Origin of the sequence: Methylobacillus draconifructus, assembly GCF_045984355.1 — a bacterium.
Lineage (GTDB): Bacteria > Pseudomonadota > Gammaproteobacteria > Burkholderiales > Methylophilaceae > Methylobacillus > Methylobacillus flagellatus_A.
Genome location: NZ_JBJQII010000002.1, coordinates 171364 through 228789, shown reverse-complemented (window position 1 = coordinate 228789; position 57426 = coordinate 171364). Strand labels below are relative to the sequence as shown.

Sequence of the window (57426 nt, the reverse complement as noted above, 5' to 3'; positions counted from 1 at the left end):
CGGTGATGTTGAGGCGCGGGAAATAGGCCGCCTTGGCGACGCCGATGCGCGCATTCGCCGCCGCCATCGCGCGCTCGGCGGCGGCGATGTCCGGCCGGCGTTCCAGCAACGAGGACGGCAAGCCGGCCGGTACGTTGATGCTGATGCGTTGCAACGGAAGCGCTGCCAGGCTGAATTCTGCCGGGGATTTGCCCAGCAGGATGGCGAGGGCATGCTCGGCAATCGCGCGGCGGCGCGTCACGCCCAGTTCCTCCGAGCGTGCGGCCGCGAGTTCGGTCTTGGCGCGCGCCAGCTCCAGCTCGCTGATGTCGCCGGCGTCGTAGCGGTGCTGCGTCAGCTGCACGGTTTGCTCGCGCAGCTTGACGGTGTGCTGGTAGATATCACGCTCGGCATCCAGCTCGCGGATGGTGAAGTATTGCTGCGCCACATCCGCCTGCAGGGATAGCAGGACCGAGCGCAGCAGGGCGGCGCTCTGTTCCGCATCGGCCTGGGCGGCGTTGACCAGCGAGGATACGCGGCCGAACAGGTCTGCCTCATAGGCGAACTGCGCCTGCGCGCGCCACAATGTCTGTTCGCTGCCGTTCTCGGTACGCTGGGCATCCGGCGATACGCGTTGGTGCCCTGGGCTGATGCCGCCGCTCAGTTGCGGGTAGCGGTTGGAACGCTCGTCCTTGAACAAGGCGCGCGATTGCGCCAGCCTGGCGGTGGCGGCCTGCAGGTTCTGGTTGGCAGCCAAGGCCTCGTCCTCCAGGTTGTCCAGGGTGAGGTCGTTGAAGACCTGCCACCACTGGCCGCGGTGGTTGAGTTCCGCCGGCTCGGCAGTCTTCCACTGGCTGGACTGTTCACCAGTCGCATGAAGGGAGGCTTCCTTGAATTGCGCCGGCGTTGCCACCTGGGGCTTCTCATAGACCGGGGCTACTGAGCATGCCGCCAGCAGCAGCGTTGCGGTCAATAGCGATAATGTCTTGGTCGGTTTCATGGTGTGCTTCCTATATCAAATGGCTGGCGGCTGGGCCGGCGACATGGGGTTTGTGCTCGGTGGCCGAATGCAGCTGGCGGCCTCCGCTCAGCTTGCGCAGCAGCACATAGAACACGGGCGTGAGGAACAGGCCGAACAGCGTCACGCCCAGCATGCCGAAGAACACGGCGATGCCCATGGCGTAGCGCATTTCCGAACCCGCGCCGCTGGAAGTCACCAGCGGCACCACGCCCATGATGAAGGCGATGGAGGTCATGAGGATGGGGCGCAAACGCAAGCGGCTGGCCTCGATCGCGGCCTTGACGATGCTGCTGCCTTGCAGCTCCAGCTCGCGCGCAAACTCGACGATGAGGATGGCGTTCTTCGCGGATAGCCCCACCAGCACCATCAGCCCGATCTGGGTGAAGATGTTGTTGTCCCCCTTGGTCAGCCAGACGCCCGTGAGCGCAGCCAGTATGCTCATCGGCACGATGAGGATCACCGCGAGCGGCAAGGCCAGGCTCTCGTACAGCGCCGCCAGCACCAGGAACACCAGCAGCACGCTGATCGGGAAGACCCAGATGCCGGCATTGCCCGCGAGGATCTGCTGGTAGGTCAGGTCGGTCCACTCGAACTTGATGCCGGGCGGCAGGGTCTGCGCGGCTATCCTTTCCACTGCCGCCTGGGCCTGCCCGGTGGAATAGCCGGGCGCCGGCCCGCCGTTGATGTCGGCGGCGGTATAGCCGTTATAGCGCACCACCATTTCCGGGCCGTAGGTGGGCGTCACCTTGACCAGCGAGGACAACGGCACCATGTCGCCCGCCATGTTGCGGGTTTTCAGTTGCAGGATGTCCTCGGCCTTGGCGCGGTAGGGCGCGTCGGCTTGCGCGCGCACCTGGAACACCCTGCCGAAGCGGTTGAAGTCGTTGATGTAGAGCGAGCCGAGGTATATCTGCATGGTGTCGAATACCTCGGTCACCGGCACGCCCAATTGCTTGGCCTTGGCGCGGTCCAGGTCCACGTTCAGCTGTGGCACGTTGATCTGGTAGTTGGTGAACATGGGCCCCAGTTCCGGCGCCTTGGAGGCCTCGGCGACGAAGGCGTTCACCGCCTTGTCCAGCTCGGCATAGCCCAGCGCGCCCCTGTCCTCGATCTGCAGCTTGAAGCCGCCGATGGTGCCCAGGCCCATGACCGGGGGTGGCGGGAACACGGCGATATAGGCGTCCTGGATCTGGCCGAATTTCTCGTTCAGCGATTGCGCGATCGCGGCTGCCGACAATTCCTTGCTTTTGCGTTCGTTGAACGGCTTCAGCGGCGTGAAGACGATGCCAGCGCTGGAGCTGTTGGTGAAGCCGTTGATGGAAAGGCCGGGGAAGGCGACCGCGTTTTCCACGCCCGGCTGCTGCAATGCGATTTCGCTCATGCGGCGGATGACTTCCTCCGTGCGTTCCAGCGAGGCGCCGCTAGGCAGCTGGGCGAAGCCCACCAGGTATTGCTTGTCCTGCGCCGGCACGAAGCCGCCGGGCACAATCAGGGAAACGCCCACGGTCAGGCCGAGCAGCACGGCATAGACGCCCATGGCCGCGCCTTTATGGTTGATGATGCCCTTGACGCCCTTGCCGTAGTTGTCGGAAGCGCGGCTGAACAGGTTGTTGAACCTGGCAAAGAAGCCGCCCAGCCAGCGGTCCATGAAGCGCGTGAGCCAGTCCTTCTTGTCGCCGTGGCCCTTGAGCAGCATGGCGGACAGGGCAGGGGACAAGGTCAGGGAGTTGAACGCCGAGATCACGGTGGAAATGGCGATGGTCATGGCGAACTGCTTGTAGAACTGCCCGGTGAGGCCGGTCATGAACGCCAACGGCACGAACACCGCGATCAGGGTCAGCGCGATGGCGATGATGGGCCCGCTCACCTCGCGCATGGCCTGGTAGGTGGCGTCGCGCGGGCTCAGGCCCGATTCGATGTTGCGTTCGACGTTTTCCACCACGACGATGGCGTCATCCACCACGATGCCGATCGCCAGCACCATGCCGAACAGCGACAGCGCGTTGATGGAGTAACCGAACGCCAGCATCAGCGAGAAAGTGCCGATGATGGAGACCGGGACCGCCAGCAAGGGGATGATGGACGCGCGCCAGGTTTGCAGGAACAGGATCACCACCAACACCACCAGGGCGATCGCTTCCAGCAGTGTGGTGACCACGGCGCGGATGCTGGAGCGCACGAACTGCGTCGGGTCGTAGACGATATGGTATTCCACCGATTCGGGGAAATCGGCAGCCAGCTCCTTCATGGTGGCGCGCACCGCATCGGAAATCGCCAGCGCGTTGGCGCCGGGCGCCTGGAAGATCGGGATCGCGACCGCGGGTTTGTTGTCCAGCAACGAGCGCAGGCCGTACTCAGAGGCGGCGAGCTCGATACGCGCCACGTCGGAAAGGCGCGTGATGGCGCCGTCGGCGGAAGTCTTGAGGATAATCGCGGAAAATTCCTCCTCGGTCTTGAGGCGGCCCTGCGCATTGACGGAAAGTTGCAACGGCACATTGTTGGGCGACGCGCCGATCACGCCGGCCGCCACCTGAACGTTCTGCTCGCGGATCGCCTGCACCACGTCGGATGCGGTCATGCCGCGCTGGGCGACTTTCTGCGGATCGAGCCAGACGCGCATGGCGTAGTTGCCGGAGCCGAACAGGCCGACTTCGCCCACGCCCTGGATGCGCGCCAGCCTATCCTTGACGTTGATCACGGCATAGTTGCGCAGGTAAGTCATATCGTAGCGATTGTCCGGCGAGGCCAGGTGCACCACCATGGTGAGGGTGGGCGAGCTTTTCAGCGTGGTGAGGCCCAGCCGCTGCACGTCGGGCGGTAGCCTGGGCAATGCCTGGTTGACGCGGTTCTGCACCAGTTGCTGCGCCTTGTCCGGGTCCACGCCGAGCTTGAAGTTGACGGTGATGGTGAGGTTGCCGTCGCTGTTGGCCTGCGACTGCATGTAGATCATGTCTTCCACGCCGTTGATGGATTCCTCCAGCGGCGAGGCCACCGTTTCGGCGATCACCTTGGGGTTGGCGCCGGGATATTGTGCGCGCACCACCACGGAAGGCGGCACGACTTCGGGATATTCCGAGATGGGCAGCTGGAACATAGCCAGCGCCCCGCCCAGCAAGATGAGCATCGACAATACGCCCGCAAAGATCGGGCGGTCGATGAAGAATTTTGAGATATTCATTTTAAGTTTTCCCTAAGATTTAGAGCCTGTTCATCCTCTTTTTATAGGGGACGCATGGTTTCAAAGCGTGCCCGATCAAGGCGCAGGCCGCAGGCGATGCTTATTGCCTCGCCAAGGTCTGGAACGCAGAGCGAGTGCGGTTTGAAGCCATGCCCTGTGGGTTGTCCCGCCAGCATAGTCGCTGCGTCGTTGCAAATCCTCGCCGGGCAACGGCCCGACTGTGGTTTTCGCCTTGCATCGCCGACTTTGGCGGGACAACGTACCCTGTGAAAAGAGGATGAATAGGCTCTCATGCGTTGACGGCCTTTTGCTGTTTATTGGGTAGGCTGCGGATCGTGTGGATGGCTTCCTCTGCCCGAACCTGGGCCAATGGCGACTCGCTGCCAGGCATGGCGATCAGATGCGGGCTGACCTGGCTGCCGGGACGCACGCGTTGCAGGCCATTGACCACGATGCGTTCGCCCGGCTGCAGGCCGCTTTCCACCACGCGCAGCTCGCCATGGGCCGCGCCTAGCCGTATCTCGCGGTAATTGGCCTGGTTCTGCGCATCGACCACCAGCACGTAGCGCTTGTCCTGGTCGGTGCCCACGGCTTTCTCGTCTATCAGTAATGCCGGGTGGGTGCTGCCGCTGCCCAGCCTGACGCGCGCATACAACCCTGGCAGCAAGTCGCCCTTGCGGTTGTCGAACACGGCGCGCACGCGGATGGTGCCCGATGCGGTGTCGAGGCGGTTATCGACCGAGCCGATGCGGCCTTCGCGGCTGTAGCCGTCCTCGTTCGCCAGGCCCAGCAAGACCTTGAGCTGGCTGGTGTGCCCGGGCTGGATGAATTTCAGGTAGCTTTGCTCGTCCACCTCGAGCGCCGCGTAGATGTTGTCGGTAGACACCAGCGTGGTGAGCGGCGTGGAGCTGGCGCCCGCGGAGACGATATTGCCCAGCGTCACCTCGGCGCGCGAAATCCTGCCGGATACCGGTGCCGTGATGCGGCTGTATTCCAGGTTGAGGCGGGCAGTCTGCAATGCGGCCTGCGCTGCCAGCAATGCGGCTTTCGCCTCCAGCGCCGCGTTGCGCTTTTCCTCGAAGTCGCGGCGGGCAATGGCGTTGTCACCGATCAGGCGCTCCGCGCGTTCCAGGTCGTGGCTGGTGTAGTCCAGCCGCGCCTCGGCGCCGCTCAGCTGGGCCTGGGCGCGCGCGACCTCCGCCTCGAACGGCCGCGGGTCTATGGTGAACAGCACGTCGCCTTTCTTCACCAGGTCGCCGTCCTTGAAATGGATCTTGGTCAGCGTGCCGGAAACCAGGGGACGGATTTCAACGCGCTCGACCGCCTCCAGGCGGCCGGAATAATCCTGCCAGTCGGTGATGTCCTGCTGCGCGACAACGGCAACGTCCACGGTAGCGGCATTTGTTGCGGCAGCGGTGTCGGCCTGGGCCTCGTGGCTTGCGGGCGACCACAAGATGACGCCGCCCGAGATTGCCAGGGCGGCCGCCAGCAATGCGGCGAATTTCTTTTGTTGGAGTGGTTTAGACATGATGTTCCTCATCTTCAATGTTGAAATCAAAATTTAGCGCGGCTGACAAAACGCTCCTGTCAGGAGCACTTCGCTGAGTTCTGTTAGCCGCTGTTGATAGGTAAACCGGCGTGTCCCGCCTGGCGTCGCAGGAACTCCACCACCTCGTGCAGCATGGGCTGGTGGGCGGGCAATTCGGCATGCTGGACACCGGCAAAACGTGACACCTGGGTAGGGATGCCGGCCTTGATCAAGGCGCTGGCGTATTTTTCCGCCTCGATATGCAGCACGTCGCATTCGGCAGTGGCGATCATGGCGGCGGGCAGGCCGGCAAGGCGCAGCGATTCCAGCGGCGCGGCATAGGGGTGCATGCGTTGCGTGCACTTGGGCAGGTATTGCTGGTATCGCTGCGCGCATTGCGCCGCGGTGAGCTCGGATTTGAGCCTGGCGGCGTCGCCCAGCAGGGTCATGCTCGGGTCCAGCATCGGCGCGATCAGCACTTGCGCGGCAATGCTGAATTCCCCGCGGTCGCGCGCCATCATGCTCAGGCCCGCTGCGATACTGCCGCCCGCATCGTCCCCTGCGACCACGAGCAGCTTGGCGGCCGTGTTCAGGCGGCGCGCGTTGCGCGCGGCCCATTGCGCTGCGGCGTATGCATCTTCCGGCGCTGCGGGGAACGGATGCTGCGGCGCCAGGGCATAGCCGACGGAAAGGACGACGGCAGGGCAATGGTGCGCGATGAAACTGGCGGGAAAGTCCGCATCGTCGAGGCAGCCCGCATTGAATCCGCCGCCGTGGAAGTACAGCACCAACGGCACGTTGTCTTCCACCTGCGCACGACGGTACAGCCGGACGGGGATCGCTCCCTCGGGTCCGGGGATGATGAAGTCTTCACGGGAAACGCGCGGTTCGTTCACAATCGGTCTGCATTGGCTGATATTGGATGCGACACATTGTGATCGTTTTTGCTAATTTAATAATCTACATAAATGTGGAAACACTATTCGTAATTCGCAAACAATGGGATCCAGCGCGCGGGACGTACGGCCAATACCGTAAAAAATTGCATGAAAACAACCACACGGATGAGTTTTCCCGATTTATTGATTACAATGGGAACTGATTCTTATTTCCAATCGTGAACCTGTCCTGATGTCGCATTTTCCCTCGCACCTGCTGGCCGAGCAGCTTTACCAACAGCACCAGCACTGGTTGCGCTTGTGGCTCAATCGCCGCCTGAATAACCATTCCGAAGCGGCCGACCTTGCCCAGGACACCTTCATGCGCATCCTGCTGATGCCGGAGCTCTCGTCGAGCAACCTGGAAAACGAGCCGTTGCGCGAACCGCGCGCTTACCTGGCGACAGTGGCTCGCCGGGTGCTGTTGAACCATTTCCGCAGGGCGTCGCTGGAGCGGGCCTGGCTGGATGCGCTGGCGCTGATGCCGGAGGCGGAAGCCCCGTCGCCGGAACAGCAGGCGCTGATCGCCGATGCGTTGAACGAGGTGGATGCCATGCTCAACGGCTTGTCCCCCATCGTGAGGGAAGTATTCGTGCTATCGCAGGTCGAGGGGCTGACCTATGCCGAGATCGCCGAGCAGCTCGACATCGGCTTGCGCTCGGTCAAGCGCTACATGGCGCAGGCCATGGCGGAATGCATCGTACTGGCCTCAAGCTACCAAGGCAGCATCTGACGCCATGGCTGCACCGGAGCTTGTAATTCGCCAGGTCGCCATGCAGGCTGCGGAATGGTTCGTGCTGATCGATTCCGGAGAAGCCACGCCACAGGAGCTGGTTGCCTTCGAACAGTGGCGGGGCGCTGATCCCGCCCACGAGCAAGCCTGGCAACAGGCCCGGCGCATCAGCGGCCTGGCGTCGAACCTGCCGCAGCAGACGGGCAGTACATTGCGGCGCAAAACGCGCCTGGACCGGCGCAAGGCCATCAAGCAACTGGCGATACTGATTGCAGCCATGCCTGCCGGCTGGCTGGGCTGGCGTTCCGGCGAGCAGCAAGGCTGGCTGGCCGATTACCGCACCGCCGCGGGAGAGCAGCGCCGCATTATCCTGGCAGACGGCACGGTGATCCAGCTCAATACCGCCACCCGCGTTGACATTGACTATAACGCCGCATCACGCACCGTACACCTGCGTGGCGGGGAAATCCTCATCGCAACCGCCCCCGATCCCGATGCCCAGCGGAATGGCAAGCCGCGTCCCTTCACCGTGCAGACCGCTTATGGGCGAGTACAGCCGTTGGGCACCCGTTTTGTCGTGCGCCATATCGATGACCATGTGTTTGTGGCGGTGCAGGAGGGGGCTGTGCAAATCAGCAATGGGGCCAGGACTGACATCCTCCATGCCAATGAAGAAACCCGCTTCGATGCCGATGCCATCGACCAGCCGCAAGCATTGTCTCCCCGCGAGTTGAATTGGACGCGCGGCGTGATTTCTGCCGATGAAACCCGCCTGGGCGATTTCATTGCCGAACTTGCGCGCTATCGTCCGGGCATCCTGCGCTGCGATCCCGCCGTGGCGGATATCCGCGTGACGGGGGCTTACCAATTGCAGGATACCGACGCCATCCTGCTCAACCTTGCCAAGGTGTTCCCGGTCAAGCTCGAATACAGAACGCGCTATTGGGTCACTGTGGTAGCGCGGTAGTTTGATGCTATAAAAAATAATCCTCTCGTTCTGGCCCCTTTTACCTGCCTGTCGTGTCCTGTCTGTTGACGTAACAAAAACGATTAACATTACAGGAAGGAACATATGTCATTGCGTCATCAACCCCAAAGCACGGTTTCCCAATACGTGCAGGCTGCAAATATCTCATCGCGCTTTCGCATCCATCATGCTGTGCATGCGGCAGTGTTGGCTATCGGCATGGCGGCTGGCACTGCCAACTGGCATGAGGTGCATGCCGAACAAGTCACAAGGCAGGCCGAGGTCAGGGAGCTGAACATTGCCGCTGGTTCGCTGGCTGCCGCTATTACGGAATTTGCCGTGCAGACCGGCATCAATATCACTGTGGAGCCCGCGCTGGTCCAGGGGCGTGAAACCCCGGGTTTGCACGGCGATTATTCGGTGCGGCAAGGTTTATCGTCATTGTTGACGCCGCTGGGACTGCAGGCAGAGGAACAGCAACAGGGCAATTTCATTATCAGAGTGATTCCTGAACGGCAGATGGAGCGGGGATCAGTTGCCGTGTTGCCCGAGGTGGCAGTCAGCATTTCCGGCAAGGCGCCGGGTTCGACGACCGAAGGTACGGGGTCTTACACTACCTGGTCGACAAGCAGTTCGACACGACTCAATTTAACGCCGCAGGAAACGCCGCAGGCTGTCACTGTGATGACGCGTCAGCGCATGGATGACCAGAAGCTTGATACGCTGCTCGATGTGCTCGATGCCACACCGGGCATCATCGTTCAGAGAACCTTTATTGGTGAAGGTATTGATGGCACCGACATTTTCGCGCGTGGTTCCCGCCTGCGCAATTATCAGATCGAAGGTGTGCCGACCTCGCTTGCGGTCGGACCTCTGTTGTCAAATACGGCGGCTTATGACCGGGTTGAGGTGGTGCGCGGTGCTACCGGCATTATGAACGGACTGGGCACGCCCGCTGCGACGATTAACCTGATCCGCAAACGTCCGACTGCCGTGCCACAGAAGTTCGTGACTGCCCAGGCAGGCAACTGGGATCGCTATGGAGTTGGCATGGATATTTCCGGCCCGCTGAACGAAAGTGGTACTGCGCGTGCCCGCCTGGCGGCAAACTACAGCGAAGAAGGCGCGTGGGCAAAGCGTTTCGACCAGAAGAATCTTGCGCTATACGGTATCGCTGAATTCGATCTGAGTGAACACACTCTGTTTACCATTGGTTTCAACCATTTAGACCAGAAGACCGATTCCACCATCCTGGGGCGTCCATTGTTCTTTACGAACGGTCAACGGATCAAGCTTTCGCCATCCGACGATGGAACGACTTCATGGAATTACTACGATCATGAGTCGAACAATATTTTCGCCTCGCTCGAGCACCGCTTCGGAACAAACTGGATAGGCAAGGTGGAATACAGCCAGACGCGTTATGATGATGATGCCATCACTGTGGGCGTCACGCAGACAATTGACGCGGCAACCGGAAATGGCATGGAAGTCTGGCCTTACCGCTGGAGCAGCAAAACCCGTCAGAACAACCTTGATGCATACGTGAGCGGCGTGTTTTCGCTGTTCGGACGAGATCATGAACTGATCGGCGGCGTCACATTGTCGCGCAGCCGTTCCAGTACCACTCTTTTCGATTATGATTGGATGAGCTATCCGGCCGACTTTAATATCTATGACTGGACAGATACTGCGCCTGCCCCCGAATTTTTCAAAACGGGCAAAGGAGGTTTTCGTGAACGTCAATATAGCGCTTATCTGAACGCTCGCTTCCAACTCAGCGATGCCACCAGCCTGCTGCTGGGCGGACGTAGTGCGCATTGGCAACTGGACGAGGGATCAGGCAAGCGCAAGGAAGATGTGTTCGTGCCATATGTAGGGCTTGTCCATGCACTCAACGACACTTGGTCGGTATACGGTAGCTACACCAAGATATTCCAGCCGCAGGAAGGCGTCGTATTCTTGTACGGCCGCCCTGGCGCTTCGCCCGACCCCGAGAAGGGGGAAGGTTACGAGGCGGGCGTCAAGGCCAGTTTCAATGGCGGCCGGCTGACCGCTAATCTCGCCGTGTTTCAGATGGATGTGGAAAATCTGGCCTTCTGGGACCCCAATGTCCGCTTTTACGAAGTGCAAGGCGAAACCCGAACACGCGGCGTTGAGCTCGAGGTGAATGGAAAATTGACCGAAGGCTGGCAGACTGGCGCTGGCTACTCCTATGCGCGTACGGAAGATGAGCATGGCGAGCGTGCGTTTACTCGATTGCCGCTACACACCCTGAAGTTGTTCACCACCTATCGCTTGCCGGGTGCGTGGAACAAGCTGACGCTGGGCGGAGGCTTGAACTGGCAGAATTCCATCCGGAGCGGTAGCGCCATCGAGTACACGCAAGGCAGTGTGGCCCTGGTTAACCTGATGGCGCGTTATGAGGTGAGCAGCAATCTGTCTGTTTCGCTGAATTTAAACAATGCGTTGGATAAGGAATACTACTCGACGGTAGCCAACAACTTTGGCACTTTCGGCGCGCCGCGCAACTTCATGGCTTCCATGAAATATACCTTCTGACCATTTTCAAGAGGCGGATGCCGGGTTTGACCCGGCATGCAATTCATCTCCCAAAAGCACAGCATCACGATAAAGATCATGCTGTGCTTTTTTTGTTATAGGCGCATCCCAGCGATATAGCCTGCAAGATACTGAGCAGGCGTATTGGGAATGCTTCGTGTCATTTATCGGACCAGATGAATAAAATGCAGGTGGAGCGCGTCCTCGTTCGAGATATTACGATAAGGGGATGTAACAGCAGGTGGTCACAGCCCGAAATCTTCCCGGAAGCGATCGATCTGGTGCATGCGCTCATGCAGAATGGTCACGATACCGATGTCACCGTTCGATAGTTGGCGCCAGTAGGCGAAGTGTCGCTCGTACTGGAAGAAGTAGCCATCAATGCCGAACTCGGCTGGAATGACGCGGGAGGCCGTCTGGTGAGTTGCGATACTGTCAAATGCCTCGAACAGGCCAGTGATGTAGCGATCGGCCTGCTGCTGGCCCCAGCGGTCGCGAGTGTGGCGATAGATCTCATCAAGCCGCCAGGATGCGGCCTCCTGGATGCGTATCTGTGCCATGGCTGGTTCAAGTCCGGTTGCGTGCGATGACTTCGGATGCCGTCAACGGTTGGTACGAGGACTCCGGAGCGGAGTAAGCATGGGATAGCTCTGCCTTGAGCCGCTTGAATGCGGCAGTTTCCTTGGCTTCCTTGTCGCGGCGGATGAGGTCGCGCACATATTCACTGACATTCTCATAGTTGCCTTGTTCGCCTACGTTGGCAGAGACGAATTCACTCAAGGGGCCGCTCAGGCGCACTGTCATTGTGGTGGTCTTCGTACGGGACATGGCTGGATCCTTATTTTGTGAGTTGTCATCAATATAATCAAAAATGAAGACGTCGCCAAGATTTTAATTCCAATGTGTACGGAGGATCAATGAGCGCCCCCGTATCGACTTGTCTATATTTAAAACAATTTATCAATTTTTAGTGAATTGTTAGTATTATTCATAATAATTGTTGATCTAAGTATGAAGGAATGTCTTAAATATGGACCGATTCCAGGCAATGCAGGTATTCACCCGGGTGGTGGATGCCAACAGTTTCACGCGCGCGGCGGATAGCCTCGGCTTGCCGCGCACGACGGTGACGACCACCATCCAGGCGCTGGAAGGCCTGCTCAAGGTGCGCCTGCTCAACCGCACCACGCGGCGCCTGAGCCTGACGCCGGACGGCGCGGCCTACTACGAGCGCTGCATGCGCATCCTGGCCGAGGTGGACGAGACCGAAGCCTTGTTCCGCGACGTGACGCGCGGGCCGAGCGGGCGGCTGCGCATCGACGTGCCGCCCTCGATCGGCCGCCTGATCATCATTCCGAAACTATGCGATTTCTACACGCGCTACCCGGACGTGGAGCTGGTGATCGGCATGAGCGACCGCCCGGTGGACATGGTGCAGGAGGCGGTGGATTGTGTGGTGCGCATGGGCGGGTTGCAGGATTCCAGCATGGTCGCCCGCCGCATCGGCGCGTTCGGTGTGGTGACCTGCGCTTCGCCGCGCTACCTGGAGCAGCACGGCGTGCCCACGACACTGGAAGACCTGGAGCAGCACCATGCCGTGAATTATTTTTCCAGCCGCACGGGGCGGAACATGGACTGGGATTTTGTCGTGGACGGCAAGGTGATGGAAGTGCGCGGCGTCGGCAAGGTCGCGGTCAACGACGCCGAGGCCTATGTCGCCTGCGCATTGCAGGGCTTCGGCCTGATCCAGGCGCCGCGCTACATGGTGCTGCCGCATCTTCAATCCGGCGAGTTGGTGGAAGTCCTGCCGCAATGGCAGCCGTCCAGCCACCCGATTTCAGTGGTCTACCTGCACAACCGGCACTTGTCGCCCAAGGTCCGGGCTTTCGTGGACTGGATCGCCGAGCTGTTCGCCAGTTGCCCCTTGCTGGGCGGATGCAGCAGCGACATGGTGGATGCGGAGTGCCGCTTTGCCCAGTGCGAGCAAGGCAACACCATGCGCGAGATCATCGACCGCAACAATACGGCCGAGGCGGTATTTTAGAGTTCTTAGGTTTACGCGTATAGCAGCGAGGCGTATGCCTGGCGTACGACCTGGTAGCACTCGCATGCCATGCGTTCGAGGCCTGGCCGGTTCAACACGTGGATATGGCCGCGGCTGTAGCTGATCAGCCCTTGTTTCTGCAGTTTCCCCGCCGCTTCGGTGATGCCTTCGCGCCTGACGCCCAGCATGTTGGCGATGAGCTCCTGCGTCATGATGAGCTCGGTTTTGTGCAGCCGGTCCAGGCTGAGCAACAGCCAGCGACATAGCTGCTGTTCCAGCACGCAATGCCGGTTGCAGACGGCGGTCTGGGTGATTTGGGTGATGAGGGCCTGGGTGTAGCGCAGGAACAGGTGCGCGACGGCAGGACGGCGGTCGAAAATCTGCTTCAAGGTGCCGGCGCGGATGCGGTAGCCATACCCGGCGCTCTGCACCACGGCGCGGCAGGAAGAGGTATTGGTGCCCATGATGACCGGCGTGCCGACCATGCCTTCCTCCCCGACCACCGCAATTTCCGTCGATGCGCCGTTCTCCATGACGTAGAGCAGGGAGACGATGGCATCGACAGGAAAGAACACGTACTTCAATAATTGTTCCGATTCGTACAACACCTCGCCCAGCTGCATGGAAAGCGGTTCCAGGCTTGCTAACAGCTGCCGCTGATCCTCCAGCGGCAGCGCGTTGATCAAGGTATTGCCATGCGGGCTGAACGGAATGTCCATTTGGCCTCCAAGCAGGTGCTGCAATGCAGTATATGCCGATCGATCCGGCTTGGAAGGGCCAATTGCCGTGTATTAGTCCGATTGGGCTAATTTTCCTATAAATCATCAAGTTATGTGCGCTAGCGCACAGTAAGGCACATGGTTGCCATGCATGCTCGGTCCACCTGGCGCTCATAGCCGGGCAAACGTACTTTTCTTAAAGCAAATGACGATGAGAAGGAAGAGAAAATGAATAAACTGACTATGGCGATTTGTGGGGCGCTACTGGCTGCAAGCAGCGGGGTGAATGCAGCGAACATCGTGGTGAACGGGGGCTTCGAGGCTGATGCCATCTCGGGTTCCTGGGAACAGTTGCCTGCGGTGACTGGCTGGAGCTCGGACGGCGTGTTCGAAATACAGCGCGGCAGCGATCATGGCGGTTGGCCCGCATTCAATACTGCATTCGAAGGGGAACAGTACCTGGAGCTGAACTCGACCAACCTGACCTCGATCTGGCAGGACCTGACAACGACTTCCGGCGGTTTGTACAACCTCAGCTTTGCCTATTCCGGCCGCTCGGATACTCCAGGCGACCTGAACAGCGCATTGGAAGTGTATTGGGGCGGGAGCCAGGTGGTGGCAACCTCGGTCACCTCGCATAGCGGATGGGTGGAGTACCACTTCACCAACCTGCTGGCCTCCGATAGCCTGACCACTTTGAAGTTCGTCTCGATAGAGCCGCAGAATGCGCCTTCGTACGGTTCATTCCTGGATGGCGTGGTGGTCACTGCCGTGCCCGAACCCAGCACCTACGGCATGCTGGCGCTGGGCCTGGGCGTGATGGGCCTGATCAGCAGGCGCAGACGCCAGCACCAACATCCTCTCTACTAAAATACATTTCTTCTCAATGGGCCAGGCCGACGCCTGGCCTTTTTCATTCCGCCGCCAGCTTGTCGCGGATGGCGGCCACGGCCCGGTACGACTGCAGCCTGACCGCTTGGTCGAATACATGGCCGGTCACCATCAATTCGTCGGGCGCAAGGTCATTGAGCAATTTCCTCAAGCCGGCTTCCACGGTGGCGGCGGAGCCGACCAGCGAACAGGCCAGCATGCGTTCCACGCCGATTTTCTCGGCAGGCGTCCAGTATTGCTCGATGTCGTCCACCGGCGGCGGCAATTGTCCCGGTGTGCCGCGGTGGAGGTTGGTGAAGCCTTGCTGCTGGGAGCTGAACCAGTAGCGCGCTTCTTCATCGGTGTCGGCGACCAGCATATTGGCCGTGACCATGAAGTAGGGCTTGTCCAGCGAGGCGGAGGGCTGGAAGTTGCGGCGGTAAGTGTCCAGCGCCTGCAACAGGAAGGTGGGGGCAAAGTGCGAGGCAAACGCGAATGGCAAGCCATGGGCTGCGGCAAATTGGGCTCCGTAGAGGCTGGAGCCCAGTATCCAGATGGGGATGGTCAGCCCTGCGCCGGGCACCGCCCTGATGCCTTGGCCCGGCTGTGGCAAGGCGAAGTAGTCCTGCAGTTCGGCCACCAGTTCGGGGAAATCCTCACCATGCGCATGCAGGTTGCGCCGCAAGGCACGCGCGGTAGCCATGTCGCTGCCAGGTGCGCGGCCCAGCCCGAGGTCGATGCGCCCCGGGTAAAGCGATTCCAGCGTGCCGAATTGCTCCGCGATCGCCAGCGGGGCATGGTTGGGCAGCATGATGCCGCCCGCGCCGACGCGTATGGTCTTGGTGTGGCCGGCGACATGGCCAATGACGACGGCAGTCGCCGCGCTGGCGATGCCCGGCATGTTATGGTGCTCCGCCAGCCAGAAACGCCGGTAGCCTGACTCTTCCCCAACTTGCGCCAGTTCAATGGAGTTGTTGAAGGCCTGCGCGGGCGTGCTGCCCTGCACGATGGGGCAGAGGTCGAGGATGGAAAATGGAATCATCGCTTGCAAGTGTCGTTCATCAGGATGTTGTGGAAGACAGGTGTTTGCCCTTGAGGTTCGGTGCAAGCCCGATTATGCACCGGCCTCAACAATTTCTGTGGGTAACTTTGTGGGCATGATGGGCATTGAATAAATAAGCCGCTGTTATGCCATGCATAAATTGATCCTGCTTGTTTTTTAAGCATCTGCCAATTTAATTTATCTCACGGGAGAACATACAATACGGGACGCTGTCATTCCTATATACCTTCCCTGCTTCTTGAACCTTATTGATCGGCCCCCATACTTTGACCATGCTTACTTTTGATAACCGTTTCTTGCGAGAGCTGCCGGGCGACCCGGAAACCAGCAACCAGTTGCGCCAGGTATATGGCGCCTGTTGGTCCAGGGTGATGCCGACTTCGGTGTCTGCGCCCAGGCTGCTCGCCTATTCGCCCGAGATGCTGCAAACGCTGGGGCTGAGCGAGGAGGAGATCAAGTCGCCGGCGTGGGTAAGCGCGCTGGGCGGCAACGGCCTGATTCCAGGCATGGAGCCCTATGCCATGTGTTACGGCGGGCACCAGTTCGGCAACTGGGCGGGGCAGCTGGGGGATGGACGGGCCATCAGCCTGGGCGAGGTGGTCACTCCCCAAGGCCAGCGCTGGGAACTGCAGCTCAAGGGCGCGGGCGTGACGCCGTATTCGCGCATGGCGGACGGGCGCGCAGTGCTGCGCTCCTCGGTGCGCGAATTCCTCTGCAGCGAGGCCATGTACCACCTCGGCATCCCCACGACACGCGCCCTGAGCCTGGTGCAGACCGGCGACGTCGTGATCCGCGACATGTTCTACAACGGCAACCCACAGGCGGAAAAGGGCGCGATCGTCTGCCGGGTGTCGCCTTCGTTCATCCGCTTTGGCAATTTCGAGATTTTCGCCATGCGCGACGACAGGGAAACCTTGCAAACGCTGGTGGATTTCACCATCGACCGCGATTTTCCCGAACTGAAGGATTACCCGGAAGAAGAGCGGTTTGCAGAATGGTTCGCCATCGTCTGCGTGCGCACCGCGCGCCTGATCGCGCAATGGATGCGCGTGGGCTTCGTGCACGGCGTGATGAACACCGACAATATGTCCATCCTCGGCCTGACCATCGATTACGGCCCGTACGGCTGGGTGGACAATTTCGACCCGGGCTGGACCCCCAACACCACCGACGCGGCAGGCCGCCGCTATTGCTTCGGCCGCCAGCCCGACATCGCGCGCTGGAACCTGGAGCGCCTGGCGCAGGCGCTATATGCCTTGAAGCCAGAACGCGAGATCTACGACGAAGGCCTCATGCTTTACGACCAGGCTTACAACAAAGAGTGGGGCGCCGTGCTGGCGGTCAAGTTCGGCTTCAGTGCATGGCGCGACGACTATGAGCCCTTGCTCAATGAAGTGTTCGGCCTCATGACCCAGGCCGAGATCGACATGACCGAGTTTTTCCGCAAGCTGGCTTTGGTGGATGCCGCTCAGCCCGACTTGGCCGTATTGCAGAGCGCAGCCTACAGTCCGGCATTGTGGGAAACCTTCAAGCCCAGGTTCGGCGACTGGCTCAAGCTATACGCCCAGGCGACGATCGCGGACGGGCGCGACCCTGCCGAGCGGCGCGAGGCCATGAACCGGGCCAATCCGCGTTACGTGCTGCGCAACTACCTTGCCCAGCAGGCCATAGACCTGGCCGACGCGGGCGATACCAGCATGATAGAAGAGCTGCTGGACGTGCTGCGCAAGCCTTATGACGAGCAGCCGGGCAAGGAACGTTTTGCCGGCCTGCGGCCGGATTGGGCCAGGCACAAGGCAGGGTGTTCCATGCTGTCTTGCAGTTCTTGATTCAAGATTCCGCCATAGGCCATTTGTCTCCAATAATCAAGGGCGAGCGCAGCGAAGCCAAGTCGCTGTGGTTTTTCCTCCCCGTCTGGCTGCGCCGAGTAGCACAGCTTTTAATGGATTAAGGACTGGCGTCTGTCTGAGCGCAGCGAGTTCAGCCAGTCCCCATTAAAAGCGAGCAACGCAGGTTGCCCGGAACGTAGTGTAGGGACGCAGACAATCGGGTCGCCTTTTCTTTCACCTATTTCTTTTGGCGAAACAAAAGAAATAGGTTCGCCCGACGGGGCGAAACCCATCCTCTCGTCAATCACAATATGGATGAAGACTAAAAACCGTGAAGTTCGGTGGGTCTGGGGCTTGGATAATGAGTTAAGCAAACATGGTCTTGCCCCTTATCGCAAACCATTGAATCGTTGCCTTTCGCTTGTCAGCGAGTTACTTTCATTTGCTTCGCCAAATAAAAGTAACCAAAGCAAAGGCGACCCCGGAGTCTGCGCCGGGAGCAAGCTCCCGGTCCCCTGCGTTGCTCAATCTGTCTGGGAGCTTGCTGAACTCGCTGCGCTCAGACAGACGCAAGCTCTTTTTCCAGACAGATCTGCGCTACTCGGCGCAGCCAGACGGGGAATTCAAAATCAAACCCACACTTGGCATCGCTGCGCTCGCCCTTTTGGTTGGCTAGCTGACTTTAGAGTTGTTCCCGGTCCAGCCTGCGGCTTGCATGTGCCAGCGCGGCAAGTTCGAAGTGTTGTTTGCGTCGCTTGATCAAGCGGGTGAGGGCGATCACCGCGACAGGCGTCAATGCGGCCAGCAGGAAGGCTTCGAGCAGGTGGGTGGCGGGCTGGTCCGGCATGGGGAACATGAACAGTCCGGCCGCCAAGCCCGCTACCGTCCCGGTCACGGCCTCCGTGCCTGTATGCGAGCGGCTGAACAGGCCGAAGAACACGGGAAATGCCGCGGCGGCGCATAGCAGGTCCGCCAGCAGGAACAGGTAGAGCACGCTGTAGCCTTGCGCGGCGACAATCAGCACGGGTATTGCAACCAGCAGCACCAGCCAGCGCGACAGGCGCATCAGGCTGGCGGCGCTGCGCTTCGGCATCACCCGGCCGATGTCCACTGCCACGATGCTCGAAATGGCGCTGATGGCCGTGTCCGCGCTGCACATCACCAGCGAGATGCCGAGCGGAATCAGGGCGACGGCCAGCCAGAGCGGGATATTGGGCATGACCACGCTGAACAAGGCCACCGAGCTGTCGCCATCCGGTGTCGTCGCCATGAAGGCCAGCCCGAAAAGGCCCATGATGAAGATGAAGGGCACGACCAGCAGGCCGCCGAGCAGGAAGCCGTTGCGCATGGTGGGAATGTCCTTGGCGGAGTAGATGCGCTGCCAGTTGCCCTGGTGGAAGATGCCGGTGAGCAGGATGGCGACGAAGAAGGTCAGCCCGGCCTTGATGCCGCCGATATCCTCAAGGTTGATCAGCTGCGGCGCGGTTTGCTGCAGCTTTTCCGCGACCGGGGCAATGCCGCCGGTGGCCTGCCAGCCGATGAAGACCAGCGCCGCCAGCAACGGGATGATGATGACGATCTGCACCTTGTCGGTAAAGATGGAGGCGCGCAGGCCGCCGTAAGTGGTGTAGAGCAGGGTGAAGCCGAGCACGATGGCGGCGGTGGCCCAGAGCGGCACGGGCGCCAGCAGTGTCACCATCTTGGCGATGGCCGTGATCTCGGCGCTCATGGCGATGAACAGGTAGAACAGCATGATGGTCAGCGCGAGCAGGTACATGGGCTTGCCGTAGCGCGCCGCCAGGAACTCGGTGAGGGAGTGGCCGTTGGGCATCAGCTCGCGCATGCGCTTGCCGAGCGGGATCATGGCGATGCGCGGCGACATCGCGCCGATGGCGTAGCCGATCACGGCGGTCAGGCCGCCCCAGGTCGCCGCCTGCGCGGGCGAGAACAATATCCATGCGCCCAGCGACGAAGCCAGCAAGGTCATGATGCTGGCCAGCGTGCCCTGGCTGTTGCGCGCGACGATGTATTCTTCAAGGTTGCCGCGGAACCTGCGCGAATAGGCCATGCCGGCGATGGCGAAAACGGCGGCGAAAAAGACTAGCCAGGCGAGGGCGGCTTGCGTACTGAGCATTGTGTGGTGACTCCTATAATCGACGAACGGCAAGGAGTACGCCCATATGCGTGATTTCCTTCCCTTCGCCAGCATGATCTGGATCAAGTAAAGAGCCTGTTCACGATATTTTCATGGTTCCCGCAATTCAGCAAAAAAACGCAATCAAGACGTCTGCCGTAGGCCATGCTGATTGCCTGGTCAAGGCAGGCAACGCCGAGTGCGATTTTTTGCTGAATTGCCCACAGGGTTGCTTCGCCTCAAAAGTGTATGCTGCGTTGCAAATCCTCGCAGGGCAATCAGCCCTGCTGTGGTTTGCGCCTTGCATCCACATCTGATGCAAAGCAACGGGAACGATGAAAATATCGTGAACAGGCTCTAAGGGTCATGGCAATTGCCATTTCTCAGCCGCAAGCGGCTCCCCTAGGATTGAAACGGCAAAATTAAGGTGTTGCCGTTTCGCTGCCAGATTATAACGATTTTCATGGTGATTTTCACATGGTGCCGGATGTGAATTCTTTATATTCCATGCTATGGTTCTGTCTTTCGGCACGGGGTGCCCTGTTGCAGTATCTGCTTCAGGGCTGAGACCACACCCGTAATACCTGATCCAGATCATACTGGCGGAGGAATGCCTGTCGCAGCTTGTTTGCTGCGCATTCCTTTGCCATGAAAAATTGCAAAGGAATCGCATGGGCAATCCATCTTCACCGCTACTCCCGATTCAAGAACAACTCGTGCTCGTCACCGGCGCAGGCCGTGGGCTGGGCCGGCATATCGCCCGCGCTTTCCTCGATCAGGGAGCGAGCGTGGTCGTGAACTATCTGCATAGCGCGGACGCTGCTGCGGCCTTGGCGGACGAAGCGCCGGGGCGGGCCCTGGCAATCCGGGCGGACGTGAGCGACGCCGACGCCGTGCGGGCGATGGCGGAGCAGGCGCAAGCGCATTTCGGCAAGGCGATCACCACGGTGGTCAACAACGCCCTGCCCGACTTCAGGTTCAACGGCGATGCGCGGGCGCATGCGCATGATCTCGGCTGGGAAGGGTTGCAGCAGCAATTCGAGGGCGTGGTGCGCGGCGCGCTCAATACCGTACAGGCCTGCTTGCCCGGCATGCTTGCGCAGGGATGGGGGCGGGTGGTCAATATCGGCACCAACCTGTTCCAGAACCCGGTGGTGCCCTACCACGACTACACCGCCGCCAAGGCGGCGCTGCTTTCCCTGACGCGCACCTTGGCGCAGGACCTGGGGCCTGGTGGCATCACCGTCAACATGGTGTCGGGCGGCCTGCTGCGCACCACTGACGCTTCTGCCGCCACGCCGGATGCCGTGTTCGACCTGATTGCCGCGAGCACGCCATTGCGCCGCGTCACCACGCCGGAAGAGTTCGCCGACGCGGTGCTGTTCTTCGCCTCGCCCTGGTCGCGCGCGGTGACGGGGCAAAACCTGGTGGTGGATGGCGGCCTGGTCAAGAATTAGAGCCTGTTCACGATCATTTCATAGGGCAGGCTTTTAGCAGCTGAAAAGCTTCCTGGCATTGTTGCCCTGCCTTGCCGTACCAGTTGTACTGTCTGCGGCAGGGCGCCTAGCCAGGATCGCTACGCCAAGCTTTGTTAGCCGCTCTTGATCGCACATGCTATCCGCTGACTCAGCGCCTGCCATTCCTGAATTCACTAAAGAGGCTCTTGTTTTGCCATGATGCACATCAACCTGTTCCTGTTCGGCTGCGGCCACCACAACGCGGCCTGGCGCCACCCGGATTCCCAGGTCGAGCGGCTGGGCGATATCCGCTATTACGAGGAAATGGCGCAACTGGCCGAGCGCGGCAAGCTGGATGCCGTGTTCTTTGCCGACGGCCACGCCACCAACAACATCACCGACGGTCCGCGCTGGTTCCTCGAACCGGTGACCATGCTCACGGCCATCAGCCGCGCCACCCGGCACATCGGCTTGGTGAGCACCATTTCCAGCACTTTCTTCACGCCTTTCCATGCCGCGCGGCTGATGGCTTCGCTCGACCATATTTCCGGCGGGCGCGCGGGCTGGAACGTGGTGACTTCCATGTTCGACGTCGAGGCCAGGAACCACGGATATGAAGCCATGCCCGGCCATGCCGAGCGCTACGCCAGGGCGGAAGAGTTCATCCAGGCGGTGCTGCAGCTGTGGGATAGCTGGGACGACGGCGCGTTGCTCAACGACCGTGCAGGGGATTATGTCGATGAAAGCCTGGTGCGCCAGATCAACCACCGGGGCACGCATTTCCTCGTCGATGGGCCATTGACCGTGCCGCGTCCGCCGCAAGGCAACCCCGTGCTGTTCCAGGCCGGCGCTTCCGAGCATGGACGCGCGCTGGCGGCGAAATACGCCGAGGCGATCTACGCAGTGGCCTATGACCTGCCATCGGCCCAGGCCTATTACAGCGACGTCAAGGCCAGGGTCAAGGCCGCCGGGCGGCAGGTGGACGTGCCTATCCTGCCAGGCCTGGTGACTTTCATCGGCTCGACTGAAGCCGAGGCGCGCGCCAAGCAGCGCGAGCTGGATGAACTGCTGCCAGCGGAAACCTCGTTGCGGCAATTGCAGTTGTTCATCGACCAGGACTGCCTGGACTGGGAGCTGGATGGCCCGGTACCGCCGTTGCCGCCGCTGGAGGCCTTCACCGGCCCCAAGGGGCGCTATGCCACGGTGCTGCGCATCATAGCAACCGAGCGGCCCACGGTGCGCCAACTATTGGGCCGCCTGGCCGCCGGGGGAGGGCATTGCACCATGGTCGGCACGCCGGAACAAGTGGCGAACCAGATGGAACATTGGTTCCGCAACGGCGGCGCCGACGGCTTCAACCTGATGCCGCCGGTGCAGCCCGACAGCGTGCGGGACTTCGTCGACCACGTGATTCCCATCCTGCAGCGGCGCGGCCTGTTTCGCGAGGATTACGAGCACGCGACATTGCGCGGCCACCTGGGGCTGGCGAGGCCTGGGAGAAAGTAGCGCGGCTTCGGCTTTGCCGTTACTGGAGCCTGTTTCGGATATAGCGCCCTCATGTATGATGCAATTCATTGTGTGAGAAAGCTGCCTTATGCCTGAGTCCGTTTCCGTAGAAGTCATGTTGCACCTGCTCATCGCCCTGGGGGCAGGGCTATTGATCGGCGCCGAGCGCGGCTGGCAGGAGCGCGACGAGAAGGAGTCCTACCAGAGCGCGGGGATACGCACTTTCGCCCTCACCGGCCTGCTCGGCGGCTTGAGCGCCTTGCTCAGCCAGCATCTCGGAATCGCGGTCTGGGTGACGGTGCTGGTGGCGCTGATGCTGGTCGTCAGCATCGCCTACGTCGGCGATTTGCGCCGTACCGGCGACCAGGGCATTACCAGCGAGCTGGCGCTGCTGATCACTTTCCTGCTGGGCAGCCTGGCGCTCTCGGATTACGTCATGCTCGCCAGCGCCGGGGCGGTGGTGGTGGCCTTGCTGCTCAGCCTCAAGAATGTGCTGCATTCGCTCCTCAAGCGCTTGAGCGAGACCGAGCTGTCCGGCGCGTTGAAGCTGTTGTTCATCTCGGTGGTCATGTTGCCGGTGCTGCCTAACGAGAGCTACGACCCCTGGCAGGTATTCAATCCCTATACCACCTGGTGGATGGTGGTGCTGATCGCCGCCCTCAGCTTCATCGCCTATATCGCCGTGCGCCTGACCGGCACGCGCTACGGCTTGATGATCACCGCCATCCTCGGCAGCCTGGTTTCCTCCACGGCCATGACATTGACCCTGTCGCGCTTGTCTTCCAAGAACCTGCACAAGCTGCTCGCTGCGGGGTTGCTGGCGACGTCGGGCCTGATGTTCCCGCGCGTGCTGCTGGAAGTCGCGGTCGTCAATGCCTCCCTGTTGCCGCCGCTGGCCTGGTCGCTGGGAACGATGTTCCTGGTTTATATGGCAGGGGCGGCTGTTTTCTGGCGGCGCGCTGTCAAGGACGAGCCCGCAAACGCTGAAACCCCGCTGCGCAACCCGTTCGAGCTGGGGCCCGCGCTGCGGTTCGCCTTGCTGCTGACATTGATCCTGTTCCTGGTGGAGGCGGGCAGGCGTTACTGGGGAGATGCCGGCGTCTACCTGGTTTCCCTCCTGGCCGGGATCGCCGATGTGGATGCGATCACCTTGTCCCTCTCGCGCAGCGCGCGCAATGAGCTCGGCAGCCATGTCGCGGTGCAGGGCATCGTGCTGGCGGTCATCAGCAACAGCATATTCAAGGCGGCCTTGGTGGGCTTCATCGGCGGGCGGGAGCTTGCGTTGCGCACTTATCCGGTGGTGACGCTCGGCCTGGGTGCTGGCATATTGGTGATGCTGATGACAGCCTGATCGGCTGGTGGAAAAACAAGGGCTGCATTTGCAGCCCTTGTGTCGATTCAAACGTTAGTAGGATATCGTAAATAGCGTTTAAGGCGCAGGCACGCCGTATTTGTCCGCCTGCATCTTGCCGTTCACGCTGTGCGAGCGCACATCCGGGGTGATCGGCAGCATGCTGTTGTTCCACTGCTGCCATTTTTCCTTGAGTTCGGCCAGCACCTGCGGATGTTTCTCGGCCAGGTTGGCGCGTTCGCGCTGGTCCTTGCCCAGGTCGAACAGGAATTCGTTGCCGTTGATTTTCAGGTATTTCCAATCCCCAGAACGGACGGCTGCCTGTTCTTGTCCTTTGTAACGCCAGAACAAGGTGCGGGGGCGGATGGCGGCTTGGCCCAGGACCACGGGCAGCACGTTCTCGCCATCGGGCTGATATTGCGCATCGGGCTGCGTACCGGCAGCGGCAAGCAGGGTGGGCAGCCAATCCATGCTGGTGACCACCTGGTCGGAAACCTGTCCCGCCTTGATCTGTGCAGGCCAGCGGATGATGCCCGGCACGCGGATGCCGCCTTCCAGCAGTTCGGTCTTCTGGCCGCTGAACGGCCAGGTGTTGGAGAAGCGTTCGCCGCCGTTGTCGCTGGTGAAGACGACGATGGTATTGTCCGCCAGCCCTTGTTGTTGCAGCGTGTTCAGCACGCGGCCCACCGCTGCGTCCAGGGCCTCGACCATCTTGCCGTAGGTTTCGAGGCTGCCGCCGTCCAGGTGGAACAGGTTCTTGATCTCATGCGACACGGCTTCATCTCCCGGGCCTTCCCAGGGCCAGTGCGGGGCTGTGAAATGCAGGGAAAGGAAGAAAGGCTTGGCGGCAGTTTGCTTGCCTATGTATTGGCTGGCGTGGTTTGCCACTATGTCGGTGTAGTAGCCGACTTCCTTGACCGGCACTTCGCCCTCATACAAGCCGTCAGGCACATCGGAACCAACGCCTGGCTTGTGCGTGAAATAGTCCAGCGCCCCGGCGTAGTTGCCGAAGAACACGTCATAGCCGCTCTTGAGCGGCCCGAATTTCGGCAGCGAGCCCAGGTGCCACTTGCCGAACAGCGCGGTGTTGTAGCCGGCTTTCTTCAGCAACGAGGGCAGGGTCGGGTGCTCGGGCGGCAGACCTAGATGCTCCACGCTGCTGCCTGCAAGCGGTTCTTCCAGCCCGCCGCGCAGGCGGTACTGGTAGCGTCCGGTGATCAATGCGAACCTGGTGGCCGAGCACACGCAGGAATTGGCATAGGTCTGGGTGAGGCGCAATCCTTGCTGGGCGAGCTTATCGAGGTTGGGCGTCTTGAAGGCGGTCTGGCCGTAGACGCCCAGGTCGGCATAGCCGAGGTCGTCGGCCATGATGAAGATGATGTTGGGTTGATGCTTTGTCCCGTTGCTGCCGAGCGCAGCATTTGCCAGGCCGGCGTAAGGCAGTATCGCCAGTGCGGGAACGGCTTGCAGAATCCGGCGGCGTGTTGGTTTGAATTGTGTCACGATGTTTTCCCTTCAATCAGAGCATAAAAGTATGCAAGCCCGGCAATGCCAACATTGCCGGGGCGTGTTTCACTCACTTGGAGCGGCTAACAAAACTCAGCGAAGCGGTCTTGGCTAGGCGCTTTGCCGCAGACAGTACAAGTTGTACGGCAAGGCAGAGCAACGACGCCAGGAGCGCTTCGCTGAGCCGCGCTTAGAACTTGGTGCGGAATACCACGCCCAGATAGCGGCGCTGGCCGATACCGTCCCAAAGCACTGGGGTCGTGGCGTTATAGGAGCCGACGCTGGTGGTGTACACCTTGTCGAAGATGTTCTTGCCGACGATGTTGAGCTCCCAGTTGTCCTTCTTGCCGCCGATGATGCCGAAGCCGCCGTCGGTGACGGAGTAGCCGCCTTGCTCGCCGTATTCGGAAAGCAGGCCGTCAAGATTCTGCTTCGAGCGGACGACGGTGCTCATGAAGGCTTGTGCCTTGAGCCCTCCCCAGATCGGGCGCGTGTAGTGGAAGCCGAAAATACCGGTCAGCTTGGGCGCGGAGGAAATCTGCCTGCCGGTGTTGTCGCATGTGGTGGTGATGGGAAGGTTGAGCTCGGTTGGGCAAGTGGCGCCATCCCAGTCTGCGTATTTGGCGCGGTTGTAGGCGCCGGCAAAGGTGAACGTCCATCTGTCTGTCGCCCGGTATGCGCCTTCCAGTTCCACCCCTGTGGCGGTGATTTCAGGAATGTTGCCCAGCTGCGAGCTGTAACCGCTGGTGGAAGAGGGGTCTATGACCGTGGTGGTGGATTGGTAGCCCCTGACGCGGGTGCGGTAGAAGTTGGTGTTCAGCATCAATTTGCGGTCGAGGAACAGCCCCTTGAAGCCGAACTCGAAGTCCAACACCTTTTCCGGATCGGCATTGAGCGGCTGGCCGGTGCCGGTGACGAATGATACGCCGCCGGATTTCTCCCCGCCGGCCGCAGAGGCATAGAACATCAGGTCGTCGTTGACCTTGTAATTGGGGCTGATGAGCCAGGAGACGGAGTTGTCCTTGATCTTTTCGCCATCACGGCGGCCATATACGTTGCCGATGACATTGCTGCGGATGGCTTCGGCAGTGGCATCGCCAAAACCGCCGTCATTGCCCTCGGTCCATTTCTCGCCTGTGCTGTCCTTGATTTCATAGGTGTTGCGCAGGCCCAGGGTCAGGGTGGATTTCTCGGTCAAATGCCAGTTCAACTGGCCGAATGCGGCGTAACTGTCGGTTTCCGGCGTGAAGCGGCTGTACGATCTCAGGCCGTTCAATGATTGCCGCAGCAGGGAAGGGTTGCCGCTCAATGCATTGTATTGAGCTACGTTGGCATAGAATGCGCCGGCATCGCTGCCGTACTGGGTATGGTTGATCTGGTTGGTTTCGCTGTGCAGGTAGAAAAAACCGACCTGGTAATCGATGACCTCGCCGATATCGGAAGCCAGACGGAACTCCTGCGACCATTGCTTGGTGTCGACGAATGCGCCGAATTTGGCAATGTCGAACCGGGTCTGGTCCAGATCATTGATGCCGGTGAAGGAATATTTGCGATAGGCGGTGATCGAGGTCAGCACATGCGAGCCCAGGTTCCAGTCCAGCTTGGCTGAGGCGCCGTAGTTCCTGGTTTTCACAGGCTCCACCTGGCCGACGTCGAGCTTGTCCTTGGAGCCGATGATGGGCTGGTAGCCGTTGAAGTACCCTCGGGCCAGGCGCGAGCTGTAGCTGATGGGCCGGTTTGCGCCGGTGGCAAATGTCGTCGGGTCTTCCTGGAACGGCCGGGTATTGCTGTATTCCGACAGTTCCGAATAATCCACGCTGAATTTCGCGCTGAAATCCTCAGTCGGCGTCAGCAGCAACTGCACTTTGCCGCCCCGGCGGTTACGTTCGTGGAAACGCTGGTCGGAAAGCGTGTTGGGATTGGTGTTTTCCAGGTCGCCTTCCTGCCGGTCGAAGAAGAATGAAGCGCGGTAAGCTGCTACGCCATCCACCAGGGCGTCAGAGATGGAGCCGCGTGCGCGCATCGCGCCCGGGAAGTCGCTGCCGTTCTGCTGCGCGCCGACTTCACCCTCGAAATAGGCCTGGCGCGTGAAGGTGGGCTCCTTGCTTACGTACTGAACTACGCCCAGGGTGGTATTCTTGCCTTTCAAGGTGCCTTGCGGGCCGCGCATGACCTCGACGCGGTCGATATCGGTGAAGTCGAGGAAGCTCATGCCGGGATGGCTGAGGTAAACGTCGTCGACGATAACGCCTACCCCGGCCTCCATCGCCTCATTGACGGTGGTTTTGCCGATGCCGCGGATGGAGATGCCGGAGCGGCGGGAGTTGGGGATGGTCGCGGTCAGGCCCGGGGTGATGCGCGTCAGGTCGTCGATGGTGACGATACGTTCACGGTCCAGCTTTTCCGCACCGAATACGGACACCGGAATCGGGATGTCCTGGGCGATTTCCTCGCGGTTGCGCGAGGTGACGACTACCACGCCCAGCGCCGGGGTGCTTGCCTCTTCCAACTCTGTTTGCTGCGCGGCGTCCAAGGCCAGCGGCTTGTTGTCAGCGGCCGACTGCGAAGTTCTCTCCAGGGTGTAGCCTGCCGCGCTTCTTCTTGCGACCAGGCCGGTGCCCTGGAGCAGGGTGCTGAGGCCTGATTCCGTGGTGTAGCTGCCTTGCAGGTCGTGGCTGCGCAGGTTGCGTACCTGCTCTGGCGTGAACAGGATATTGACGCCGGCTTGCTTGGCGAACTGGTTCAGCGCATCGGTCAGCGGTTCGGCCGGGATATGGTATTCGCGCTGCGCGGCTTGCTGCTGGGGCTGCGCTTCTGCCGCTTGTAGCGCTGCGGGCAGCGAGATGCCAAGTGATACGGCAATCAGGCTGCTGGACAGCTTCAGCGCCAGTCTGGATCGTTGTGGCTTCTTGTGGGCGTGCATGGGGTTCCTTTGCATACATTCATGGACGGCATGATTGCCTTACATGGGATATGCCGAACCGCAAACTCAAACCCGACAAAAATAATGAAAAAATTTAAATTGATGCCCGGCGGCCCACGTTGATCCACCAGCGTGTTTTGTAATGGATGGCAACCGGCAGCCTGCGCGGCAAAAGGCTGAGCAGCTTGTCGGTGTCGTCGAGCTGGAATACGCCCGAAAGGCGCAGCTCGGCGACGGATGGGTCACACTTGATATAACCCTGCCGGTAGCGGGCGACTTCGGCAATGAAGTCCGCCAGGCGCATGTCCTTGACGATCAGGGCGCCATGGGTCCAGCCGTCCGCCTCGATGGGCATTTGCACAAGGTCGAGATGATCTTTGTGGATGAGAAAATGCTGGCCCGCTTCAGCCACTTCCTGCGGCGACTGAAACGCCGAAGGCGTCATGGCGACTTTGCCTTGCTGCATGTTGAGCAGGGTCGCGTCATCTTCCAGCCGCACCACGAATCGGGTGCCGATCGCCTCAAGCAGCACATCCCGGGTTTGCACACATAGCGGTCTTTTGTGGGGGGAGTGCGCATCCGGGCCGCTTGAAACCATGATTTCGCCCTTGTTCAATACAATCAGGCGCCGGTTCTCGTCAAAGCGGATGTCCACGGCGCTATCGGTATTGAGGAACAGCTCGCTGCCATCGGCCAAGGTGAGACTGCGGCGCTCCCCGATGCCGGTGCTGTAATCCGCGATCCATTGCTGCCACGGTGCGATCTCGCGCCCGATCAGCGTCGAGCTGCCGGCGAGTATTGCCAGGGTGAGCAGTTTGAGGGAGCGGCGTTTTTGCGTGCGCTGCATGGTGGTTTGCAGTACTTGCGCCGCCTGGGCGTTGTCCGGCAGGGCGTGCAGGTTTTCCCGCATCTCGCCGTGCATGAGGCTGACGCGCTGCCAGGCCAGCTCGTGCCGCGGGTCTGCCTGGCGCCATGCCGTGCATGCTGCAAACACGGCGGCATTTCCGCGATTGCTTTGCAGCTTCACCAGCCAGTCGATTGCCTGCTTGACCAGTGTGTCGTCAAGTCGCGGCGATGTCATCGCTGAAGCGCAGTTGGTAGCATTGAAAAAGCGCCTCTGCCACATAGCGTTCCACCGTCCGCACGGACACGCTGAGCGCCTTTGCGATCTCCGCGTAAGGCTTTTCCTCGAGCTGAGCAAGGAGGAAGGCGTGGCGCACCCTGGGCTTGAGCTTTTCAAGCGACTGGGCGATGGCTTCCAGCGTCGACAACACGATGTGCTGCTGCTCCAATGAAGGTACGGCGTCCTGGGGCAGGGCATGCATCGCCTCCTGCCAGGCCCGGTGCAGGTCTTCGCGCCGCCAGTGGTCTATGACCAGGCCGCGGGCGATGGTGAGCAGGAAGGCGCGAGGCTCCTGCAGTTGCGTTGGATGTGGTTTGAGCAGCAACTTGAGGAAAGTGTCATGCGCAATATCGGCCGCCTGGGCATGGCAACCGAGCTTGCCGCGCAACCAGCCGAATAGCCATGAGTGATGCTGTAGATATAAATGTTCAGTATTCATGACGCAGTTATTTTTTGAACAGACCCTAAGCGAGGCTAACAAAACTCAGCGAAGCGCTCCTGGCTAGGCGCTCTGGCGCAGGCAGTACAGCTAATACGGCAAGGCAGAGCAACAATGCCAGGAGAGTTTTTTTAGTCTAAATGCGCAATTGATGCTTCCTGATTTATTTATTAAGTTATCACATCATTGTGCGGTCTAAATATAATTAATAATTATTAATATAGACGTTTGTTGCCATCGCCCGACAGTCAGATTTTTTGCTTTGCTGCGAAAATATCCAGCCTGGTAACAACATGAAGGTTTTTCCATTAGGGCTTTAGACAAGCTGAAAGCATGCTACCCGGGGCACTTGAATTCGCATTGGCTACGTGAAAATTTGCAGTGCATCGGATATGCGCATATATTGGAGGGGCGTTTAATGTGTCTTTTGTTTTTGATACTCGGGCTCCCAAAAAGCCGGCCAATGTCACTATTAATAGCGATCTGCTGGCTAAACCAAGGGGTTGAAGGTCAACTTGTCCGCGACATTGGAAATCGTTCTGGTCGAACTGGTGACTGCTAGACAGCGTGAACTTTGGAAGCAGGAAAACCAAGCCGCTATTGAGCGTTACAACGAAATAGTGGAGAAGCATGGTAATTTCAGTGATGGCTTGAGGCGTTTCTGATGGCGCAGTTTTCTGTCTATAAGAATCCTAACCGGGTCACCAGTGAGGCCTATCCTTCTTGCTGGATATCCAGACCAACCTGCTCAATGACTTAAGAACAACGGTAGTTATTCCCCTTTGTCAGTCAGACCTGACTGGGCATGCGGCGATTACCAGACTCTGCCCGGTGATCAAGGTGGAAGGAAGAGCCTATATTGCACTAACCCAGCAAATCGCAGGAATTGACCGTAAAGCTCTCGGCAATGAAGTAGGGGATTTTTCGCAATACCGGGACGACATCATTGCTGCATTGGATTTCATGGTTTCCGGGATATGAAACCTGGATGGATCAGAATTGCCAGGAAAGTTGTGGATCACTGACGTAAATTCGCACATTTGGTTTTAATTTTCCGGGACAAGGCATAAACGAATCATCAATCACCTCAATGCGATCGAATAGAGAAGGCTGGGTCACGCAAACCTGAATGGATCGTCCAACCCTTTTCTCCAAAGTCTTCGTGGTGATGCAGAAATGCGTGCTCAATGCCTGCTTGTCATGGTCAAATTGATCAAAGCTCACGATATAAGCCTTGGCTTCCGAATAGCTTCTCGTGATCAATTGTTGTTTTTCTCTGCTGCTTTCATTCCATAGCAAATAAAATAATGGGTTGCTGTTTTCCGGGGCGGGGATATCTATTCCCCTGAAAGAATCTTCTTCATCAAATGCATGGATACGCAAAGCGTATTTAAGGCGGTAATCCATTCTTTTGATGAAACGGATAGTCAGCCATGCTGGCACCCAGCCCTTTTCTTCTGAGTAAAGGTCAGGATAGCGGCCATGAGCTGCAAAAAATTCTTCCAGCAGCAGATATGTTTCATTTTCCATATCCATCATGGAATATTCCCCGGCGGATTGATAAACAATACGCCTTAAATCTTTTCTAATGGCCGATAAAAAATCATTAAAAAACATGAGATCCATACAGCATTTAATGCTCAATGTGATGATTGCAGAAATTTCTTATTAATTAGGAGTCGACAGCCTCCCGACTGCAACACAGTATAAAGCGCTCTGGGAAAACTGCCAGGCAGCTTGTGCTGCGTAAATTGGTTGGTATAAGTGATGGAACAGATGGGGTGCGTTAAATTTTGGATTCCTCAATTGGCGATTTTCAAAATTTAATAAGGAATCAAGTATGAAACATCACGAAATGACGGTAACAAGAGCACAAGGGTCGTGGTCGATACGTTGGCCATCTGTGGGAACAGATGCGTTAAATGCGTTATATAGCATTCCGATTGTAATTGATGCCCATGTGATTCTGGAAACTGGTGAATTTGTTGCAATTTCCTATGTCTGCGAGGAAGGAAAGACATTCTGGGCAACAGAAGAGGTGCTTGCTCGCTTCAATTTAAGACGATTGTAGCAGGGCTGCTTTGGTAAAAGCCCGGTTTCCCCGGGCTTTGCTATCTTCCGATGACGTACAGCGAGGATCGTGACTGGCATCTATGTCGATGCGATAGTGCTCGACGTAGCCGCTGTCGCCGAAGTCGATCATCTGTTCCTGACACTCTTCGGGCAGATCTTGGGTAGAACGACTGGGGTACTAGTGGCAGGCTGGAGCGGCGCTAGTACCTGCATCTCTTCGCGAAAAGCGCTTGGCAGCATCGAGGTTCCATGCAGCCTGATGGTCCGATACTCTTCCCAAGCCTTGCGCGTGTCTTACCGGAAAGCCTCTCGCTTTTCTTTGCGCTTGATCGTCTTGGTCATTGGCTGAAAAGCCTCTTTAGTAGGTGTGTTCTAAAATCTTTTCTTGTTCCAATGAACATGTGAATGATGATCAGGTAATTATCGAATTCATAGACAATTCTTGTTTGCTGCACCAACGCATATCTGATATTGGTAATGCCAATCTCTTTCAGTTCATCGATATGGCTTCCAATTTTGGGATTTTCCTTGATGAGCCTGAAGCAGCCTTTATATTCTGCGTTGATCGTGTGCCAGACGGAATCGCCAAATTCTCTTTTGACATACTTCTTGATATCTTTGAATTCTTCCTTGGCGCTATCAAGGATGACGAATCTTCGGGACAAGATTAATCGTCCATTTCATTAAGGAAGGCTTCGGCATTACTGAATTTGCCTTCATTGAATTCTTTCTTTCCCAGTGCAAGCAGCTTGAGAAGCGCCATGGTCTCTTGCTGTTTTTCGTACTCGCCGATATCCATCACGACCATCTTGGCTTCACCATTCTGGGTGATGATGACGGGCTCAGGGTTGGTGGCGAATTCCTTGACGAGCTCCGCCGCATTGGACTTCAAATAGGTGATAGGCCTGATTTGTTCTGCCAGGGACATGGAAATATCCTTTCATTGCATGCAATAGGACAGGATACAGGCCGAATTCAGTCTTGCCAAGCGAGGGTTGGCATCGTGACTAGCCTGGCATCGAGCAGTGCCTGGAGTAGTCAATAAAAGCTTTATAGTAATAATCTTTCAACCTGGGCAACGGGGTTTGATATGATGCCGCCCTTTTAAGGAGGAGTGCGCATGGCAGACAACCAGAAAAAAGCCAATATGGTGATCCTAGACCGGCCGATGATCTCGGTGGAAACGACGGAATACAAGGAAGTCAGAATCACAGTGATCGGCATGGATGGGGCGATGGAAAACATTCGCCAGCAGGAGTTGTTGTTTCCGCTGGATTGCGCGGAGCAGGTGGGGCAGTTCTTGTTGCAGTTGGCGGGGCAGGCAGGGAGTGTCGAGACAGGCAAGAAACCTGGCTAGTGAAAGAAAAACAGGGGCTTGACATTTTGTACATTCGTACAGTAAATTTCCATCCATGGGACAAGACAAAGATTTTGAATACCTGGGCAAGATCCAGGACTATTTCGCTGAGCACAAGACATTGCCTACGTTCAGCCATGTGGCGCAGTTGCTCGGGTTCAAGTCAAAGAATGCCGTGACTTCGTTCGTGGCACGCCTGAAGCTGCAAGGCTTCATCGACTACGCGCCGGACAAGCGGCTCAAGCCGGGCAGGCGCTTCTTCGAGCGCATCATTGCCGAGAGCACGGTGCAGGCCGGGTTCGCCACCCCTACCTATGGCGACAGCCTGGACACGATGGGGATAGACGATTTCCTGATCGAGAAGCCGTCGCAGACCATCCTGATCACGGTGCGGGGTGACTCCATGAAGGACGCGGGCATTTTCGACGGCGACGTCGTCATCGTCGAGAAGCGCGCGTTCGCCAATGTCGGGGATATCGTCGTCGCCATCCTCAACAAGGAATTCACGCTCAAGACCTTGGGCAAGGAAGGCAACCAGTTTGTGCTGATTCCTGCCAACAAGGATTTTCCCGTTATCCGGCCGAACGGGGATTTCGAGATATTCGGCGTGGTGGTCGGCCAGTTCCGCAAGTATTCCTGAGCGTTTATCCTTAATCTCGACGGGCTGCCTATAAAACGGGCAGTCCTGTTTCTTTCCATCGTATCAGCCGCTTGGCTGCTGTTTCCCCAGGCCGCCCACAATGTTATGCACAGACTTTGTGGGCAGGTGTTGATGGTTTGCCCGCCAGCATATCAACGGGTTGGTCCGCCACCTGAGGCAATCTGCCTTACTCTAAATTCGAACAAAAACTGCATGTTGCCGTGGCCAATGGCCGGTATGGCTTCCCGCTGATTCTTGTTTTGTTCTTGAGCAGCTTTTGCTGCTGCTTGTCAGGGCAGGCCTGCTATTGAACGCCTTGGGTTTGCAGGCGCAGCATCGAAGGCGTCAGCCCGGTCCAGCGCTTGAGCGAGCGGCGGAAGTTGTTGACGTCGTGGAATCCGAGGTAGGCGGCGATCTGGTCGTTGCTGTAGCCGTGTTCTTGGATCAGCTGCAAAGTGACGTGGATGCGCACCTGGTCGAGCTCGGCCTGGAAATGGGTGCCGTGCAGCGCGAGGTGGCGCTTGAAGGTCGCGGGGCTGACGCCGAATTCGGCGCTGGCTTTTTCCAGCGTCGGGCCGGTGCGGATATGCTCGAGCAGATAGTCGTAGAGGCTGGCAAGCAGGCTGCGCCAGTATTCCATCTCCATGCCAGCAAGGGCGGCGGATACCGCGATTTCGCTGCCGCGCGGCCATGGCTGCTCCAGCCATCCCAACGGCAGGCTCATGGCGTCCAGGTGGTCGTTGAAATGCAGGTCCTGGCCCAGGTGCACGACATATTGCTCGATATGCGCGGGACGAGTGCGGTTGAAGCGGTAGCGCCACGGCAGTTTGCTCTCGCTTAGCCAGCGGCTCATGCCGGCGACCGCGGCCATCATCATTTCGACGGTGAAGCCGCGCAGGCGCGGCGTGATGCAGCTATCCGTCCAGTAGATCACGGCATGCCCCGAATGCTCCACGAGGTGCGGCGCGAGCAAGGGGCTCAGCCACGACTGGTACGCGACCAGGATGTTCAGGGCCTGGCGCAGGTTGCCTGCCTGCAGCATGGCATGGCTGAGGTTGCCGTAATGGCCCGGTAGCAGTTGCTGCCCGAGCATGAAGCTGGTGTCGGCCGCAGCTAGCCCGCTTTGCAGGTTGGAGAGCAGTTGCAGGTAGTCCGAGGGGCTGACCAGGGTGGAAGGCGCAAGGATATCCTGCTCGGAAAGCCTGGTACCGCGCAGCAGTTCCTGTGCCGCCATATCCCGGCTGAGCGCGTATTCGAGCAGCAAGGCGGCCTGGTGCCTTGCCGGGATGAACGGCGTCGTTGTCAGGTAATAGCGCTGTATGGTCGAGGTCACGATACGGCCGGGGTTGCGTGCATAGCGGTTTGCGATGGCGCTTCGAGCCTGGCGTTCATCTTGGCGAGCAATTGCTCGGGGTCCTGGTCGGCGCGGGCGCAGGCTGTCCTGGCGGAGAGGTTGATGCGGTGTTTGCCGTCGCGCGTGTGGTGGGCCAGGGTGGCGATGGCCTGTTGCAGGTGGGCGGCGCTCCACCTGGCCTGGATTTCCTCCATGTCCGGCAGCAGGATGGCAAAGCGGTCGCCGGCATAGCGGCAGACGAGGTCCTGCGGCCGCAGGTTGAGCAGCAGCAGGTGGCTGACGGCCTGCAGCAGCCGGTCTCCCTCGCGCTGTCCATATTCGCGGTTGACCTGGTGGAAGTTGTCGAGATCGAGCAAGACCAGCATACCTTCGTCGCCGAGGTGGTTTTCCTGCTGCATGCGGATCTGCCGGTAGAGGTAGCTGGCGTCGGCGAGCTGGGTGATGCGGTCGAACGAGCGATGGTCGCGGAACAGGCGCTCGCGCTTCTGCATGTGCTCGTTGAGGACGGCCTGCTCCTGCCGCCAGTAGTAGAGGCCTACCGTCACGATCAGCATGCCTACCGGCATGAGCGCTTCCAGCCAGTTGTCCCAATATTGCGTGGAGGGAATCGCGAAGAATTCATCCAGGCAGTCGGCCCAGGCGCCGAGCATGATGGTGATGAGCCCGCTCGCGAGCAGCATGGTGACACGGCCGCCAGGACGGCTGCTGACGATCAACAGCGCCCAGAGCGCCGCCATGGCGGCGGTGCCGCCTTCGCCGACGATATCCATCCATTTCCAGGCGGACATGGGATGAGGCTGGCCCAGGCTGGCATAAAGCAGCGAGGTGGTGAGCAGCAGCGCGAAAATGCTGAAAAGCGCGGTATGGTTGAGTTGGGGCATGGTGGATTGCCTTGTATGGACTGATGGCAATCCTAGGACATTTGCATGACAGAACGATGATGAAACGGTGAATGGCGGGGAGGGGGTGCGATCGGCTCACGGCTTTGCGGCAACTTCGGATGCGCAAAGGCAAGATTCGGCTAACTCTTTGTCGGTGAGGCGCGTAGTGCAGGGAAGTGCCAGGGTCTTAAAAGCTCAGCTTGAATTGATTTTTAACGTAAGTAGTTGATTTTTATTTTTTAATTTTATCACTGTCATGGAAATGAAATTTTTCACGGTTAGCTTGTGCGGCATTCGCAACGACTCAAGCAGTTTTTTAAAGGGGAATGACCGTGCAGGAAAATCATGTTGAATTGAAGCTGGGCAAGGCAAGGTGTGGCCTGCCGACCAGAGCGATTGCGGCGGCGATCGCGCTGATGGGCGGGCTGGCGCAGGCGGACGATACGCCCGAGCTGGTATTGCCCGTGGTGTCGGTGGTAGGGCAGGCGGCCAGCATGAACAGCGCGCTGGACGTGCAGCAGATGGCTGACAATATCGTCAGCGCGGTACATGCGGACGATATCGGCCAGTTGCCGGATACCAACGCAGCGGAAGCCTTGCAGCGTATTCCCGGCATATCGATCGAGCGTGACCAGGGCGAGGGGCGCTATGTGCGCATCCGCGGCCTCGGGCCCGACCTCAATGCCGTGACCATCAACGGCAGCCTGGTACCGGCGCCGGAAAGCGACCGCCGCGCGGTATCGCTCGACGTATTGCCTGCGGGCCTGATCCGCTCGCTGGAAGTCAGCAAGACCTTGATGCCGAGCCAGGACGCGAATTCGATCGGCGGCACGGTCGAGGTGAAGACGATCTCGGCCTTCGACCATAAGGGCATGTTCTATTCGCTGGAGGCGGGCGCTTCCCACGACAGCAATACCGACCAGGAAGGCCCCAATTTCGCGGCGGCGTGGAGCAACCGCTTCCTCGACGGCAAGCTCGGCATCGCGTTGGGGGTGAATTCCTCCAAGCGCAAGTTCGGCTCCGAGAATGCCGAGACCGGCGGCGCATGGGATTTCTCCGGCCCGCGCCCGGCACTCGAGGAGTTCCAGCGCCGCGACTACGACATCACGCGCGAGCGCCAGGGCGGCATTCTCAACCTGGACTATCGCCCCAACGACAATGAGTCCTACTACCTGCGCACGCTGTACAGCCGTTTCGTCGATAACGAGATACGCCAGCGCCACAACATCGAGTTCGATAATCCCCAGTTTGCAGGAGAGCTGGGCGACGCCGAGTCCTCGCGCGAGTTGAAGGCGCGCGAGGAAACGCAGGATATCGCTTCCATTGTGCTCGGGGGTGAACGCACCTTCAAGGACTGGAAGGTGGCGGTGGCGTTCGGCACCAGCCGCGCGAGCCAGGATACGCCCGATGCGATCGACGCGGCCAGCTTCGAATCCGGCGAGACCTATAACGCCGGGTATTCCAGCTCCAGGCTGCCGCGCCTGATCGGCGGCAGCGGCATCAACAACGCAGCCGACTACGAGCTGGATTCCATCGAGCTGAGCAAGCAGAAGACGGTGGACCGCGAGCGCAACCTCAAATTCGACATCGACCACAACTGGCAGTTATTCGGTATCGATTCCGAGCTGAAGTTCGGCGCCAAGGCCAGCCGCCGCAAGAAGACCAATGAAATGACCGCCTGGGAGATCGACGGCGGCGATTTCGGCAATCCATCGCTCGCGGGCTTCCTCGGCAGCAACGTGGATTATGCCTATGGCAATTACGGCTCGTCGATCAACCGTTCCGCGGTCAAGCGCTTCCTGTCGGGGGTGGATATGTCCGGCTACGTGAACGAGGAAGAATCGAGGATCAACGATTTCTCCATGCGCGAGGATATCAACGCGGCCTACGCGCAGAACATCTTCAACCACGGCATGTGGCGCATCCTCGCGGGCGTGCGTTACGAGCAGACCAAGTTCAGCGCCAACGGCACGTCGGTCGAGGACGGCGCCTATAGCGACGTCAGGGCGTCGCGCAAGTACGATCACTGGTTGCCGGCATTGCATATCCGCCGCGACCTCGACAACGACACCTCGATCCGCGCCGCGCTGACCAACTCCGTCGTGCGCCCGACCTTCGGCCAGCTCGCGCCGGGCGTGGTCATCAACGCCGACGAAGCCAGCTTCGGCAATCCCTCGCTGAGTCCGATGGAATCGCGCAACCTCGACCTGGGCATCGAGCACCGCATCGGCTACGCGGGCGTGCTTTCCGCCTATGTCTTCCACAAGGACATCAAGAACTTCGTTTATCGCACCGACCTTGCCGGCACCGGCATGTGGGCGGACTTTACCCATGCGGACACCTATGCCAACGGCAGCTCGGCCAAGGTCAAGGGCCTTGAGCTCAACTACATGCAAAGCTTCAAGGAACTGCTGCCTGCGCCGTGGAACGGCCTGCTGCTTTCGGCCAATGCCACTTTCGTCAGCTCCGATGCCAAGATCGACGGCTATAGCGACGGCGTGCTGGCGAGCCGCAAGATCTCGCTGCCCAGCCAGTCCGACCGCACCATGAACCTGATGGTCGGTTACGAGCGCGGCCCTCTGAACATGCGCCTGGCGGCCAATTACAAATCTAAGTACCTGCTCGAGGTGAACGACATTGCCGATTCCCGCGGCGACCAGTACGTCGATGCGCAGACGCAGTACGATTTCTCCGCCCGCTACAATATCGCCAAGCAGGCGCAGATCGTGTTCGAGGTGCTCAACCTGACCAACGAGAAATATTACGTCTACACCGGCAGCCGCAGCCTGAACGCGCAATACGAGTCCTACGGCCGCACTTACCGGTTGAGCATGAAGATAGCGACGTTCTAGGCGAGGCTGACGAAAGAGCGGCTCACAAAACGCTCCTGGCGTTGTTGCCCTGCCTTGCCGCACTCCTGTACTGCCTGCGGCAGAGCGCCTAGCCAGGACCGCTTCGCTGAATGTTGTTTGCCGCTCTAAATGTCGAGTGAACAACGCTTGAACACATGGCGCGGAATTGCCGCGCCTTTTATAACACCTGATGATTGAGCCACTATGCCGCGATTGAAGATATTCCTGGTTTTTTCCTTTTTATGCATGCTGCATTCCGTGGCACAAGCGGCTGATGCCCCACGCCCGTTGCCTGTGCTGAAAACGTTCAAGGAGGTGGCCGCCTTGCCCGGCGGCCGCTGGCTGGTCGTCGACAAGCGCGCGGTGCGCCTGCTCGACCGGCAAGGCGCGGAGCAGGGCAGCCTAGCCGTGCGTGCGCAGCACCTCGATACCCGCGTATTGCCGGATGGCATGCTGGCGGTCGTGTTCGATGCCGACAAGCAGCAGCCGCTGCTGCTCAGGGTAGATGCGAAGCGGCTGCGCATTGATAAAGAATTGGCGCCGGTCGATTTCGCGCTGGACAGCATGTGCCTTTACCGCGACGCGCAGCAGCTCAACCACCTGTTCCTGATCGCCAAGGACGGCCAGGCCGAGCAGTGGCTGCTGACCGGCAACGCGCCCAAGCGCCTGCGCCGCCTCGCCCTGCCGCCCGGCGTGGAGTCCTGCCGCGCGGACGATGCGCGCCAGGCGCTGTACGTCAGCGAAGCAGGCTTTGGCGTATGGCGCTATGCCGCCAACGGCGAGGGCATCCCGGAACGTGAACTGCTGCTGGGACGGCGGCCGCATGGCGATATTGCGGGCGAGCCTGGGGCATTGGCCGTGCTGCCGCATGGTATTGCCGTCATCGACAGCAACGGCGGGGAGGTGCATCTGCTGGACCATGACGGCAGCTTCCTGCCGCAGCAACTGTGGCTGAAATCCGCCGAGGCGCTTGCCGTTGCGGGTTCGGACTTGCTGGTGCTGGACGGCAAGGGCTGGCAGGCGCATGCGCTGGCGGGAGAAAGCCAGATACAGGAAAAAGCACAATCGCTGCCGGTCGTGGTGGCGCGCGGACAGACCGAGACCGTGGCGCGTTCGGGCGATGCCGCCGACGACCCCGCCATTTGGGTGCATCCGCAACACCCGGCGCAATCGCGCATCATCGCGACCAACAAGAAGCAGGGGCTATTGAGTTACGACCTGAAAGGCAGGCAGATGCAGCTGCTTGAGGCCGGACGCCTCAACAACGTCGACGTGCGCCAGAACATCGCCTGGCCGGGCGGCAAAGCCGATCTTGCCGTAGCGACGCAGCGAGACGAGGCGGCGCTGGCCGTGTTCGAGATCGACCGCGACGGGCGCATCCGCGACGCGGGCAGGATTGCGACCGGCCTCGACGACATTTACGGCACCTGCCTCTACCAGCCGCCGGGTGGCGGCCTGGAGGTGTTCGCCAACGACAAGGACGGCCGCATTGAGCATTACCGGATCGAGCGCGCAAAAGGCGGCTATCAGGGCAAGCTGTTGCGGGCTTTCAGCGTTGATAGCCAGCCGGAAGGCTGCGTGGTGGACGACCATGCCGGCCGCCTGTTCGTCGGCGAGGAAAAGCACGGCATCTGGGCCATGCCTGCAAGCGCTGGCGAGGCACAAGCGCCGCAATTGATCATGCCGGTAGGCGAGCAACTGGTGGCGGATGTTGAGGGGTTAGCAATTTATCATGGCCAAGGCGCAAGCTACCTGATCGCCTCGAGCCAGGGCAACAGCAGCTATGTGGTGCTCGATGCGCAGCCGCCTTATGCCTATCGCGGCGCTTTCCGTATCGGCATTAATGCCGACGCGGGCATCGACGGCGTCTCGGATACCGACGGCCTGGAAGTGAGCGCGGTGGATTTCGGTGGCGCGTTCCGCAAGGGCCTGCTGGTGGTGCAGGACGGCTACAAGCGCCTGCCGGATGGCGCGCAGAACTTCAAGTACGTTGCTTGGGAGGATATTGCGCGCGCCTTGAATCTGCCATAGCAACCCGTTAATCCATTGCCTGTCAACTATAATAGGTTGGCAGGCACGGACTATACCGTTGTTAGAGCCGCTAAAAACCAGCGTAGCGATTCTGGCTAGGCGCTCTGCCGCAGACAGTACAACGATGACAGAAGGGTTTTGTTGGCGGCTCTTATTGGGCCTGCAGCGCCTTCCAGCCCATTTCCCTCATGCACAGCAGCAGCCCGCGCGTCGCCTTGGCGGTGGTACCCGACATGTCGGGCTGGTGCTCCGGCCCGAGCTTGGCGACGCATTGCTGGATATCGCTTTTCAGGTTTTCCGCTCCCTTGCCGATCTTCCACCAGGAGCTGACGGTAAAGACGTCCAGCGGGCTTTTCGGTGCGGGAGCGGGTGCTTCTTTGGCTACGCCAGCTTCAGTAGTGGCGGTATTTGCAACGACAGGTCCTTGCTCCTGGGCGGGTGAGGTATCACGGTAATCATTCTTCAGTGATGCCTTGATCACCGGGTCGTCATCGTCCAGGCTGTCTTGCGGGTTATGGAATACCCAGCCGTTGTCCTCCATGCATTGTGCAAACGCACTCCCTTGCAGGCCCTTCGCCTGGCATTCGTTTTTCGCCGTATTGAGGTCGTGTACGCCGGCCCCTCTTTTGTAGGCGAATTCGCCGCCGCACCCGGCCAGCGCCAGGCACAGGATGACTGCGGATAACGGCTTTTCTCTTCCTTGATTCTTCATATGATTTTCCGGTGTTGGCATGCCCGTCGGGTGGCGGGCATCAATTGTCGACGAGGCCAAATTACCACGCTGTCTCATTCTGGCATGTACGCAATATGACGTATTTAAGCCGACCCCCTCAATCGCTAATCTGGCAACACGAAAGATTTGGCGGGTAGTTCACCGTTCACTTTGATGGTTTTTGGTGAAACTTGATAAAGGGGTAAGAGAAATGAAATTCAAGATGAAGAAGTGTGCGCTGATGGTGGCGCTGGCAACGTCTGCCGCATTGCCGTCCATGAGCTCGCAGGCTGCTGGCACGATCACCTTCGGTGAAGACAAGTCCATCAGCATCGGCCTAGGCATCCGTACTGCGTTTACCAGCACCGAAGATGCTGCGCCCAACGGCAGCTCCCGTTCCAAGGATTTTGATGTGGATGATGCGCGTATCTACATCAACGCGTCCTTCAACAAGTACATCAAGGCGACATTCAATACTTTCACGACCACTAACGATGGCAGCGGCAAGGATGATATCAGCACCCTGGACGCCTACCTGCAGTTCGAGTTCATGGATGAGTTCAATGTCTGGGTCGGTCAGCTGTTGCCGCCAACAGACCGTGCCAACCTGGATGGTCCGTTCTTCCTGAATGCATGGTCCTATCCAGGCGTGGTTTCCCGCTACCAGAACAAATTCGTTGGTCGTGATATTGGCGTAACGCTCTGGGGTAAGTTGCTGGACAAGCACTTGGTCTATTCCGTAGGGGCTTATGAAGGTAATCATGCTTCATCTTTTACTGGCGCAGCCAGTCCCAACCGTTCTGACGATTTGATGTATAGCGGCCGCATCCAATATGACTTTTGGGATGCGGGCAATGACCCTGCGTATTACACCAGCAGTACTTATTACGGCAAGGATGTGTTGTCTGTCGCGCTGGTTGGCATGTATCAAAAGAATGCGGTTGGTGCAATCGGCGCCAGCGATGATTACTGGGCCTACAACATTGATGGCCTGCTGGAAAAGAAGTTTGCGGCAGGTGTTCTCAACATTGAAGGTGCTGCGTACAAGTACGACTTTAGTACTACTGCATTAGCCGCGGATCCTGCAGGCGCCAAACCAGGTAAAGCATACCTGGGCCTGGTTTCCTGGATGTTCGGCGATACCGTTGGCTGGGGCAAGTTCCAGCCCTACGCCCGTTACCAGCGTTTTAACGCGGACGGCGACGTGGCTTTCAATCCAGATGTGAAAGAGTACGACATTGGCCTGAATTACATCATTGATGGCCATAACGCCCGTATCAGCGCGGTGTACACCAAGAACAAGACTGAAAACGCAAGCGACATCGATCGGTTCACTGTCGGCCTGCAGTTGCAGTTCTAGTTGGGGGATGGCCGCCGTCCCTTGATGCGATGGCGGCTGTCGTGAGTTTAGTTGTTAAAGGAGACGTATAGATGAAGACCTTGATTAAGCTGGATTTCGACAAGCCAGCCTGGGAGCAGGACGGCCAGATCCATAACCGTTGGCACCCAGATTTGCCGATGGTGGCCATGGTCAAGCCAGGCGACGAGTTCCGTGTCGAGTGCATGGACTGGACCGGCGGCCAGATTGGCAACAACGACAGCGCGAACGACATCCGCGATGTCGACCTGTTGCAGGTGCACTACCTGAGCGGGCCGATCGGCGTCGAAGGCGCGGAGCCAGGCGACCTGATGGTGGTGGATATTCTGGATGTGGGCACTTTGCAGGACCAGCAATGGGGCTTCAATGGCTTGTTTGCCAAGGAAAATGGCGGCGGCTTCCTGACCGACCACTATCCCGACGCCTCCAAGAGTATCTGGGATTTTCACGGCATCTATACGACTTCCCGCCATGTGCCCAACGTGAAGTTCGCCGGCATCATGCACCCGGGTCTGATCGGCTGCCTGCCATCCCGCGAGTTGCTGGACACATGGAACAAGCGCGAGGCAGACCTGATCGCCACTGATCCCGACCGAGTGCCCGCGCTGGCATTGCCGCCGAACGAAACCGGCGCCGTCATGGGCCGGTTGAAGGGCGAGGAAGCCAAGGCAGCCGCGCAGGAAGGCGCACGTACCGTGCCGCCGCGCGACCACGGCGGCAACTGCGACATCAAGAACCTGACCAAGGGCTCGAAGATTTTCTTCCCGGTCTACGTCAAGGACGGCGGCCTGTCCATGGGCGACCTGCACTTCTCGCAGGGCGATGGCGAAATCACGTTCTGCGGCGCGATCGAGATGGCCGGCTACCTTGATATCAAGGTCAGCCTGATCAAGGACGGCGTCAAGAAATACGGCATCAAGAACCCATTGTTCCAGCCTAGCCCGTTGACGCCCAACTACCGCGACTTCCTCGTGTTCGAGGGCATCTCGGTCGACGAGCAGGGCAAGCAGCACTACCTCGACGTGCACATCGCTTACCGCCAGGCTTGCCTCAACGCCATCGAGTACCTGAAGAAGTTCGGTTACAGCGGCGAGCAGGCCGTGGCGATCCTCGGCACTGCGCCGGTGGAAGGCCATATCAGCGGCGTGGTGGATATTCCGAATGCCTGCGCCACCTTGTGGCTGCCGACCGAGATCTTTGATTTCGACCTGAAGCCGAATGCGGATGGCCCGAAGAAGATCATCACCGGCACCGCGGATGTCGCCAAGACATCCTGAACAGCGTTTCTTGATTGACGATTTGAAAGCATAAGGGGAAGAGCCATGCCTATGTATGAATACCGATGCGACGAGTGCGGCGTGTTTTCCGCACTGGGAAAAATGAGCACATCCAGCGAGCCCACGATCTGTCCGGATTGCGGCGAGTTGAGCGAGCGCATTCTCTCGGCGCCGCGTCTGGCCGTCATGGGCAAGGCTCAACGAAGTGCGCATGAACGCAACGAAAAATCTGCCCATGAACCCCGGTCTACCCGCCGCTCCAGCTGCGGATGTTCCGGGAGTCATACCTGCGGTTCATCCTCCACTTCGAAGCAGTCCACTCAGGGAAAAGAGAAAGGAAGCCTATTGCAGATGCAAACGAAGAAAACCGCCCGCCCCTGGATGCTGGGGCATTAGGGATGTCCAGCATTGCGCGAGCGGCGTTGCGCCTCCTTGCCGTACTTGTTCGTACTGTCTGCGTCGGCGCGCCTTGCTCTCACACAATGCTGAACATCCTCGGTAGTTAAGTTAATTGAACACCCCACTTTTTTAGTTTTTTCAGGAGAAATCTGATGAGTAAGACAAATCGACGCCAGTTCATCACCAAGACAGGCGCCCTGATGGGGGCAATGCTCGCAGCAGGCATTATTTCCGGCAGCGCTTATGCGGCCGACTTCCCGACAGCCAAGGTCAACACCACCAAGCTGGCGGTGACCGATACGACAGTCAAGGTCGGCATCCTGCATTCGTCCACCGGCACCATGGCGATCAGCGAAACCGGTTCCATCCAGGCCGAGAAGCTGGCGATTGCACAGATCAACGCCATGGGAGGCGTGCTGGGCCGCAAGATCGAGGTGATCCAGGAAGACGGCGCCAGCGATTGGCCGACTTTCGCCGAAAAATCCAAGAAGCTGCTGGAGAAGGACAAGGTAGCCGCAGTGTTCGGCTGCTGGACTTCAGCTTCACGCAAGGCGGTGTTGCCGGTGTTCGAGAAAGACAATGGTTTGCTGTTCTACCCGACTTTCTACGAAGGCCTGGAGCAGTCCAAGAACGTGTTCTACACCGGCCAGGAAGCCACTCAGCAAATCCTCGCTGGCCTGGACTGGATCGCCAAGGAAAAGAAGGCCAAAACTTTCTACCTGATCGGTTCCGACTACATCTGGCCGCGTACTTCCATGAAGATCGCCCGCAAGCACATCGAGAACAAGCTCGGCGGCAAGGTGGTGGGTGAAGAGTACATCGCGCTGGGCGACACTCAGTTCGGTTCGGTCATCAACAAGATCAAGCTGAAGAAGCCTGACGTGATCTATGCAGCGGTTGTGGGCGGCAGTAACGTGGCATGGTTCAAGCAGTTGAACGCCGCTGGCCTCAACTCCAAGAAGCAGAACATGCTGACCATCTCCGTGACCGAGGATGAAGTCCTGGGCATCGGCGGCGAGAACCTCGAAGGATTCTACTCCGCGATGAAGTACTTCCAGACCTTGAAGAACCCGAACAACGAGAAGTTCGTTGCCGAGTTCAAGAAGATGTGGGGTCCCAAGGCTGTGATCGGCGATGTGACGCAGGCTGCCTACCTCGGCCCATGGCTGTGGAAGGCTGCGGTCGAGCGTGCCGGCAGCTTCGATGTGGACAAGGCAGCCGCGGCATTGCCAGGCTACGAGTTCAAGGAAGCGCCTGAAGGCTATGTGAAGGTCGATCCCAACCATCACCTGGAAAGCAAGCTGCGCGTAGGCAAGTGGCGTGCTGACGGCCAGGCGGACGTGGTGTACGAATCCGAGCTGATCAAGCCTGATCCGTTCCCAAAGGGCTATCAATAATCACCTGGTGGTTTAAATGTAAGGCCTGCAACAGCCCCGCTTGGGGTTGTTGCAGTGTGTAAGTGCAACACTCATCTGTAAGTAAAAGGCTGGAGGCCGATTATGTTTGATTATTCAATGGCAGAGATAGGCAATATCGTTGTCATGCAGGCTTTCTCGGGGTTAAGCCTGTTCAGCGTTCTTCTCCTGATGGCACTTGGCCTGGCGATCATCTTCGGGCAAATGGGCGTGATTAACATGGCCCATGGCGAATTCATGGCGATAGGCGCCTATACCACCGTGTTTCTTTCCCGGGTGGCCGAGACTTACGGAATCGTCAATTACTACTTCCTGTTTGCGATCATCGCCGCGTTCATTGTGGCGTTCATCATCGGTTATATCGTCGAGTTCGCCCTGATAAGGCACTTGTACAAACGGCCTCTCGATACCTTGCTTGCCACCTGGGGCTTGAGCCTGGTGATGCAGCAGATTTTCCGTTCCACCTTCGGCGCCAAGGAGGTCAGCGCCGTGCTGCCAGAATGGCTCATGGGCTCCTTCCAGCCGACGCCTGACATCGATATCCCGATCAACGGGGTGTTCGTGCTCGGGCTGGCGTTGGTGGTCACCGTAGGCGTCTTTATCTTCATGTTCCGTTCCCGCTGGGGCCTGCGCGTGCGCGCTACGGTGCAGAACCGCGTGATGGCGGGTGCCGTCGGCATCAATACCAAGAAGGTTGACCGCGTGACCTTTGCGCTTGGCTGCGGTATCGCCGGCGTGGCAGGCGCGGCGTTCACCACGATCGCTTCCACCGGTCCCACCACAGGCTCGCTCTACATCGTCGACAGTTTCATGGTCGTCGTGTTCGGCGGCGCGGCCAGCGTATTAGGCACGATCGCTTCCGCCTTCGGCATCGCCCAGGCGCAATCCATCCTGCAGTTCTTCATGACCAGCTCCATGGGCAAGGTCGCGACCCTGATGGTGATCGTCGGCATCCTCATGATGCGTCCGGAAGGCCTGTTTGCATCCAAAGTACGTAAGTAAGGGGAACAACATGAATGAAACATTGAGCAAAATACTAGGCGGAAAGCAGGGGGCCATCGGCCTCGGCATCCTCGCCGCGTTCATCCTGGTGGTGCTGCCGCTGGGCCTGGACCCCTTCCGCCTTGGATTGGTCGGCAAATACCTCACTTACGCCTTCGTCGCGGTCAGCCTGGTGCTGCTGTGGGGTAACGGCGGCATCCTGAGCCTGGGTCAGGGCATCTTCTTCGGCCTGGGCGGCTACGCGATGGCGATGTTCCTCAAACTGGAAGCGTCCGACCCGGTCAGCACCGCGATCCAGTCCACGCCCGGCATTCCCGACTTCATGGACTGGAATCAGCTCACGGCCCTGCCGTGGTTCTGGGAGCCGTTCAAGAGCTTGCCGCTGACTATCATCGCAATCCTGGTGGTGCCTACGCTGTTCGCCTTCATCATTGGTTATGCGATGTTCAAGCGCCGTGTCGGCGGCGTGTATTTCGCGATCATCACCCAGGCGATTGCGCTGATCCTGTCCATCCTCATCATCGGCCAGCAGGGCTATACCGGCGGCGTGAACGGCATCACCGATCTCAAAACCGTGCTGGGCTGGGATATCCGGACCGAGAACGCCAAGTATGTGCTGTATTACCTCAATGCCGCGCTGCTGATCGGCTGCATCCTGCTCTCCCGCTATGTCCTCAGCAGCAAGTTCGGCATGCTGCTGCTGGCGATGCGCGACAAGGAAGAGCGCGTGCGCTTCTCGGGTTACGACGTGTCCAACTTCAAGATTTTCATCTTCTGCCTGTCTGCCCTGATTTCGGCCATCGGCGGCGCGATGTTCACCTTGCAGGTCGGCTTCATGTCGCCATCCTTCATCGGCATCGTGCCTTCGATCGAGATGGTGATCTTCGCAGCAGTGGGCGGGCGCATGTCGCTGATCGGCGCAGTGTACGGCACCTTGCTGGTCAACTTCGGCAAGACCATGTTCTCGGAAACCTATCCGGAACTGTGGCTGTTCCTCATGGGCGGCCTGTTCATCGCCGTGGTGATGTTCTTCCCGAACGGCCTTGCCGGTATCTACGACAAGTATGCAAAGAAGGTGCCTTTTCTGCGCAAATTGTCGGAAGAAACGCCCAAGGCCAAAAAGGCTGAAGCTGTACCAGCCGCGCCGATTGAAACCAAGGAAGTGGGGGTAAAAGCATGAGTAATACCGATTTCGTACTGGCTGTCGAGGACCTGACCGTGTCGTTCGACGGTTTCAAGGCAGTCGACAAGCTCAATATGTACATCGACAAGAACGAGTTGCGCGTGGTGATCGGGCCCAACGGCGCGGGCAAGACCACGGTGCTGGACCTGATCTGCGGCAAGACCAAATCCACCGAGGGTTCGATCAAGTTCAAGAACCGTGAGTTGACCAAGCTTTCCGAGCACGAGATCGTGCGCGCCGGGGTAGGCCGCAAGTTCCAGACGCCGTCGATCTACGAGAACCTTACGGTGTACCAGAACCTGGAAGTGTCCTACCCCAAGGGCCGGGGCGTGTTCGGTAGCCTGTTCTTCAAGCGCAGCGACGAAGTCGTGGCGCAGGTGCACAAGATTGCCAAGGAAATCATGATGGAAGACATCCTCGGCATGGAGGCGGCGCTGTTGAGCCACGGACAGAAGCAATGGCTGGAAATCGGCATGCTGCTGATGCAGGAGCCGGAGCTGTTGATGCTGGACGAGCCGGTGGCGGGCATGAGCGCCAAGGAGCGCGACCAGACGGCCGAGCTGCTCAACCGCATCTGCCAGAACCGCTCCGTGATCGTGATCGAGCACGACATGGAATTCGTCAAGAAGATCGCGCACAAGGTCACCGTGCTGCACCAGGGCAAGATTCTCGCCGAAGGCGCCATGGACAAGGTGCAGGCCAACGAAAAAGTGATTGAGGTCTATCTGGGCCATTAATGCATGAAAGATGCGGCACTGGCTGACTAGGCCAGTGCCGCCAGCCCGGACAACGAAAGGATAGAAAATGATTGAGATTGAAGACCTGACAGTCAGCTACGGACAAAGCGAAGTCATCCACGGCATCAGCTTCAGCGCCGCCAAGAACGAAACCCTCGCCATCATGGGCCGCAACGGCATGGGCAAGACCACCTTGTTCAAGTCGTTGATGGGCATCCTGCCCAGCAAGAGCAAGAAGGCCAACGTGGACGGCGTGGACATCGGCGGCAGCGAAACCTTCCAGCGCGTGCAGAAAGGCCTGGCCTACGTGCCGCAAGGCCGCATGATCTTCCCGACCATGACCGTGCAGGAAAACATCGAGACCGGCCTGGAGAAGTCAAAATCCCGCCAGATTCCCGAGGACATCTATGCCTTGTTCCCGGTGCTTTACGACATGCGCAACCGCAAAGGGGGCAACCTTTCCGGCGGCCAGCAGCAGCAATTGGCGATTGCCCGCGCTCTGGTGACCAACCCCAAGGTGCTGCTGCTGGACGAGCCGACCGAGGGCATCCAGCCGTCCATCATCAAGGACATCGCCAAGGTGCTGAATGAAATCCGCAAGATGCGCGAGATCACCATCATCGTGTCCGAGCAGGTGCTGAGCTTCACCATGGAGATCGCGGACCGCATCATCGTCATCGACAAGGGCAACTTCATCCATGAGAACAAGCGCAGCGAGGTGGATGCGGCAAAAATCAAGGGCTACCTCTCGGTCTGAGTGGAACAATCAACAAGGTCTGCTGGCGGCGTTGCGCCTCCTTGCCGTACCGGGGGTCTGTTAACCTAATATTTTCGTCTGCGCCGGAGTCATTGTGCGTGTGGGGCAAGGCATGAGGAGAGAAGTTTGGTCATTCCAAATGAACGACGAGTAACGCAGCGGCACGCGCACAATGGCCCGGGCCTTTGGGTTGCAACCTTCAATGGCGCCATGCTGCGTTGCGGGGCTCGGCAATGGAATAACCATTACCAGCGCCCCGCGTCTTGCCTGACACCATTGAAGGTTGTAACGCAGGACGAAAATATTAGGTTAACAGACCCCTTTGTACTGTCTGCGTTGGCGCGCCTTGCCAGCACCGTTTCACTGACCTTCTTGATTGTTCTTACATGCCAGGAGGGCAATTGTAATTATTTATGATGCTGGCGTTTTTATGGCAGGATGCTGCCGATGGATGACTCACAAACAAAAACGGCGGCATGGGCGGATAAGCGCTGGCAGGCATTGCTGGCGCTAGATTTTGCAGCCAGGGCAGGGCGGACGACGCTGGTAGGCAAACGCCACCAAGGGCCGCTGGTGGTGCAGAAAATGCTCTACCCGGAAGGAGACGAGGTCTGCCACGGCATCATCATCCATCCGCCGGGCGGCGTCGCGGGCGGCGACCAATTGCAATTGGTCGCAACCTTGGGAGCATCAGCTAAAGCCTTGTTGACTACGCCGGGTGCCGGCAAATGGTACAAGGCCAACCAATTGAGCGCGAGCCAGGAAATACGGTTCCAGTTGGCGGCCAATAGCTGCCTGGAATGGCTGCCGCAGGAAAACATCCTGTTCGACGGCAGCGATGTGCGCTTCAGTAGCGAGATTGATCTTGCAGAAAACGCAGTGTTCTGTGGCTGGGACATCATGTGCTTTGGCCGCCAGGCGCGGAGCGAGCAATGGGACGAAGGTGAGCTGCGTCAGGTGATGCAAGTGCGGCGTGAAGGGCGCTTGATCTGGAACGAGCGATTGTTTGCCCGGCCCCAAAGCCTGGTGATGCGTTCCGATATCGGCTTGAAAGGCATGCCGGTCAATGGCAGCCTGGTGGTGGCCGCAGGCGCGGTGCCTGTGGATATTGTCGAAGCCTGCCGGGCGATCGAGGCCCGCGGCGATGCGCATTACGGCGTGACTGCCTTGCCGGAGATATTTTCGGCGCGTTATATTGGCCGTTCCTCGGAAGCTGCGCGGGAGTATTTCGAGCGGCTCTGGCAAGTGCTCAGGCCATGGTATGCTGTGCGCCCTGCCGTCAGGCCTCGGATATGGAATACCTGACTGGCATCACATTGAATCGATGAAGAAGAACTGTCTATGGAATTAAGCCCAAGAGAAAAAGACAAGCTGCTGATCTTTACCGCGGCCTTGCTGGCGGAGCGGCGCAAGGCGCGCGGCCTCAAGCTCAACTATCCCGAGTCGATTGCATTCATCAGCGCCGCCATCATGGAAGGCGCGCGCGACGGCAAGACGGTGGCTGAATTGATGGGGTACGGCGCGACGCTGCTGACGCGCGAGGATGTGATGGAGGGCGTGCCGGAGATGATTCCGGAGATACAGGTGGAGGCGACGTTTCCGGATGGGACCAAGCTAGTCACCGTCCACCAACCGATTCCTTGAGGTCGTGTTTCACAATCCATCGCTAGCGGCGTTGCGCCTCCTTGCCGTACTCATCCGTACTGTCTGCGTCGGCGCGCCTTGCTAGCAATGGATTGTGAAGCACTCAGGACAGTGTGAAATTGAAAAAAGTAAATGAGCGCGACTGGAGCAATACACATGATCCCAGGTGAAATGAAAATAGACGCAGGCGAAATCCTGCTCAACGACGGGCGCGAGACGGTGACGTTGGAGGTGGCGAATACGGGCGACCGGCCTATCCAGGTGGGTTCGCATTACCATTTTTACGAGACCAATGAAGCCTTGTCGTTTGAGCGGCAACTGGCCTATGGCTTCCGCCTCGATATTGCCGCAGGCACGGCGGTACGTTTCGAGCCGGGGCAAAGCCGCACGGTACAATTGGTTGCCTTGGCCGGAGATCGCAAAGTGTATGGGTTTGCCGGCAAGGTGATGGGAGCGCTGAAATGAGTGTGAAAATCGACAAACGTGCCTATGCCGAAATGTTCGGCCCGACGGTGGGCGATCGCGTGCGCCTAGCTGACACTGAGCTGTGGCTGGAGGTGGAAAAGGATTACACCATCTACGGCGAGGAGGTGAAGTTCGGCGGCGGCAAGGTGATCCGCGACGGCATGGGGCAAGGCCAGGGCGTGGCGAGCGAGGTGGCGGATACGGTGATTACCAATGCGTTGATCGTCGACCATTGGGGCATCGTCAAGGCCGATATCGGCATCAAGGGCGGCTATATTTCCGCCATCGGCAAGGCGGGCAATCCCGACATCCAGCCCGGCGTGGAGATTGCCATCGGCGCGGGCACAGAGGTGATCGCGGGCGAGGGCATGATCGTCACCGCAGGCGGCATCGACACCCATATCCATTTCATCTGCCCGCAACAGATCGAGGAGGCGCTGATGTCCGGCGTCACCACCATGATAGGCGGCGGCACCGGCCCGGCGACCGGCACGTTTGCCACTACCTGTACCCCCGGCCCCTGGCATATCCACCGCATGCTGCAATCGGCGGATGCCTTCCCGATGAACCTGGGTTTTCTCGGTAAGGGCAACGCCAGCCTGCCGCAGCCGTTGCGCGAGCAGGTCGAGGCGGGCGTGGTCGGGCTCAAGCTGCATGAGGACTGGGGCACAACGCCAGCCGCGATCGACAATTGCCTGAGCATTGCCGAGGAAATGGATGTGCAGGTGGCAATCCATTCAGATACCCTCAACGAATCCGGTTTCGTCGAGACCACGCTGGATGCGTTCAAGGGCCGCACCATCCATACCTTCCATACCGAAGGTGCGGGCGGCGGCCATGCGCCGGACATCATCCGCGCGGCGGGGCACCCCAATGTATTGCCCTCGTCCACCAACCCGACCCGGCCTTTCACCATCAACACCATAGACGAGCATCTCGATATGCTCATGGTCTGCCACCACCTCGACCCGGCAATCGCCGAGGACGTGGCATTCGCCGAAAGCCGTATCCGCCGCGAAACGATCGCGGCCGAGGATATCCTGCATGACCTTGGCGCGTTCGCCATGATGTCTTCCGACTCGCAGGCCATGGGCCGCGTGGGCGAAGTGGTGATCCGCACTTGGCAGACCGCGCACAAGATGAAGGTGCAGCGCGGCCCCTTGCCCGAAGACAGCGCGCGCAACGACAATTTCCGCATCAAGCGCTACATCGCCAAGTACACCATCAACCCTGCATTGACGCACGGCATCGCCCATATCGTCGGCTCGATCGAAGTCGGCAAGCTGGCCGACCTCGTGCTCTGGCGTCCGGCATTTTTCGGCGTCAAGCCTTCGACCATCCTCAAGGGGGGCATGATCGCGGCTGCCGTGATGGGCGACGCCAATGCCTCTATCCCGACGCCGCAGCCCGTGCATTATCGCTCCATGTTCGGTTCCTACGGTGGCGCGTTGCAGACCTCGGTGACGTTTGTGTCGCAGGCAGCGTTGAGCAACCCGGAAGTTGCGGCATTGAACCTGAAGAAACCGTTGATAGCGGTCAAGGGCACGCGCGAGGTGAGGAAGTCGGATATGGTGCACAACGGCTGGATGCCAGAGATTGACGTGGACCCGGAAACGTATGAAGTGCGTGCCGATGGTGTGGTGCTGAGTTGTGAGCCGGCGGAGGTGTTGCCCCTAGCCCAACGCTACTTCCTGTTTTGACGCGTGCAGACTAGCGCCCCTGGCGGCGTTGCTTTAGCTTGCCGTACTTAGCGTACTGTCTGCGCTAAAGCGCCTTGCCAGGAACGCTAGTCTGCACGCTCAAGTAAGAGTTTGAGTATTTGAAGTGTATGTCTACGGCAAAGCGCCTAGTCAGAATCGCTTTCTTGAGCGCTTGTAATGACTATTTCGGAAAGTGTAAAGAACTAAGCATGCTAGGAATCAGCAAGAAAATAGAAACCGCCAGCCAGGTTGACGACCAACTGGTGCTGCCGTTCGACCGTCGGCAGAAGAGCCGTTTGCGCGTCGTGCTGGCTTCGGGCACCGAGGCGGCGTTGCTGCTGGAGCGTGGCACGGTCTTGCGCGGCGGCGATTTGCTGCAGGCCGAGGACGGCAGGGTAGTGCAGGTGGTGGCTGCCGATGAACCGGTGTTATTAGTGACAGCAGAGACTGCCCAACAACTCATGCGTGCCGCTTATCACTTGGGCAACCGCCATGTGCCGCTTGAAGTCGGCAATGGCTGGCTGCGCCTGGAGCAGGATCATGTATTGCAGGAGATGCTGCTTGGGCTGGGCGTGCAGGTGGAAGGGCAGATGGCGCCGTTCGAGCCGGAGGCCGGCGCGTATGGCGGCGGGCACCGCCACCATCATGACGATGATGCGCCTTCGATTCGCCAGCCGGCGCGCTTGAGGACGCATGAGTAAATCCAGCTCATTGGTGCGCTTGCTGCAACTGGCAAGCCCGATGCTGCCCGTTGGGGCTTATAGCTATTCGCAAGGGCTGGAGTGGGGCATCGAGTCGGGCGAAGTGCATGACCTGGCAAGTGCCCAAGCCTGGATAGGCGACGTATTGCAGGTGTATCAGGGCGGTTTCGAGCTGCCGCTGCTGAGCCGGTTTTACCGTGCATGGCAGCGTGGCGACGCTGAGGCATTGAACGAATGGAATGCGTTTTACCTGGCCGGGCGCGACAATGCCGAGGCCTTGGCCGAGAGCAGGCAGATGGGGTATTCGCTCAAGCGTTTGTTGCTGGAGTTTGATGATTTGCCCGGTGCCTGGATGGCGATGCTGGAGGCTTTGCCGACAGCTTCTTTTCCTGCGTTGTATGCGGGCATCAGCCAGGTTTGGGGAATCGATGAACAAGATGCCTTGCAGGCGTATGCCTGGTCCTGGCTGGAAAACCAGGCCAGCGCGGCGATGAAGGCGGTGCCGTTGGGGCAGGTGGCGGGGCAGAAGATATTGTTGGGCGTGGCGGACAGGATTCCTGCATTGGTCGAAGAGGCTATGCACATGCCGGATTTTATGATGAGTAATTTTTGTCCTGCGTTGACTATTGCGGGATGTAGGCATGAGACGCAGTACAGCAGGTTGTTTAGGTCGTAGGGACTGCTGTTAATGAGAGGTTGCTTTTCGCCTGTAGGCGAGTCCCTTTATTTTGCGTCGCCAAAATAAAGGAACCAAACAAAAGGCGACCCCGATTGTCTGCGTCCCGGAGCTTTGCTCCGGGCAACCTGCGTTGCTCGCTTTTAATGGGGACTGGCTGAACTCGCTGCGCTCAGACAGACGCCAGTCCTGTTTCCATTAAAAGCTGCGCTACTCGGCGCAGCCAAACGGGGAAGATTGGGCGGATGGCGAGCCTTTTGCTTATAGATAGTTATCGTGTCGAGCTTTGTTGTTTTTGAGTGATTTTAAATATTGGATCAAGTAATGCAGATTAAGGAACCTTTACGCGTCGGTATCGGCGGGCCGGTCGGGTCGGGCAAGACGGCGCTGACGTTGGCCTTGTGCCAGCGCTTGCGCGATGTGTACAACATCGCGGTGGTGACCAACGACATCTACACGCGGGAGGACGCCGAGTTCCTCACGCGCAACGAGGCGTTGGCGCCGGAGCGCATCATCGGGGTGGAGACGGGCGGCTGCCCGCACACGGCGATCCGCGAGGATGCCTCGATGAACCTCGAGGCGGTGGCGCAGTTGAGCGAGCGTTTCAATCCGCTGGATATCGTGTTTGTCGAGAGCGGCGGCGACAACCTCGCGGCGACATTCAGCCCGGAGCTTTCCGACCTGACGATCTACGTGATCGACGTCGCGGCGGGCGAGAAGATCCCGCGCAAGGGCGGGCCGGGCATCACCAAATCCGACTTGCTGGTGATCAACAAGATCGACCTGGCGCCGCTGGTGGGGGCCTCGCTCGAGGTGATGGACCGCGATGCGCGCAAGATGCGTGGCGATCGTCCTTTCATCTTTACCAATCTCAAGAGCGGGCAGGGCCTGGAAGAGATTGTCGGCTTTATCGAGAAACAAGGGTTGATGCTTTAACAGGTCAAACAAATAAGGAAAACATATGAAAATTCATCGTTTCGCAGCACTGGGCCTGTTGGCGTTCTCCCCGCTGGCTTTCGCGCATCCTGGGCACGAAGCCCAAGGCTTGCTGGCCGGCTTCATGCATCCGCTCACCGGGCTGGACCACTTGCTGGTCATGCTTGCCGTCGGTTTATGGGCTGGGCGCATCGGCGGCGCGGCGCGTTGGCAGCTTCCGGCTACCTTCGTTGCCGTCATGGCGTTGGGCGCCGTCATCGGCATGGCGGGCTACCGCCTGCCTGCTATTGAAACGCTGCTCGCCGCCAGCGTGATGGCGCTGGGCGCATTGCTTGTCATCAGCCTGCGCCTGCCAAGGGCGCTGCAAGCCGGGCTGGTCGCCTTGTTCGCCCTGTTCCACGGCATTGCCCATGGCAGCGAGCTAGCTGCGGATCAAGGCTTGGCGGTGATGTTCGGCATGCTGGCCGCAACCGCGCTGCTGCATATGCTTGGTCTGGCATTGTCCAGCCGCCGCTTGCGGCTTCCTGTTTTGGTGCATTCAATTTTTGGATGCACCATGATGGTGCTAGGCGCATGGTTGTTGGCAAGCTGATTATCGCCATGGGTGTATGCCCGGTTGATTAGCCGGACAATAGAGGGAATATGGTTTTCTAGTGCCTGACTGGCTTGAAACTTGCTGCATTGATGGCAGGCATTAACGGAGAACAATACGGCTGCATGACGGCGATTGACTATCAGGCGGGGGCAAGCGGGGGCGTTGGCGAGGTGATGGAACCCACGCAGCGCATCGTCAAGGTGCGCCGCGACTACAACACCTGGGTGGTCAACGAGACGCTGGAGGATTACGCGCTCAGGTTCACGCCGCGCTCCTTCCGCAAGTGGTCGATCTTCCGCGTCGCCAATACCGCGTTCGGCGCGATTTCCTTCCTGGTGCTGGAGGCGATCGGCGGCACGCTGGCCGTCAATTACGGCTTCACCAACGCTTTCTGGGCCATTCTCGCCATCGGGCTGGTGATCTTCATGACCGGGTTGCCGATCAGCTATTACGCGGCCAAGTTCGGTCTGGACATGGACCTGCTCACGCGCGGCGCGGGCTTCGGCTACATCGGCTCCACCATCTCCTCGTTCGTCTACGCCTCGTTCACCTTCATCCTGTTCGCGCTCGAGGCGGCCATCATGGCCTATGCGCTGGAGCTGTATTTCGACCTGCCGCTCTACATCGGCTACCTGGTGAGCGCGCTGGTGATCGTGCCGCTGGTGACCCACGGCGTCACCCTGGTCAGCCGCATCCAGATGATCACCCAGCCGGTCTGGCTGTTCCTGCTCGCATTGCCTTACGTGTTCATCATCTACAAGGACCCCGGCGTGCTCGGCCGCCTGGGCGAG

At 59.1% G+C, this 57426-nt stretch carries 52 protein-coding genes and 1 riboswitch (2 of these 53 cut by a window edge); of the genes, 33 read left to right on the top strand and 19 right to left on the bottom strand.

What is annotated here, in order from left to right; genetic code table 11:
• The 4 genes from ACJSDX_RS04830 to ACJSDX_RS04815 form a co-directional block, all read right to left on the bottom strand.
• A protein-coding gene (locus tag ACJSDX_RS04830; protein WP_407993741.1) for an efflux transporter outer membrane subunit crosses the window boundary here: on the bottom strand, positions 1-979 show its 5' portion. Its footprint begins 482 nt before the window's first position; the window shows 979 of its 1461 coding nt (coding positions 1-979); its start codon is at positions 977-979; its stop codon lies beyond the left edge, outside the window.
• 10 nt (positions 980-989) lie between these two features.
• Positions 990-4178 (bottom strand): efflux RND transporter permease subunit, encoded by a 3189-nt coding sequence (locus ACJSDX_RS04825; protein WP_407993740.1) that lies wholly within the window; start codon positions 4176-4178, stop codon positions 990-992.
• A 289-nt stretch (positions 4179-4467) separates the two neighbouring features.
• Complete coding sequence (locus ACJSDX_RS04820; protein WP_407993739.1) at positions 4468-5706, bottom strand: efflux RND transporter periplasmic adaptor subunit; 1239 nt, start codon at positions 5704-5706, stop codon at positions 4468-4470.
• An 83-nt stretch (positions 5707-5789) separates the two neighbouring features.
• Entirely contained in the window at positions 5790-6602 is an 813-nt protein-coding gene (locus tag ACJSDX_RS04815) for an alpha/beta hydrolase (RefSeq protein WP_407993738.1), read from the bottom strand.
• Between the two features lie 235 nt (positions 6603-6837).
• On the opposite strand from ACJSDX_RS04815, the gene ACJSDX_RS04810 reads away from it, so the two are divergent.
• The 3 genes from ACJSDX_RS04810 (at position 6838) to ACJSDX_RS04800 (ending at position 10906) form a co-directional block, all read left to right on the top strand.
• Entirely contained in the window at positions 6838-7377 is a 540-nt protein-coding gene (locus ACJSDX_RS04810; RefSeq protein ID WP_407993737.1) for a sigma-70 family RNA polymerase sigma factor, read from the top strand.
• A gap of 4 nt (positions 7378-7381) precedes the next feature.
• The gene (locus ACJSDX_RS04805; RefSeq protein ID WP_407993736.1) at positions 7382-8344 is read left to right on the top strand and encodes a FecR domain-containing protein; all 963 of its coding nucleotides are present in this window, start codon (positions 7382-7384) and stop codon (positions 8342-8344) included.
• A gap of 105 nt (positions 8345-8449) precedes the next feature.
• On the top strand, positions 8450-10906 hold the full coding sequence (locus ACJSDX_RS04800) for a TonB-dependent siderophore receptor (RefSeq protein WP_407993735.1): 2457 nt from the start codon (positions 8450-8452) through the stop codon (positions 10904-10906).
• Between the two features lie 245 nt (positions 10907-11151).
• On the opposite strand, the gene ACJSDX_RS04795 is transcribed toward ACJSDX_RS04800, so the two are convergent.
• Together ACJSDX_RS04795 and ACJSDX_RS04790 are read right to left on the bottom strand one after the other, a co-directional pair.
• Positions 11152-11466 carry a type II toxin-antitoxin system RelE/ParE family toxin gene (locus tag ACJSDX_RS04795; RefSeq protein ID WP_407993734.1) on the bottom strand — a complete coding sequence of 105 codons (315 nt, stop codon included), beginning with the start codon at positions 11464-11466 and terminating at the stop codon, positions 11152-11154.
• Between the two features lie 7 nt (positions 11467-11473).
• Positions 11474-11734 (bottom strand): ribbon-helix-helix domain-containing protein, encoded by a 261-nt coding sequence (locus ACJSDX_RS04790; RefSeq protein ID WP_309566843.1) that lies wholly within the window; start codon positions 11732-11734, stop codon positions 11474-11476.
• A 202-nt stretch (positions 11735-11936) separates the two neighbouring features.
• Between ACJSDX_RS04790 and ACJSDX_RS04785 the strand changes: the two genes are divergently transcribed.
• Positions 11937-12950, top strand: coding sequence for a LysR family transcriptional regulator (locus tag ACJSDX_RS04785; protein ID WP_309566844.1), 1014 nt, complete (start codon positions 11937-11939; stop codon positions 12948-12950).
• Between the two features lie 11 nt (positions 12951-12961).
• Here ACJSDX_RS04785 and ACJSDX_RS04780 read toward each other — a convergent pair whose 3' ends face one another.
• Positions 12962-13669 (bottom strand): Crp/Fnr family transcriptional regulator, encoded by a 708-nt coding sequence (locus ACJSDX_RS04780; RefSeq protein WP_407993733.1) that lies wholly within the window; start codon positions 13667-13669, stop codon positions 12962-12964.
• Positions 13670-13897: 228 nt separating this feature from the next.
• Here ACJSDX_RS04780 and ACJSDX_RS04775 point away from each other — a divergent pair, with 228 nt between their 5' ends.
• A complete protein-coding gene (locus ACJSDX_RS04775) occupies positions 13898-14539 on the top strand; it encodes a DUF642 domain-containing protein (protein WP_309566846.1) in 642 nt (213 codons plus the stop codon).
• Between the two features lie 43 nt (positions 14540-14582).
• On the opposite strand, the gene ACJSDX_RS04770 is transcribed toward ACJSDX_RS04775, so the two are convergent.
• Positions 14583-15581: an LLM class flavin-dependent oxidoreductase gene (locus ACJSDX_RS04770; RefSeq protein WP_407993732.1), complete on the bottom strand. Its 999-nt coding sequence runs from the start codon at positions 15579-15581 to the stop codon at positions 14583-14585.
• 293 nt (positions 15582-15874) lie between these two features.
• On the opposite strand from ACJSDX_RS04770, the gene ACJSDX_RS04765 reads away from it, so the two are divergent.
• Positions 15875-17431, top strand: a complete 1557-nt coding sequence (locus tag ACJSDX_RS04765; RefSeq protein ID WP_407993731.1) for a protein adenylyltransferase SelO — start codon at positions 15875-15877, stop codon at positions 17429-17431.
• A gap of 682 nt (positions 17432-18113) precedes the next feature.
• Here ACJSDX_RS04765 and ACJSDX_RS04760 read toward each other — a convergent pair.
• A complete protein-coding gene (locus ACJSDX_RS04760; protein ID WP_407993730.1) occupies positions 18114-19565 on the bottom strand; it encodes a sodium:solute symporter family transporter in 1452 nt (483 codons plus the stop codon).
• A 521-nt stretch (positions 19566-20086) separates the two neighbouring features.
• A riboswitch (TPP riboswitch) is annotated at positions 20087-20193 on the top strand.
• A 43-nt stretch (positions 20194-20236) separates the two neighbouring features.
• Between ACJSDX_RS04760 and ACJSDX_RS04755 the strand changes: the two genes are divergently transcribed.
• From ACJSDX_RS04755 to ACJSDX_RS04745, 3 genes are all read left to right on the top strand, one after another.
• Complete coding sequence (locus ACJSDX_RS04755; protein WP_407993729.1) at positions 20237-21022, top strand: 3-oxoacyl-ACP reductase; 786 nt, start codon at positions 20237-20239, stop codon at positions 21020-21022.
• A 216-nt stretch (positions 21023-21238) separates the two neighbouring features.
• On the top strand, positions 21239-22528 hold the full coding sequence (locus ACJSDX_RS04750) for an LLM class flavin-dependent oxidoreductase (RefSeq protein ID WP_407993728.1): 1290 nt from the start codon (positions 21239-21241) through the stop codon (positions 22526-22528).
• 88 nt (positions 22529-22616) lie between these two features.
• Positions 22617-23879 (top strand): MgtC/SapB family protein, encoded by a 1263-nt coding sequence (locus ACJSDX_RS04745; RefSeq protein WP_407993727.1) that lies wholly within the window; start codon positions 22617-22619, stop codon positions 23877-23879.
• A 78-nt stretch (positions 23880-23957) separates the two neighbouring features.
• On the opposite strand, the gene ACJSDX_RS04740 is transcribed toward ACJSDX_RS04745, so the two are convergent.
• The 4 genes from ACJSDX_RS04740 to ACJSDX_RS04725 all read right to left on the bottom strand — a co-directional run bounded on the left by ACJSDX_RS04740 (position 23958) and on the right by ACJSDX_RS04725 (position 29870).
• The gene (locus ACJSDX_RS04740; protein ID WP_407993726.1) at positions 23958-25382 is read right to left on the bottom strand and encodes a sulfatase family protein; all 1425 of its coding nucleotides are present in this window, start codon (positions 25380-25382) and stop codon (positions 23958-23960) included.
• A gap of 193 nt (positions 25383-25575) precedes the next feature.
• A complete protein-coding gene (locus tag ACJSDX_RS04735) occupies positions 25576-28308 on the bottom strand; it encodes a TonB-dependent receptor (RefSeq protein ID WP_407993725.1) in 2733 nt (910 codons plus the stop codon).
• A gap of 94 nt (positions 28309-28402) precedes the next feature.
• Positions 28403-29389: a FecR domain-containing protein gene (locus ACJSDX_RS04730; RefSeq protein ID WP_407993724.1), complete on the bottom strand. Its 987-nt coding sequence runs from the start codon at positions 29387-29389 to the stop codon at positions 28403-28405.
• A complete protein-coding gene (locus tag ACJSDX_RS04725; RefSeq protein ID WP_407993723.1) occupies positions 29370-29870 on the bottom strand; it encodes a sigma-70 family RNA polymerase sigma factor in 501 nt (166 codons plus the stop codon). The genes ACJSDX_RS04730 and ACJSDX_RS04725 overlap by 20 nt, the downstream gene beginning before the upstream one ends.
• Before the next feature lie 503 nt (positions 29871-30373).
• On the opposite strand from ACJSDX_RS04725, the gene ACJSDX_RS04720 reads away from it, so the two are divergent.
• On the top strand, positions 30374-30535 hold the full coding sequence (locus ACJSDX_RS04720; RefSeq protein WP_510355929.1) for a type II toxin-antitoxin system CcdA family antitoxin: 162 nt from the start codon (positions 30374-30376) through the stop codon (positions 30533-30535).
• 58 nt (positions 30536-30593) lie between these two features.
• The gene (locus ACJSDX_RS04715; RefSeq protein ID WP_407993722.1) at positions 30594-30851 is read left to right on the top strand and encodes a CcdB family protein; all 258 of its coding nucleotides are present in this window, start codon (positions 30594-30596) and stop codon (positions 30849-30851) included.
• A 12-nt stretch (positions 30852-30863) separates the two neighbouring features.
• Here ACJSDX_RS04715 and ACJSDX_RS04710 read toward each other — a convergent pair whose 3' ends face one another.
• On the bottom strand, positions 30864-31496 hold the full coding sequence (locus ACJSDX_RS04710) for a hypothetical protein (RefSeq protein ID WP_407993721.1): 633 nt from the start codon (positions 31494-31496) through the stop codon (positions 30864-30866).
• A 214-nt stretch (positions 31497-31710) separates the two neighbouring features.
• Between ACJSDX_RS04710 and ACJSDX_RS04705 the strand changes: the two genes are divergently transcribed.
• On the top strand, positions 31711-31941 hold the full coding sequence (locus tag ACJSDX_RS04705) for a hypothetical protein (protein WP_407993720.1): 231 nt from the start codon (positions 31711-31713) through the stop codon (positions 31939-31941).
• A gap of 340 nt (positions 31942-32281) precedes the next feature.
• Here ACJSDX_RS04705 and ACJSDX_RS04700 read toward each other — a convergent pair whose 3' ends face one another.
• Positions 32282-32608, bottom strand: coding sequence for a type II toxin-antitoxin system RelE/ParE family toxin (locus tag ACJSDX_RS04700; RefSeq protein WP_407993719.1), 327 nt, complete (start codon positions 32606-32608; stop codon positions 32282-32284).
• Positions 32609-32610: 2 nt separating this feature from the next.
• A complete protein-coding gene (locus ACJSDX_RS04695) occupies positions 32611-32871 on the bottom strand; it encodes a type II toxin-antitoxin system Phd/YefM family antitoxin (RefSeq protein ID WP_407993718.1) in 261 nt (86 codons plus the stop codon).
• A gap of 192 nt (positions 32872-33063) precedes the next feature.
• Here ACJSDX_RS04695 and ACJSDX_RS04690 point away from each other — a divergent pair, with 192 nt between their 5' ends.
• Together ACJSDX_RS04690 and ACJSDX_RS04685 are read left to right on the top strand one after the other, a co-directional pair.
• On the top strand, positions 33064-33300 hold the full coding sequence (locus ACJSDX_RS04690; protein ID WP_407993717.1) for a hypothetical protein: 237 nt from the start codon (positions 33064-33066) through the stop codon (positions 33298-33300).
• A gap of 55 nt (positions 33301-33355) precedes the next feature.
• The gene (locus ACJSDX_RS04685; protein ID WP_407993716.1) at positions 33356-33940 is read left to right on the top strand and encodes a LexA family protein; all 585 of its coding nucleotides are present in this window, start codon (positions 33356-33358) and stop codon (positions 33938-33940) included.
• Between the two features lie 304 nt (positions 33941-34244).
• On the opposite strand, the gene ACJSDX_RS04680 is transcribed toward ACJSDX_RS04685, so the two are convergent.
• Positions 34245-35273: an AraC family transcriptional regulator gene (locus tag ACJSDX_RS04680; RefSeq protein ID WP_407993715.1), complete on the bottom strand. Its 1029-nt coding sequence runs from the start codon at positions 35271-35273 to the stop codon at positions 34245-34247.
• Entirely contained in the window at positions 35270-36175 is a 906-nt protein-coding gene (locus ACJSDX_RS04675) for a GGDEF domain-containing protein (protein WP_407993714.1), read from the bottom strand. The genes ACJSDX_RS04680 and ACJSDX_RS04675 overlap by 4 nt, the downstream gene beginning before the upstream one ends.
• Before the next feature lie 332 nt (positions 36176-36507).
• Here ACJSDX_RS04675 and ACJSDX_RS04670 point away from each other — a divergent pair, with 332 nt between their 5' ends.
• Together ACJSDX_RS04670 and ACJSDX_RS04665 are read left to right on the top strand one after the other, a co-directional pair.
• Positions 36508-39027, top strand: a complete 2520-nt coding sequence (locus tag ACJSDX_RS04670; RefSeq protein ID WP_407993713.1) for a TonB-dependent receptor — start codon at positions 36508-36510, stop codon at positions 39025-39027.
• Positions 39028-39285: 258 nt separating this feature from the next.
• A complete protein-coding gene (locus ACJSDX_RS04665) occupies positions 39286-41058 on the top strand; it encodes a phytase (RefSeq protein WP_407993712.1) in 1773 nt (590 codons plus the stop codon).
• A gap of 151 nt (positions 41059-41209) precedes the next feature.
• Here the strand turns inward: ACJSDX_RS04665 and ACJSDX_RS04660 are convergent, their stop codons facing one another.
• On the bottom strand, positions 41210-41770 hold the full coding sequence (locus ACJSDX_RS04660; protein ID WP_407993711.1) for a hypothetical protein: 561 nt from the start codon (positions 41768-41770) through the stop codon (positions 41210-41212).
• A gap of 211 nt (positions 41771-41981) precedes the next feature.
• On the opposite strand from ACJSDX_RS04660, the gene ACJSDX_RS04655 reads away from it, so the two are divergent.
• The 17 genes from ACJSDX_RS04655 to ACJSDX_RS04575 all read left to right on the top strand — a co-directional run.
• Positions 41982-43130, top strand: a complete 1149-nt coding sequence (locus tag ACJSDX_RS04655) for a porin (RefSeq protein WP_407993710.1) — start codon at positions 41982-41984, stop codon at positions 43128-43130.
• Positions 43131-43201: 71 nt separating this feature from the next.
• Positions 43202-44425: a formamidase gene (gene fmdA, locus ACJSDX_RS04650; RefSeq protein ID WP_309565607.1), complete on the top strand. Its 1224-nt coding sequence runs from the start codon at positions 43202-43204 to the stop codon at positions 44423-44425.
• A 45-nt stretch (positions 44426-44470) separates the two neighbouring features.
• Positions 44471-44821, top strand: coding sequence for an FmdB family zinc ribbon protein (locus tag ACJSDX_RS04645; RefSeq protein ID WP_407993709.1), 351 nt, complete (start codon positions 44471-44473; stop codon positions 44819-44821).
• Positions 44822-44976: 155 nt separating this feature from the next.
• Positions 44977-46221: an urea ABC transporter substrate-binding protein gene (urtA, locus tag ACJSDX_RS04640; RefSeq protein ID WP_309565605.1), complete on the top strand. Its 1245-nt coding sequence runs from the start codon at positions 44977-44979 to the stop codon at positions 46219-46221.
• A 102-nt stretch (positions 46222-46323) separates the two neighbouring features.
• Positions 46324-47241 carry an urea ABC transporter permease subunit UrtB gene (urtB, locus tag ACJSDX_RS04635; protein ID WP_309565604.1) on the top strand — a complete coding sequence of 306 codons (918 nt, stop codon included), beginning with the start codon at positions 46324-46326 and terminating at the stop codon, positions 47239-47241.
• A 10-nt stretch (positions 47242-47251) separates the two neighbouring features.
• Positions 47252-48421 (top strand): urea ABC transporter permease subunit UrtC, encoded by a 1170-nt coding sequence (gene urtC, locus ACJSDX_RS04630; RefSeq protein ID WP_407993708.1) that lies wholly within the window; start codon positions 47252-47254, stop codon positions 48419-48421.
• A complete protein-coding gene (urtD, locus tag ACJSDX_RS04625) occupies positions 48418-49161 on the top strand; it encodes an urea ABC transporter ATP-binding protein UrtD (RefSeq protein WP_407993707.1) in 744 nt (247 codons plus the stop codon). Before urtC ends, urtD begins: the two co-directional genes overlap by 4 nt.
• Positions 49162-49228: 67 nt before the next feature.
• Positions 49229-49918: an urea ABC transporter ATP-binding subunit UrtE gene (gene urtE / locus ACJSDX_RS04620; protein ID WP_407993706.1), complete on the top strand. Its 690-nt coding sequence runs from the start codon at positions 49229-49231 to the stop codon at positions 49916-49918.
• Positions 49919-50365: 447 nt separating this feature from the next.
• The gene (locus ACJSDX_RS04615; protein WP_407993705.1) at positions 50366-51223 is read left to right on the top strand and encodes an urease accessory protein UreD; all 858 of its coding nucleotides are present in this window, start codon (positions 50366-50368) and stop codon (positions 51221-51223) included.
• Positions 51224-51259: 36 nt separating this feature from the next.
• Complete coding sequence (ureA, locus tag ACJSDX_RS04610) at positions 51260-51562, top strand: urease subunit gamma (protein ID WP_309565599.1); 303 nt, start codon at positions 51260-51262, stop codon at positions 51560-51562.
• Positions 51563-51718: 156 nt separating this feature from the next.
• A complete protein-coding gene (locus ACJSDX_RS04605; RefSeq protein ID WP_407993704.1) occupies positions 51719-52027 on the top strand; it encodes an urease subunit beta in 309 nt (102 codons plus the stop codon).
• On the top strand, positions 52024-53727 hold the full coding sequence (gene ureC, locus ACJSDX_RS04600) for an urease subunit alpha (RefSeq protein ID WP_407993703.1): 1704 nt from the start codon (positions 52024-52026) through the stop codon (positions 53725-53727). The genes ACJSDX_RS04605 and ureC overlap by 4 nt, the downstream gene beginning before the upstream one ends.
• Positions 53728-53936: 209 nt before the next feature.
• Positions 53937-54428, top strand: coding sequence for an urease accessory protein UreE (gene ureE, locus ACJSDX_RS04595; RefSeq protein ID WP_407993702.1), 492 nt, complete (start codon positions 53937-53939; stop codon positions 54426-54428).
• Positions 54421-55104, top strand: coding sequence for an urease accessory protein UreF (locus ACJSDX_RS04590; RefSeq protein WP_407993701.1), 684 nt, complete (start codon positions 54421-54423; stop codon positions 55102-55104). The genes ureE and ACJSDX_RS04590 overlap by 8 nt, the downstream gene beginning before the upstream one ends.
• Positions 55105-55428: 324 nt before the next feature.
• Positions 55429-56040, top strand: a complete 612-nt coding sequence (gene ureG, locus ACJSDX_RS04585; RefSeq protein ID WP_407993700.1) for an urease accessory protein UreG — start codon at positions 55429-55431, stop codon at positions 56038-56040.
• 25 nt (positions 56041-56065) lie between these two features.
• Complete coding sequence (locus tag ACJSDX_RS04580) at positions 56066-56632, top strand: HupE/UreJ family protein (protein WP_407993699.1); 567 nt, start codon at positions 56066-56068, stop codon at positions 56630-56632.
• 125 nt (positions 56633-56757) lie between these two features.
• A protein-coding gene (locus tag ACJSDX_RS04575; protein WP_407994004.1) for a hybrid sensor histidine kinase/response regulator crosses the window boundary here: on the top strand, positions 56758-57426 show its 5' portion. The gene runs 2775 nt beyond the window's last position; only the first 669 of its 3444 coding nucleotides appear in the window; it begins with the start codon at positions 56758-56760; its stop codon lies beyond the right edge, outside the window.

Coding starts and splice junctions, on each gene's coding strand:
- ACJSDX_RS04725 (WP_407993723.1), bottom strand. CDS start 29,870: ATGAATACTGAACATTTATATCTACAGCATCACTCATGGCTATTCGGC.
- urtE (WP_407993706.1), top strand. CDS start 49,229: ATGATTGAGATTGAAGACCTGACAGTCAGCTACGGACAAAGCGAAGTC.
- ACJSDX_RS04735 (WP_407993725.1), bottom strand. CDS start 28,308: ATGCACGCCCACAAGAAGCCACAACGATCCAGACTGGCGCTGAAGCTG.
- ACJSDX_RS04760 (WP_407993730.1), bottom strand. CDS start 19,565: ATGCTCAGTACGCAAGCCGCCCTCGCCTGGCTAGTCTTTTTCGCCGCC.
- ACJSDX_RS04825 (WP_407993740.1), bottom strand. CDS start 4,178: ATGAATATCTCAAAATTCTTCATCGACCGCCCGATCTTTGCGGGCGTA.
- ACJSDX_RS04645 (WP_407993709.1), top strand. CDS start 44,471: ATGCCTATGTATGAATACCGATGCGACGAGTGCGGCGTGTTTTCCGCA.
- ACJSDX_RS04775 (WP_309566846.1), top strand. CDS start 13,898: ATGAATAAACTGACTATGGCGATTTGTGGGGCGCTACTGGCTGCAAGC.
- ACJSDX_RS04655 (WP_407993710.1), top strand. CDS start 41,982: ATGAAATTCAAGATGAAGAAGTGTGCGCTGATGGTGGCGCTGGCAACG.
- ACJSDX_RS04810 (WP_407993737.1), top strand. CDS start 6,838: ATGTCGCATTTTCCCTCGCACCTGCTGGCCGAGCAGCTTTACCAACAG.
- ACJSDX_RS04770 (WP_407993732.1), bottom strand. CDS start 15,581: ATGATTCCATTTTCCATCCTCGACCTCTGCCCCATCGTGCAGGGCAGC.
- ureC (WP_407993703.1), top strand. CDS start 52,024: ATGAGTGTGAAAATCGACAAACGTGCCTATGCCGAAATGTTCGGCCCG.
- ACJSDX_RS04745 (WP_407993727.1), top strand. CDS start 22,617: ATGCCTGAGTCCGTTTCCGTAGAAGTCATGTTGCACCTGCTCATCGCC.
- ACJSDX_RS04800 (WP_407993735.1), top strand. CDS start 8,450: ATGTCATTGCGTCATCAACCCCAAAGCACGGTTTCCCAATACGTGCAG.
- fmdA (WP_309565607.1), top strand. CDS start 43,202: ATGAAGACCTTGATTAAGCTGGATTTCGACAAGCCAGCCTGGGAGCAG.
- ACJSDX_RS04820 (WP_407993739.1), bottom strand. CDS start 5,706: ATGTCTAAACCACTCCAACAAAAGAAATTCGCCGCATTGCTGGCGGCC.
- ACJSDX_RS04755 (WP_407993729.1), top strand. CDS start 20,237: ATGGGCAATCCATCTTCACCGCTACTCCCGATTCAAGAACAACTCGTG.
- ACJSDX_RS04675 (WP_407993714.1), bottom strand. CDS start 36,175: ATGCCCCAACTCAACCATACCGCGCTTTTCAGCATTTTCGCGCTGCTG.
- ACJSDX_RS04805 (WP_407993736.1), top strand. CDS start 7,382: ATGGCTGCACCGGAGCTTGTAATTCGCCAGGTCGCCATGCAGGCTGCG.
- ACJSDX_RS04790 (WP_309566843.1), bottom strand. CDS start 11,734: ATGTCCCGTACGAAGACCACCACAATGACAGTGCGCCTGAGCGGCCCC.
- ACJSDX_RS04710 (WP_407993721.1), bottom strand. CDS start 31,496: ATGGATCTCATGTTTTTTAATGATTTTTTATCGGCCATTAGAAAAGAT.
- ureA (WP_309565599.1), top strand. CDS start 51,260: ATGGAATTAAGCCCAAGAGAAAAAGACAAGCTGCTGATCTTTACCGCG.
- urtB (WP_309565604.1), top strand. CDS start 46,324: ATGTTTGATTATTCAATGGCAGAGATAGGCAATATCGTTGTCATGCAG.
- ACJSDX_RS04795 (WP_407993734.1), bottom strand. CDS start 11,466: ATGGCACAGATACGCATCCAGGAGGCCGCATCCTGGCGGCTTGATGAG.
- ACJSDX_RS04660 (WP_407993711.1), bottom strand. CDS start 41,770: ATGAAGAATCAAGGAAGAGAAAAGCCGTTATCCGCAGTCATCCTGTGC.
- ACJSDX_RS04765 (WP_407993731.1), top strand. CDS start 15,875: ATGCTTACTTTTGATAACCGTTTCTTGCGAGAGCTGCCGGGCGACCCG.
- ACJSDX_RS04615 (WP_407993705.1), top strand. CDS start 50,366: ATGGATGACTCACAAACAAAAACGGCGGCATGGGCGGATAAGCGCTGG.
- ACJSDX_RS04695 (WP_407993718.1), bottom strand. CDS start 32,871: ATGTCCCTGGCAGAACAAATCAGGCCTATCACCTATTTGAAGTCCAAT.
- ACJSDX_RS04590 (WP_407993701.1), top strand. CDS start 54,421: ATGAGTAAATCCAGCTCATTGGTGCGCTTGCTGCAACTGGCAAGCCCG.
- ACJSDX_RS04780 (WP_407993733.1), bottom strand. CDS start 13,669: ATGGACATTCCGTTCAGCCCGCATGGCAATACCTTGATCAACGCGCTG.
- ACJSDX_RS04750 (WP_407993728.1), top strand. CDS start 21,239: ATGATGCACATCAACCTGTTCCTGTTCGGCTGCGGCCACCACAACGCG.
- ACJSDX_RS04785 (WP_309566844.1), top strand. CDS start 11,937: ATGGACCGATTCCAGGCAATGCAGGTATTCACCCGGGTGGTGGATGCC.
- ACJSDX_RS04580 (WP_407993699.1), top strand. CDS start 56,066: ATGAAAATTCATCGTTTCGCAGCACTGGGCCTGTTGGCGTTCTCCCCG.
- ureG (WP_407993700.1), top strand. CDS start 55,429: ATGCAGATTAAGGAACCTTTACGCGTCGGTATCGGCGGGCCGGTCGGG.
- ACJSDX_RS04705 (WP_407993720.1), top strand. CDS start 31,711: ATGAAACATCACGAAATGACGGTAACAAGAGCACAAGGGTCGTGGTCG.
- ACJSDX_RS04605 (WP_407993704.1), top strand. CDS start 51,719: ATGATCCCAGGTGAAATGAAAATAGACGCAGGCGAAATCCTGCTCAAC.
- ACJSDX_RS04685 (WP_407993716.1), top strand. CDS start 33,356: ATGGGACAAGACAAAGATTTTGAATACCTGGGCAAGATCCAGGACTAT.
- ACJSDX_RS04730 (WP_407993724.1), bottom strand. CDS start 29,389: ATGACATCGCCGCGACTTGACGACACACTGGTCAAGCAGGCAATCGAC.
- urtC (WP_407993708.1), top strand. CDS start 47,252: ATGAATGAAACATTGAGCAAAATACTAGGCGGAAAGCAGGGGGCCATC.
- urtA (WP_309565605.1), top strand. CDS start 44,977: ATGAGTAAGACAAATCGACGCCAGTTCATCACCAAGACAGGCGCCCTG.
- urtD (WP_407993707.1), top strand. CDS start 48,418: ATGAGTAATACCGATTTCGTACTGGCTGTCGAGGACCTGACCGTGTCG.
- ACJSDX_RS04690 (WP_407993717.1), top strand. CDS start 33,064: ATGGCAGACAACCAGAAAAAAGCCAATATGGTGATCCTAGACCGGCCG.
- ureE (WP_407993702.1), top strand. CDS start 53,937: ATGCTAGGAATCAGCAAGAAAATAGAAACCGCCAGCCAGGTTGACGAC.